Genomic DNA, 56,649 nt, shown 5'->3' with positions numbered 1-56,649 from the left:
CCACGACGCCCGAATTGAAAGCAGCGATCATGAGGCGGGCGGTAAGGCTTGGCCACGGAAACAACCTGATTTCCGTTCGGATCGCTGGAAGTGTGGAAGTAATGTCGGACCCAGAACGTCTGGCCCAAACGCTCCTGGCTTCCTGCCATGAAGCTGTATCGGAGGAGGGGGCTGAGGCGATCCTGATCGGCGGCGGCCCGCTCGCGGATGCCGCGCGCACCATCGCCCCGATGGTGCCGGTGCCTGTCATCGAACCTGTCGCCGCCGGTGCACGTCTGGCCTGCGCCCGCGCTGGCGTCGTAGTCGGTTCGAAGGTTTGAGGCTGCTGGTCTTGCGGTAGGATCCGCTCGGGGATGACGCAAAGAAAAAGCCAACGCGGTGGTGTTCGCGTTGGCTTGCTATTGGGACGTATTACCGTCGGGCTCGTTGTTACACATGCCGAGCAATTAGTAGCGGCCCATCTTGCTGAACTGCATCGGATCGATGCCGAGCGTGGTCAGATCGCTTGCACGAGGTGCGCGGTGTTCGCGAACTGCGACGGAAACAGCGATCGCGCTTGCTACGGTGTCCAGGAAACTTCCAAAGGTTGATTGCCTACGCATTATCTTCACTCCTCTTTGTTTTGCTGCATTGCACAATAGGAATGTAGGCACGTTCCGCGGAACATGCGAGCGACGTTTTTGCATCGGCTCTATGCAATTGTGCATTGCACAAAAAGTGTCCCTTTCTGCCCTGATTTCGGGCAACCGAAAGGCAATGCATGGCCACCGGTTCCAGCGCGAGTGCACGTCGCGACCGTCCGGTATGACTGCGGGGTAAGAACCGCATGCATCCGTGCGATAGGGCATCGGCCCTATCGAAGGGGAGGGGTGCTCACGAGTTGGGCAGAGAGGCTGCCCACACGTGCCAGAAATCACGATTGCGATCTGTTGACAGTTTACTCCTATGCGGGCAGGATGCCCCTGGAGTTGGGAGAGAGTGCACTATGGCGTTGGTTACGCACAAGGACCGAGAGTACGGGGCAGTCGCCACAATCGGGCTGACAGTTCCTCAGGCAAACCCCATTGTAGAGCCGGAATTTCATGCGCTGATGCCGGATGGTGTCAACATCATCACGTCGCGTCTGAAGGGAAGCCGTACCGATTCCAAGGACCGGCTCGTTGGTTATCTGGAACATCTTGATGAAACACTGGATGCTTACGATACAGCAGAAGTAGATTGTGGTGCTTATGCTTGTACCGGCTCATCCTATATTGTTGGCCGCGAACGTGATGCTGAGGTCATGGCCGCGATGCAGGATCGTTTCGGCTACCCGGTGATTTCGGCAGCTGCGGCAATTGAAGCTGCGCTCAGGCACCTCGGGGCCGAACGGATCGTAGTCTTCGCGCCCTACCCGGATTGGTTGGCCGAACTCAGTATCGGTTACTGGCGCAAGGCCGGGTTTGACGTTGTAGATCACGCCTATGCGCCGCTTGATCCTTCCGACACGCGCAGCGTCTACAAGATCCGCTCTGACTCGGTACTGGAGAACGTATCGCGTCTGAAGCTCGACAGCGCCGATGTACTGATCCTGACCGGCACCGGCATGCCGACGATCAAGGCTATACCTGACGTCTCAACAAAGATTGGCAAACCTGTGCTATCCTCGAACTTGTGTCTGGCATGGGCGGTCATGCAGGCAACAGGTGTAGCATTGCCAGAGCCCACCCCAACCGAGCCGTTGTTTGGCGGTTGGCGCAATCGTCTTCGAGCCTAGAAAAAATCCTGCGGCACAAACGGTGCCAATACAAAGGAGGGGAACAATGAAATACAAGCTAACGAAAAGAGCGTTCATTGGAGCTGCTATCGCAGCTACAGCAATGAGCTTCACCTTGCCGGCAATGGCGCAAGACTATCCGTCTCGCCCGGTTACACTTATTGTCCCGTTCGCGCCTGGCGGAAATACAGATCTCACGGCGCGCATCTTTGCTGACGCGCTGTCAAAGCAGCTCAATCAGCCAGTTGTTGTCGACAATCGCCCCGGTGCGGGCGGCACGACCGGTGGCGGCATGGTGGCTTCTGCCGCCGCTGACGGCTACACCCTGCTTTGGAGCGGTTCGAGTCTTCTCTCGATCGCGCCTCTGCTCTACCCGGATCTGTCCTATGACATTTCCAAGGCTTACCAGCCGATCAGCCGCATCATGACCCATTCCATAGTGCTGGCAGTCAACAAGGATATACCTGCAAATACAATTGAAGAATTTGTAGCGTATGCGAAAGAAAATCCGGACGGCATCAACTATGGTTCTCCCGGCGTTGGCACCATTCACCATCTCACGATGGAACTCTTCAAGAGTGAAGCCGGCTTCGAGGCAGAGCATATCCCTTACCAGGGCAACGGCCCGGCATCGACGGACCTGATTGCCGGTACGATCGACGCGATGTTCATGGGTGTGCCCCTGGCTCTGCCCTACAAGGGCGGTGAAGAGCTGAAGTTCCTGGGCGTGACCACGGCGGCGGCGGACCCGAACATGCCCGAAGTTCCAACATTTACCGCCGCCGGCTTCCCGCAGCTTGAAGTATCGCAGAGCTGGTACGGCGTTCTCGGACCCGCAGGCCTGCCTGAAGATGTGCTTGCAAAGCTGTCCGAAGCTTCAAAGGCGGCTGCAAAAACCGATGACGTTGTTCGCGTTGCCGGCGAGCAGGGCATGGAAACGGTGGTCGAGAACCCCGAAGATTTCCACGAGGCCATCACCAGCACGGCCGAGACCTGGAAGCGGGTTTCCGAAGAAAACAACATCTCGTTCAAGTAACATCTTTGGGGGCGCTGGTGGGCGCCCCCGCTTTGCCTGTTATGGAGTTGGTATGACTCAGGAAATCACCACCCCGGTTCTCATCGTTGGAGCGGGACCGGTAGGACTCACCATGGCAATCGATCTGGCCTATAACGGGATCGACTGCATGTTGATTGAAAAGACGGATGGCCATATCGATCACCCCAAGATCGGTACGATTGTCACCCGCACCATGGAATTTTTCCGCCGCTGGGGCTTCGTTGAGCAGGTTCGCACGTCGGGTTTTCCTGACGACTACAAGCTCTCCATCGTCTTCTGCACGGCACTGACCGGCCATCAGCTTGAGCGTGATGACTATCCTTCGACGGCGGAGTCGCCGATCCCCGAAGGTACGCCGCACAAACGCCAGCGTTGTCCGCAGATGTGGCTCGATCCGATCCTGCAGCGTTTCGCGGGCGAGCAGCCGGCGATCGATCTGCGCTTCCAGCATACGCTGGAGAGTTTCACCGATACGGACGGGGGGGTCAGCGCGACAGTCCGGGATGAAAAGACCGGCGAAGTGGTGACCGTCAAGGCGAAGTACATGATCGGCTGCGACGGCGCCCTGAGCATGGTGCGTACCGATCTCGGTATCCCGATGATAGGCAAGACGAAGATCAATTACTCGATCGGTATTCTGTTCCGCTGTCCCGATCTGCTTGAGATGACCCAGATCGGCGATATCGAACGCTGTATCCTGGTTGGTCCTGAAGGCACCTGGGGCAACCTGACCGTCATCGATGGCAGCAAGCTCTGGCGCCTGACGGTTTTCGGCAGCGAGGAGCGGTTCGACATCCAGAATTTTGACTCGGAAGGCTGGATCAAGCGCGCACTCGGCCGCGACGACATTCCGTTCGAAGTCATCACCATCGTGCCATGGCGTCGTACCGAGTTGGTTGCCGAGAACTACAAGAAAGGCCATGTCCTGATCGCCGGCGATGCCGCCCATACGATGTCGCCAACGGGTGGCATGGGCGTCAACACCGGCTTTGGCGACGTTGTCGATCTTGGATGGAAGATGGCTGGCACGCTCAAGGGCTGGGGTGGTGACCACCTGCTTGAAAGCTATGAAGCGGAACGCCGGCCGATCGCTGTACGCAATGCAGCCTTTTCGACGCACAACTTCAAGACCTGGAATGTGCCCGTCGATACGTCAGGCATCAACACCCCGGGCGAGGAAGGCGATCGCCTGCGCAAGGAAATCGGCCACGCGCTTAAGGAAAACACCCGTTCCGACTGGCAGTCGTGGGGCATTCAGCTCGGCTACCGGTACGAAAACTCCCCGATCTGTGTTCCGGATGGAACGCCAGCTACGCCTGACGAATACACCACCTACATCCCCACCGCACGTCCGGGGCACCGGGCACCGCACGCATGGCTCAGTGACGGCCGCACGATACTCGATCTCTATGGCCGGGACTTTGTTCTGCTTGATTTCGGCGCGCAAGCAGATGCCGCGTCAGCATTCGTTGCGGCTGCAGACAAGGCGGGCGTTCCGCTGCGCGTGGAAGCGATCGCAGATGCGGAGATCGCCAAGCTCTACGAGCAGCCTCTGGTGCTGGTGAGGCCGGATGGTCACGTCGCCTGGCGCGGCAAGGATGCGTCCGATGCTGCGTGGGTTATCGACGTTGCGCGTGGTGCTGCGATGCTCGAACAAGCTCTTACGGCGTGAGGCGGTGATGGATCGGTATAATTTCAGCCCTATCGTTGATCGTCCGGTCTATGACTGGCCGGAGGGGAAGCGACTTGCGGTTTATATCGCGCTCAACATCGAGGCGTTCGAGTTCGGCCGCAATCCTGGCAATGACTTCACCTCGCAGCCGAGCGCGCCGTTCCACCGCGGTTATGCCTACCGCGACTACGGCAATCGCGTCGGTGTCTGGCGTATTCTGAGGCTTTGCGAAGACTTCCAGATGCCGTTGGCGATCCTCGCAAATGGCATGGTCTACAAGCAAGCGCCGCAGGTGCTGGAACCGTTCCGCAAGCGCGGCGATGAGTTCGTCGGCCATGGCCGCACGAATTCCGAGCGTCAGATCGAAATGACGCCGGAATATGAGATGGCCATGCTTGAGGAAGTTCGCGACACCATGCTCAAGCATGAGGGCGTGGCACCGCGAGGTTGGCTGGGACCTTTCATTTCTCAAAGCGCGCAGACGCCGGAGCTGCTCAAGAAGACGGGCTTCGAGTACATGCTCGACTGGTGGTTTGACGATCAGCCCCAGTGGTTCCGGACCGATGAAGGTCCGATCCTGGCCGTTCCGTATCCGTCGATGGAGCTCAATGATCTCCCGGCCTATGTCAATCGTGGGGCGTCTGACACAGACTTCACCAAAATGGCGATCGATGCCTTTGATGAGCAGCTGGAAGAGAGTGCGCTGTATCCGCAGGTCTACTGCCTGTCGTTGCACACATTCCTGACCGGCCAGCCCCACCGCATCCGCCAGCTGCGCAAGATCTTCGAGCACATCGCCGCCCATCGCGATCGCATCTGGCTGACGACGCCGGGGGCGATTGCCAGCCATGTCATGTCGCTTCCAGCAGGAACGGTGAAGATGCCATGAGCAAGGAAGCTATCCAAACAGCCGGCTTTGTCGGTAAGGATAATCTTGTCCAGCGGCTTTTCCTCACCTCCGACAGTGTTGGAGGTTGGATCTCCGTTGCCATAGGCTGCGTATCCCTTGCACAGGGCCTGGCCCTGGGGCTGGGTACATTGAGGCGGCTGGGATCCGGAGGGTTTCCTTTTGGCATTGGCGTTCTGCTCATCGGGCTTGGAGCGTTGTTGATCGTCGGATCTCTACGAAGAGGCGGAGCGACCGCGAGTATCCCGATAAAGGTGTCTTCTGTCCTGATCCTGGCGGCGCTCGCTTCCTTCGCTGTGTTGCTTCCGCTATTCGGCATGATCCCTGCAGCAATTGTTCTGATGCTGTTAGTCAGTGTCGCTGTGACGGGACGTCTGGGTTTGGGCGACATCATCTTTTCATTGGCATCGAGTGTTGCGGCAGTCTTGATATTCATCAACGGCTTGGGCCTGGCACTTCCTGCTATCCGCTGGCCTCTCTGACACCAGAGGGAGGAGGAGGCAAATTTGGAAGCGTTCTTTAGTTTATTGAACGGCATGGCCCTGGCGCTGGCCTGGCCCTCGGTTCTCTATAGCATCGGCGGCGTTACACTGGGCATGATGGTTGGCGTTCTGCCGGGCGTGGGCCCGATGGCCGCCATCGCACTTATCCTGCCGGTCACATTTCACATAGCTCCCACCGATGCTTTGATCATGCTGGCCGGTGTCTACTACGGCGCACAGTACGGAGGATCGATTACATCCATCCTGCTGAACCTGCCCGGTACGGCATCCTCGGCTGTGGTCTGCCTTGATGGTCACCCGATGGCGCAGCGTGGCCGCGCGGGCGCCGCGCTGTTCATCACCACGTTCGGCTCCTTCATCGGGAGCAATCTTGCGATCGTGCTACTGGTGATCTTTGCCGAGCCTCTGGCGCGCGTGGCACTTCAATTCCAGCCGGCAGACTACTTCTCGATGATGCTCATGGGCCTCATTGCGGCGGCTACCCTGTCGGAAGGCTCCGTCGCAAAGGGCATTATCATGGTCCTGTTCGGCCTGATCCTTGGCATGGTTGGTGCTGACGTAAACACCGGGGCCCAGCGCTTTACCTTCGGATTTACCGACCTCTGGAATGGTATCAGCATTGTCGCGGTGGCCATGGGCTTCTTCGGTGTCACCGAAGTCATCCGCAACCTGGTTACGGGTGGTGAACGGGATGCCAGTGTTTACAGTGTGACCTGGCGCACCCTGCTGCCGACAAAGCAGGAAATGCGCGATTCAACGATGCCCATCGCGCGAGGGTCGCTCATTGGCATGGCCTTTGGTCTCCTCCCGGGCACCGGCACATCGATCTCCTCCTTCGTCGCCTATCTCGCGGAAAAGAAGATCAGTCGCCACCCCGAAAAGTTTGGCCATGGCACCGTAGAGGGGATGGCAAGCTCGGAAGCGGCCAACAATGCAACAGCACAGAGCGCGTTCATTCCCACGTTGTCGCTGGGCATTCCTGCTGATGGTGTGATGGCACTGCTACTAGCGGCCATGATGATCCATGGTATTCAGCCCGGGCCACGCTTCCTGACGGAAAACCCGGATGTATTCTGGGGGCTGATCGGTAGTTTTGTGATCGGAAACCTGTTCCTGGTGATCCTCAACCTGCCGTTGATCGGCATCTGGGTGAAGTTCCTCTCGGTACCATACCGGTTCCTGGCGCCCGTCGTAATCTTGCTTATTGCTATCGGCGTCTACAGCATTCAGAGCAGCACAAGCGATATCTTCTTCGTTATCGGCTTTGGTATCGCGGGTTATGTCTTAAGCAGACTTGGCTTCCAGGCCGCTCCATTGCTCCTTGGCCTGGTGCTTGGACCCATGGTGGAAGAAAACCTGAGGCGAGCGCTGCTGATCACGCGTGGAGACTACATGGTGTTCCTGGAGCGTCCGATCAGCCTGTCTTTCCTCATACTGACTGCACTCCTGATCCTCTCGTCCGTCTGGACACCGTGGAAGCGGTTCAAGAAGAAAGCCGAGGCATAGGCGCCTGAAATAAGAACGGTGGGCTCGGATCAAAGCCCACCGTTTTACGGAACTAGAGCTTGCGGAACTGATACTCGCCGTGTCCGGCGCTGTCCGAGACAATCGCGCGGTCTTTCCATACGAAGCGGCCGCGGACCATCGTATGATCGATGGTGCCCTTCAGGTCATAGCCTTCGTAGATGGAGTAGCCGCAATCGCTCTGGATGCTTTCCTTGCCGATCGTCTCGGTTGCCTGAAGGTTCACAAAAGCCAGATCAGCATCCATGCCCTTGGCGATCCGGCCCTTCCTGGCCAGGCCCATCAGCTTTGCAGGCTTTTCCGCGGTGAGTTCCGCGATCCTTTGCAAGGGGATGCCACGCTTGTGGTGCCCCTCGGACAATGGGACCTGCAGGAATGTATCCAGTCCGGGGCAACCGGGTGAAGCGGTCCAGATGTCTCCGGCCTTCGATTCAATGCTCCTGTGGATGTGATCGCTGGCCAGCGTATCGATCTCGCCATTCGCCAGGGCCGCCCAGAGCGCTTCCCTGTCGGCGGCTTTTCGCAAGGGAGGATTGATCTTGCCGACAACCCCGATCGGAGCCTCGACGTCATGGGTGAGATAGTGGTTGCATGTCTCGATATGGATGTTGATCCCTTCGTCCCGGGCCTTGAGGGCCTGTTCGAGGGCCGGTTGCGAGGATGTGTGGACGCAGTACACGGGAGCACCGGCTACCTGCGCGAGATAGGCGATCCGGCGAATTGCCTCCGCTTCGATGAAGCCCGGTCGAGCGTCGTTCCATGCCGAAAGATCGGCTCGGCCACTGGACTTGATGCGATCCGCGAGGAGCCAGGCGATTTCCATATTCTCCGGGTGTGGGCAGAGCATGCCGCCATGGGCCGCCAACTGCTCAAGCAGGGCAAAGGTAAACCCGTCATCGATCGGCGGCAGACCCAGGCGGTCCCCCTCGGATCCGCGGATGTTCATGAACAGTTTGGCGGTGGGGACGCCGAACTCGTTTATGTAGCGAGGCACGGCCTGCAGTTGCGCCTTGGTCGCGATAACGAAATGAAAACCAAAATCGGTGCGGGCGCCCGCCTTGGTCACCGACAGGATGTCCTTGAAGTCGTCTTCATGGGGTTTGGAACTCATGACGTAGGAGATCACGGTGGTAACGCCGCCACGCGCTGCCGCCGCCGTCTCGGTTTCAGCGTCCGAGGGCTCACGCGGTCGTGCTATGTCTTTCGCGTGTCCAAGGTGTATATGTGCGTCAATGGCCCCAGGCAGAATTGTGAGGCCCGAAGCATCAAAGCGTTCGATATCCGCGGTTACAGAGTTGGGGGGGACAAGGTCGGCTATGCTGCCATCTTCGATGACAATGTCGAGCACTTCGACGCCAGTCGGACGGACGACCTGTCCTCCCGAAATTATCAGTTTCTTGGATGCCATTGCTTGTAACCCTCCATTATCTTTTGCTGTCAGCTGTGAAGCTTCAAACGCAAGGTGTCAATTGTTGACAGATTACTCGTGGCAGATTACCTACACAACAGGAGGTATTCATGGACGTCGTAGCGCTTGAGAAAAGTCCCTCGTTGAGCGATCAGGCCCTCGAAAGGCTGACCGAGCTCATTATCCGTGGGGACATCAAGCCCGGAGCACGAATCCAGGAAGCCGTCCTCGCCCGTCAACTCGGTATCAGCCGCGGTCCGCTGCGCGAAGCCATACGCCGCCTTGAGGGGCGGGGTCTTCTCGTGCGCATCCCGCACGTGGGTGTTCGTGTTGCGAGCCCCACGGTGGAAGAGATCATCGATCTCTACATGATCCGGGAGGTGCTTGAAGGTCTTGCCTGCCGTCTGGCAGCAGAGCGTCTGACGGATGAAGAACTCAAGCGTCTCCGTGATGTCCTCTTCGACCACTCTGCACACGAAGACGTCAAATCCGGTACCGGCTACTATCAATCCCCCGGCGACCAGGATTTCCATTTCCAGATCATCGAAGGCAGCCGGCAGGTTCGGTTGATCGAGACGCTTCTGGGAGATCTCTATCAGGTACTACGGTTCTTTCGCTACCGGTCGAGCATCAATCCGGGCCGGGCGAAGGCCGCATTCGACGAACATGTCAGCATTTTGGAGGCGCTGGAACGGCGCGACGGTGAGGCTGCGGAACGCCTGATGCGCGAGCATCTGCAGCATGCCCGGATGTCCATCCAGGAGACGGTAGACGTTGGCGCAGCTCCTCCAGATGCTTAATTGCAAAAGGAAACCATAGTGACCCAGACCCCAGGCTCCAGACTGAGGACCGCGCTGAATGAGAAGCGTGCGCTTCTCGTACCCGGTGTGATGAATGCCCTCTCGGCTCGCATCGCGGATGACGAGGGCTTCGAAGCACTCTATCTCACCGGTGCCGGCATCACCAATGCAAGCCTGGGCAAGCCCGACGTAGGCATAATCGACCTGACGCAGCTCTGCCTGCACCTGGCCGCAATCCGCGAAGTGACGGAGCTTCCGCTCATCGTGGATGCCGATACCGGCTTTGGCAATGCGGTGAATGTCTACCACACGATCCGCATGCTAGAGCGTACCGGCGCCAATGCTGTCCAGCTCGAAGATCAGTCGATGCCCAAGCGCTGCGGCCATTTCGACGGAAAGAGCGTCGTCAGCACGTCCGAAATGGTGCAGAAGATCAAGGCGGCCACCGACGCCCGCCGGTCCGATGACTTCCTGATCATTGCCCGCACCGATGTCTACGCGGAGCAGGGCCTTGAAGCCGCCATCGAAAGAGCAGAGCGCTTCATCGAAGCCGGCGCCGACGTGACCTTTGTCGAAGCACCGAGCCGGCCCGACGATTTCGCGGAAATTTGCCGGCGTCTGCCAGTGCCGCAGATGGCGAACATCGTGATTGGCGGAAAGACGCCGCCGATGAGCCACGAACAGCTCAAGGCGGCTGGTGTGGGTCTGGTGCTCTATGCCAATGCCGCGCTCCAGGGCGCGATGCTCGGTATGCAAAATGCGCTGCGTCATCTGAAATCGGCTGGGCAACTCGAGGAGTCGAGCGGTCTCGTGGTGACCTTCCAGGAGCGCCAGCGTCTCGTTGCCAAGCCGGAGATTGACGCGCTCGAGAAGCGCTATGCTTTCGACTGATCGTTAACATACGCCCCCGGTCATCAGGCTGAAGACAGCAGGGCCAGGAGGAAATGGAGGAGTAGCATGAAGCCTTGGGACAACATCATCCCCGAGTCTGATCTCGAACGTTATGCTCTGGCCGGATTCGGGGGCTCTGCCCCCCTCGGCAAGAAGCCCGTACTGTTGATCATCGACGTGCAGTATCGCACGACCGGCACGCACCCCATGCCGTTTGAAGAGGCGGTAAAGGAGTTCCAGACCAGTTGCGGCGACACCGCCTGGAAGGCAATTCCAAATATTGCCAAGCTGCTTGGCTATTTCCGTGAGAACAAGTTGCCGGTCATCTATCCTTACGTCGCGCCGAAGATTGCGCATGACTATGGGCGGCTCGCCGAAAAGTCTCCGGGCATCATGGGTATACCGGCGAAGGGCTATGATTTCGTCGAGGAAGTTGCACCGCAGCCCGAGGACCTGCTGCTTCCGAAGCGTCATCCGAGCGCGTTCTTCGGAACCCCGCTCGTCAGCTATCTGGTCGACCTCGGCGTCGACACGCTGATCGTCACCGGCTGCAGCACGAGCGGTTGCGTGCGCGGGACCGTCGTCGACGGCTTCTCCTACAATTTCCGCGTGGGCGTTGCCAGCGACGGTGTGTACGACCGTTCGGAAGTATCACACGCGGTAAACCTGTTCGATCTGGCCTCCAAATACGCTGAGGTAGCGCCGGCTGACGAGCTTATTGCCAAGCTCGCCGCATCGTAGTCATAGCCAAGGGGGAGAGAGCGAAGTGCTGGTTTATGAAGCAATGGCGGACGCCTTCTTTGCGGAAGGTGCCGATGTAAGTTTCACCCTGATGGGTGATGGCAATATGCACTTCGCCACTCATCTTTCCGAAAAGCCGGATGCGCGCACCTATCTGGTGCGCCATGAACATGCCGCCGTGGCCATGGCCAGCGCCTATGCAATGGCGACCGGCAAACCCGGTGTTGCATCGGTCACCTGTGGGCCGGGCGTCACCCAGCTTTCAACGGCTTTGACAACGGCAATCTACGCAAAGATCCCGGTCGTGGTTTTCGCAGGCGAAAGCCCGATCGACAAATCCTGGTACGGTCAGCGCATCGAGCAAGCGCCGATCGTGACTGCCACCGGCGCGCACTACATTCATGCGCACAGTATGGTGCGCATGCAGGAGTACGTCAGGGAAGCGTTCTACATCGCTCGCACCGAGCGGCGTCCGGTTGTCATCGGCGTGCCCTATGACATTCAGCTGCATGAGTTTCCCGGGAAGGAAGCCTATCGTCCTTCGACCGACTTCATCCCGGATTTGCCTCCGCTCGCACCGCACCCCGACCAGATCGCGGAGCTGCTCGGGCTGATTTCATCGGCGCGAAAGCCGATTATCATTGGCGGGCGCGGAGCCTCGAACGACCGCTGTGCCACGCTTGCGCGCCGCCTTGCCGATGCTATCGACGGACTGCTCGCCACCACGCTCCCCGCCCGTGGCCTGTTCGATGATGATCCGTTCAGCCTTGGCATCGCGGGAGGCTATTCGACCGCGCTTGGGCGTGAGCAGTTCAAGGACTGCGACCTGGTCATTGCTCTGGGTGCGAGCCTCAACTACCACACCCAGGATGGCGGCAAGCTGTTCCCGAACGCGAAGGTTGCCGTCATCGATGTGGCGCCCGAAGGCATCAGGGACACGCTCAAGACAGGGGATCTGCTGATCCGAGGCGATGCGGTCCTGGCGCTTGAGGCGCTCGTGAGCGGGATCGAGGAACCCCGTCGCGAGAAGCTCAACCGCACCGAGCAACTGGCTGCCCGCATTGCAAGCGAACCGGCTGATCCCTATCCGTTCGACAGCAACGAATTCATGGACCCTCGCGACGCCATTGCAGCGCTCGACCGGGTGCTTCCGAAGCAGTGGATGATGGTCAACGGCACCGGTCATAGTGCGGCTTTCTCGGCCCACATGCGCGGCCGTAGCCCCGCGTCGTTCCTCACGATCCGCGAGTTTGGCGCGATCGGCAATGGCCTCTGCTATGCCGCGGGCGCCGCAGCCGCCCGGCCCAACGATACGATCGTGGTCATCGACGGCGACGGCAGCTTCCTCATGCATGTTCAGGAACTGGAGACGATCCGGCGTCACAACCTTCGGATCCTCGTCTGTGTCCTGAACGACGGCGCCTACGGGCCGGAGATCCACAAATTGCGCAAGGACGGCATCAGCGATGCAGGTTCGGTCTTCGGACGCGGTGATCTCGGCGCGGTAGCCAGGGGATTTGGCCTTCAGGGCCGGGTTATCACGAGCCTTTCGCAGTTCGAGGAAGCAGTCGAAGCCTTCCAGTCGCATGACAGTGCGGAAGTCTGGGACATTCACATTTCTGATCAGGTGGTCTCGCCAATGATGCGCCGCGCAGTTGCCAGCCGGAAGGTGCTTAAGCCTCAGTAGTCTTCAGCTCGAGCTGCGACCCATCCGGGCGCCAGCAAGCGAGAGGACGCCGATAATCACCACACCTTGCAGGATGTCCTGCGTGCCAGGCGGGAGGCCGGCAATCTGCATGGTGGTGACGATCATCACGAGCAGCATGGCTCCGAGAAGCGTGCCGAATGCGGTCGCGCTCCCGCCCGCGATTAGCGTACCTCCGAGCACCACTGCGCCGACGGACTGCAGGAGATATGGCGTTCCCATTTCAAGGAATGCGCCGCCCGCATAGCCCGACAGCAGCAGACCGGTCACGGAAGAGAGCAGGGCGCTGCAGACGAAGGTCGAGGCAATGATGCGCTTCACCCTGACGCCCGCCAGTCGCGCTGCCTCCTGGCTCTGGCCCACCGCGAAAAGCTGCCGCCCGTAGGCGCTTCGTGAAAGCAGGAAGCCGGCAGCGATGGCGACCAACACCGCAATGATGAGCATCACGGGGAGACTTCCAACCCTTCCCGTGGAAAGCCAGCCATGTAGCGGCGCGCGGCTGAACATGCCGATCCGCGCATTCACGATCATCACGCCGGTTGCAAGAATGTAGCCGCTCGCCAGCGTTGCGATCATCGCGGGGATGCGAACCACCAGAACCAGGAAGGCGTTGAAAATGCCAACGCCCAGACCAATCGCCAGCACGGCGGCGAGGGTGAGCGCAAAGCCTGCATTCGTGCCGTCCGACGTCATGACGCTGACGTAGGCTGCAAGTGTTACGGTGCTTGGGATGGAGAGGTCGATGTTGCCGCGTCCCGTAGTGATCACCAGCATCTGCCCGAAGGCCGGGAGCAGCAGGAAGGACGATGAAATGGCGATGCCGCTCAGCGAATAGAGGCTGAAGCGCGACGTGAGCACGGTCAGCGCGGCCCAGAGGATCAGGATGCCGATGAGGGGCCAGACCCAGCGGTGGCGGCGCAGGAAAGCAAGACTTTCAGCCATTTTTGCGCCTCCTCAGAGCAAGTGCCTGCAAGGCCAGGATCGCGATCAGCAGGCTACCCTGAACCGCAGCGTTATAGTCCGTGTTGACGCCGAGCGAGGCGAGCAGCGCACCGATCAGCGCCAGCGTCACCGCGCCTGCAACCACGCCCAGTGGCGCGATGAAACCGCCCAGAAGCTGGCAGCCGCCGATGACCACCGCAGCGATCGAGAGCAGCGTGAAGGAAGCGCCTGCGTTGATGTCGCTCGCATGGTTCGTGGCGGTGACGTAGAGGCCGGCAACCATGGCGAAGGCTGCGGCGATGACATAGCGCAGCATGGCATAGCGGATCGGTGACCAGCCGGCGCGTTCAAGCGCCCGGGTGCCTGAGCCGAAGGCGCGCAGGATCGTACCGGTTGGCGACCGGTCGAGGCAAACGGCGACCATTCCAGCAAGCGCGATCAGGATGAGCGGGGTCGGCAGGCCCCAAAGTGACCAGTTGAACAACGGCGCCAGCCACGATGGTGCTGAACCTCCCGGCGAGGACTGAATGGTTTGCCCCATGCCCATCCAGATGAAGGATGCGCCGAGCGTTACAACAATCGCGGGAATGGCGCGCGCCTGAATGATGAAGCCGATCAGAGCATAGCCGAGCAGGCCGGCGACTAGCGCGCCTATCCCGAGAAGCGGCGAGGCGACGAGAATGGTTGCACTCACGACGTTGATGAACCCGGTGAAGCCTCCCACGCCAAGGTCGATTTCGCTGCCGCCCACGACAAACATCTGTGCCAGCGCGATGAGCACCAGCGTCACGGCTGGCGCTAGCAGAAGTTCGAGCCCGAAGGTGGAAGCAACCAGCGGATTGATGGACGTCATGATGGCAAAGACGGCGAGCAGGCTCACGAACGGAATGGCGCGCAGCGCCGTGGCGATCACCCTGGTGCGTCCCTCGGAGGGTGCCTCCGGTGGTTTCTTGGGTTGCAGGAAGGAGGCTGCAACAATGGCTTCCTCCGAAATGTCGCTGCCCGTCAGCTCCGCGACAATTTCGCCGCCAGCGAAGACCAGTACGCGGTCGCATTGAAGGAATTCGAGATCCTCGGTGGAATGCCAGATCACCAGCTTGCCCGCGTTGGCGATCTCGCGCACCAGCCGGTAAAAATCTCCCTTGGCGGCGATGTCGACGCCGCGCGTCGGATCATCAAGGAGGATGATGTCGGCGTCCTCATCGAGCGCACGCGCCACCAGCGCCTTCTGCTGGTTGCCGCCGGAGAGGTCGAGAATATTGGAATCGAGTCGCTGTTCATCCAGGGCCAGACGGCGGGCGCGTTCACGCGCCACAGGCCGCTCCTGCCCATCGCGTACGAGCGAAAGTGGCGACCGTCTCGCAATGCGGCCGATGGAGATGTTGTCCAGTACACTCCAGAGCGGAAAAACGCCTTCGTAGCCGCGATCGCCCGAGACATAGCGGGTCCGACCGTTCCTCATGATGTCGGCCGGAGGCTTGCGCGAGAAAAGTGCAGCCAGCAGATCCCGCTGACCGCTGCCTTCCAGCCCGGCAATGCCGATGATTTCTCCCGATTTCAGCTCAATGGGTTCCGGACCGAAGCGATCGCCCGAAAGCCTCACGCGCACCTCTCCGTCACTGACGTGCTCCCGCGCGAGCCGCTCCTGGGCCGCACCAGCGCCGCCCATGGCGTCGACGAGATCGGCGATGCTTGTTCCTTCCGCTTGCCGGACCCAGACGACCTGACCGTTGCGCATGGCGACCACCCGGTCGGAGATGTCGATCACCTCGGACAGCTTGTGGCTGATGAAGATGACGCCGATGCCGCGCGCGGTGAGATTGCGGACGAAGCTGCGCAACTGCCTGCTGCGTTCCGCCCCAAGCGAAGAGGTGGGCTCGTCGAGGATCAAAAGCTTCAGCTGTGGGTCGCTCGCCGCGCGCGCGATTTCCACCATCTGCCGTTCGGCAATGGAGAGTTCTCCGACCAGCTGGCTCGTGGGCACCCGGGCGCCCGGAAAGATCCGCTCGAGTGCTTCTTTGGCAAGGCGATGATAGTCCCTCAGCCACAGCGGATTGAGCCGAGCAAATTGCGGTTGTTCGACGTAGAAATTCTCAGCGACGCTGAGATTTGGCGACAGCGACAGCTCCTGCCAGGCGATGCGGATTCCGCGCCTGCGTGCTTCAGCCGGCGAGAAGGCCGCAAGGTCCAGAGGCTCGCCCGCAAGTCTCATCGTGCCGTCACTCGGCATCGTAACGCCGCACAGAATGCGCATCAGTGTCGACTTGCCCGCACCATTCGCTCCGACGAGGCCAAGCACTTCGCCCGCATGGATTTCAAGATTGATGTCGTGGTTGGCGCGTGTGCTGCCGTAGCTCTTGCCGATCGATTGAAGCCTCAGGAGGGCTTCCCGGTTTGCGTCGAGCGGAACAGCGGTCGGCGCGGGCTCGAGCATCGCGTCTAGCATCGGCTGTAGTGTCCCTGGCCAAATGGGTGGCCGCCAGCCATTAAGCCAGCGGCCGCTCCAAGCTTCCTGATTAGTGCGATTTGTTGATCAGGTTCTCCTGCACCCACGCCTCGTCGAAACTCGGGCTGATGATCATGCCAGGCTTCAGGTCCTTGGCCATGTCGGCGAGGTTGGTCTCATCCACAGTGGCGACCGGCATGGTCATTTCCTTCGGCGGATTGGCGCCCTTGACGATCTCGTAGGCGAGCCAGAAGGCAGCGCCACCGATGCCGGGCGTGGTGTTCATGGAGGTTGTCTTGTAGCCCTTCTCGGCCTGCTTGTTCCACCAGATCACGAAGTCCGAAGAGCCGCCGCCTTCAATGATCGGCAGCTTTTCCGCGTAGGGGCCGCCAGCCTGTTCGAAAGCCTGGGCAATGCCGAAGTCATCGCTGCCGCCCTGTGCGAGCACCGCGTCGACGGGCGGCAGGCTTGGCAGCACGTTGGCAATCGCCGATTGCGCCACAGAGGCGGTTGCCTGCCCGTAGACTTCGGCCACGATCTTCACGTCAGGGTTCTCGTCAAGCACCGCCTTTTGGGCGGAATACATCAGGTTGTCGGGGCCGGAGCCCTTCACGCCGCGCACAACGATGACGTTGCCCTTGTTGCCAATCAGCTCCAGGGTCTTCTTTGCCTGCTCAGTCTTGTAACCGGTGAAATCGAAGGAAAGCTTCCAGGCGCAGTCCGCCGTTAGCAGGCTGTCGAAGGCGATGATCTTGATCCCGGCCGCACAGGCCTTTTCAGCAAGGCCGTTCAACGCGGTTTCAGACGCCGCATTGATCGCGATGGCATCGACGCCGCGCAGGATGAGTTCAGCCATCTGGCTGTTCTGCTGGGCAACCGAGCCATCGCCGTTCAGGACGACGAAGTTGGCAATCTTGCCTTCAGCCTTGGCCGTCTCGGCCTCGGCGGTGAAGGCATCCACCATCTGACGGCGCCAGGTATTACCGTAGAAGGAGTTGGAAAGCGCAATCACCGGCTTTTCCGGGTCGAGCGCAAGGGCGGATCCTGCCGATCCGGCGAATGCAGCAACAAGTACGGTGGAACACAAGAACAGTCTACGAAGCATCTTTGACCTCCCAATCAATGACGCCGGCTTGAAGCCGACGGCTCCTCCTGAAATGCTGTGGCATACTCATTATACCAATACCCCATGGTGCTCAAGCAACCATCGCCACTAGATGTCGCGCACCAGTACAAAGTAATCATCCTGCCCGACCTGACCGCCCTTGAAGGCGATTTCCAGATTGCCGGACCCGGCCGCACGATGCGCAAGGCATAGCGGCGAACCAGGTGAATTCGGCAAAGGCATAAGGCATTCCAGCGCATAGATGCCGAGTTCGGCGATCGCATGGCTGGAAGTGTCACCACCGGCGACGACGGCACGGTGAAGCCCATGCCGCGCGACAAGTTGCGCAAGCGCCTGACCGAGCGAGCGTCCTATGCGGTGACCCTGACCGGCTGTGTCGATCTGGGCGGTTTCCCCGCCCATGGCGGTAAACAGGATTGGGCTTTTGCCCTCAATCAGCGCTGCGCTGGCCTCCTCGACTGCGCGCGCAATTTCCGCAGACGAGGCCGGGCTGATCAACTGGGTGGCGGAAACCGAGATGGGCGCAAACCCCCGGTCGGCGGAAAAGCGGATCTGGCGCTCTGTGGTCGGCGACATGGACCCGGAAACAACCGCAATCGGCCCTCGCGAGCCAGGCTCATGGAACAGGCGATTGCGGCCTGCCAGCGGTGTGCCTGAGCCGGAGGCGGTGAGGGCATATTCGATGCCGGACGAGCCGACCACGAAGGGTGACTGGGCGCGGCGACGCCACAGATGTCGTCCAACAATGCGCTGGGTCTCGTCGTCCAGCACATCCAGCAGGACCACCGGCGCCGTGAAGAAAGCGTCCAGTTCCTCCTCAGACGGATCTCGCTTCAGGGTGACGAGATCGATCAGGTCGATGGGCTTTTCCGTCTGGCGGGAGAGATGCAGGCGCAGGTCGGCTTCGTCCATCGGCGTGACGGGATGACGGCTCATGACGGGGTGCCGATCGATCCGGTAATTTGACTCACGAAAGCCGGCAAAAAGGTTGCCGAAGGCCGTATAACGGCGCAGCTGCGGCGCGCCAACGACAACGGGTGTGGTTGCCTGATTGAAGACACGCGCTCCGATATCGAGAGCCCGCCCAATTGATCCCACATGCGGCGCGGAATCAAAGGTGGAGCAGATTTTGTAGTGGCAGAGTTCTGCGCCTGTGTCGCGCAGCGCCTCAAAGATCGCTGGAAGGTTAGCGTCCATCCATTGGGGCGTCTCGCTGCGGCTTGTGCCGGCGATCCCGATGGCTTCCCGCCCGGCGAACTGCGCACGCTGTCCGGTATCGGGTATGTCCGTGAACAGTACTGCTGAAATGCCGCGCAGTTCCAGCGCTTCCATCACGTCGGTTGACCCTGTCAGGTCATCGCCATACCAGGAAAGCAGCGGCGTCATGCATCACCTGGAAGCTGGCAAATGGCTATGCCATAAGCACCAAGCCGGAGCCGTTTGCCCGGGCAGTCTCGTGAGGGAAGCTGGTCGGCGTGGCGAGCCGTAGCTGCCGTTTTCTGATCCAGAACCTCTACGCGGCTGACTTGGGGCAGGGACAGTAAAACGGCTTCGTTCGTCGTGTTGGCCACAACAAGCGCCGATCCGGTGGAAAGTCCGAGGACAGCGCCGGAATTTGACGAATGAACACGGCGCAAGGGCTGCCCGGAAAGCTGTGCCAGTGCACGTGCGGCATGGAAGGCGGGTCGCCGCTTATCGTCCTCCACCACGCCAAAGGGACCCGCCAGGGCGCCGAGCGTCAGCGCTTCAAGCCCTGCGTCCGCCGTTGCAGCGGCATAGCCGATCATCCAGGCCGCCGCGAACAGCCCGCGCTGGCGTGGATCTTCCGTGACCATCGTCCGCCGGGTGCGTCCGTCGCTAGCTGCCAGCCCCGCGCCATAGGGGTTGTGGCGCATCCCGATGGTGGAGGGGCCGATGCGATAAGGTTTGTCGCCATAGATCTCGCGGACGGATGCGGTGATGAAGGGCAGGGCTTCCAGCGTCTCCATGACGCTCAGGTCGTCTGCAGCATGGACGATCGGGCTCGTCGTATGGGTCACAAAGTCGAGATGGTCGGCGGGAACGCGCTTGCGGTTCAGCTCGGTGAAATAGCTGAGCATCCCGCCGCCCAGCCGCAGGTTCGGAAATCGATCACGCGCGGCCTGGTAGATCTCGTCAAGCGGCGGACAATCCGGCCAGACGCTACCCGGCGGGGTCGATTTCAGATCAGGTGCCGGAACCACGACCAAAGCATCCAGGTCAAGGCCGCTCCGGGCAATCTCGCGGGCCAGCACATCAAGTTCCGCCGCTGGATCGGATCTGCAGGGAAGGGTGAATTCCAGCGTTACGGGGACGGGAAAACTCTGCTGCAGTCTACGGAAATTCTGGAGGGCGTCTTCACCATGACCCTGCAACGGATCATAGGAAAAGATGAGGTGGCGCGGCGCGATCGCCTGCAGATGGCTCAGCGTAGAAAGTGTCGCGGAAATTTCTTCCGGCGTGATGTTCAATCCGAAAGCGGGGGCGGCTTTCTCCGTTGGGGCCCCGACCTCGATACCAATCACGTCGGAGGCAGCCGCTGCCACTTTCCGTGCAGGTTCACCGGCGAACGTCACCGTGATGGTCTGCACCATCGTCTCACCGGCAGCCAGCACGTAAGGCCAGGGCAGGGCGAGCGGGCGAACATAGGTCTTGAACGAGGCATCGGACCAGTTGCGCTGATCTTCCATCTCGAACGTGTCGCCTTCCATGCGCACGGTCGCCCGCACCCCCGGCATCACTTCGTGGGAAATCGCCCGCATGGCAAGGAAGGGTTGCGCCGGATCGATTACCAGCGGAAAGCTGGATTGCTCGACCGTCCCGTCGACGTGTTCGACGATCGCCGGTGCGCCGGCAACACCAACGATCGGGTGAAGGATGTTGAAGCCGGTCCGGTTCGTGGAAAAATCCCGGTCGGAAACGGCGCTGACCTCGAAAACGAGCTCGCCCTCGGCCTTTCCTTCAATCCGCGCATCGAACCGCAGGGAGGCTCCACTGCCGCTCGTGCAGGTGCCGGAATATCGGACCGAAAAGCCGTCGGGGCCTTCCTCGATCTTGGCGGCGCTCAGATCTGCAGCGTAGGTGCCCCAGTTCTCGTCCCGCACGAGATAGCTGATCGCACGCACGGCTTCCACGCCGTGCCAGCGGATCGCTCGCAGGTTTCCGCCTTCAAGCGAGACTGAAAGAGCGCCAGCCCTCAACGTGCGTCGTTCCGGCTGTGGCTCGTCGGTGCCCGTCAGAAGAATGGCAAGGTCGCGGTTCATGTCAGGTCCCAAACGACAGGGATGGCGGATGCGCAAAGCGACGGTTCAGGTAATCCTGCGGATCGACGCTTCGAGTTCCTCGGGATCGAAGATGCGCTTCCAGTCGTCGCGCATCAGCATCGGCTTGCCGAACTCGATCGCCTTGTTGCACGCGTCGGAGAAGACGCCGGGCGTTTCCTCGAAGATCACTGCGGCGAGAACGTTCATGTGGCCGAGCAGGAAATCGCGGGCGGCCTCACGCGGCACACCGCGAGCGGTTACCTCGTCGAGCGCCTCACGCATGACATCGAGAAGGCTCGCGCAAAGGGTTTCGGAGAGGCCCGGTTCCAGCATTGCAAGCTGCTCGACCGATATGCGATGGGAGCGCATGACGGGAGCCCAGATGATCTTGGCGATCTCCTCACCCAGGGCATAATCCTCCTCCGGCCCCTGCATCAGGGCGGAAACGATATGCTGCTTGGCAGCTACGCCACCGAAGAAATCACGCTTCGCCTCCATCTCGGTTTCATCGTTGAAGATCGGCGGATGGCAGGGATGGGTCACGAAATACGTGAGGTCGGTGCGCGCGGGCAGGTGCCCGGCAAACGGAGCAGCAGCATCGAGGATCACCAGCATCGTGCCGGGCTTCAGATCCTTTTCTATGGAAGCAGACACCTTTCCGATGGCTGTGTCTGGCACGGCAAGGATGACCACTTCGGCGCCACTGATCGCGTTGGTCGTGTCCATGGCCTCCAGTCCGAGGCCGTTCTTCAGGCGCTCGCGTCCGGCAACGCTCACCTCCGCGCATCGCAGCGAAAAGCGGCTGTCCTTCAGCTTGCCCGCGAGCCGGTAGCCCATCTTTCCGCCGGCGCCAATCAGGGCGATCGTGGTCATGTTTCCTCCTCCTTACCGATGCGACATGGGCAACTGATCTCAAGCGCATCGTTCAGGTCCCGCCTTCAACTAGCGTTGTAAACGGTCAAGCGAATGCAGGTTCAGTCCACACCAAGGTTGCCATCACGCTAGGTCGTCACATAAGTAATGTCAATTGGTGTGATCTTGAGGCCTCGCTATGTTGTGCGTTTCGGTGAGCCCGAGTAGAAGGAATCGTCAGCTAGGAGCGTGCAATGGAACCAGTGCATAAGCGCAAGCTTTACCAGGAGGTCCTCGACCGGCTTATTGCCGCCATCTCAACATCGGAATTTCCTCCGGGTTCTCAGCTTCCGAGCGAGCGCGAGTTGATGAACATGATCGGCGTGGGGCGACCGTCCATCCGTGAGGCGATGCTGACGCTGCAGCAGATGGGCCTCATCAAGATCAGCCACGGCGAGCGCGCGCGTGTGATCAACCCGACGCCTGAGGTGATCATCAACCAGATCTCCGCAGCCATGATCATGCTTCTGGCGACGAGTTCCCGAGGGCTGGACGAACTCAAGGAAGCGCGGCTTTGGCTGGAGACGTCTCTGGCCAGCATGGCAACCCGCAACGCCACCGCCAAGGATCTGGAGGCGCTGGCGGCCTCGGTTCGCGAGCTGCAGGAGGCGCGCGGAGACCAGGCCCGGTTCGTTGCCGCAGACATGGGATTCCACGGCATCATTGCGGATATGAGCGGCAACTCCATGGTCGCTGCGGTCACCAAGGGCATGCTGGAGTGGCTCTCAAGGTTCAAGCGCGAGCTCGTTTCCGTCCGTGGGAAGGAACGGCTCACGATCGAGGAGCATGAGAAGATCTACAAGGCCATCGCCGCCGGCGATGCGGAAGCGGCGAGCCAGGCGATGCGGGACCACATCACCCGGAGCAACAAGCTTTACTGGCAGAACAATGAAGTGGCGCGTGTCGACAGTGTCTGAACTGGCATGATGACATAACATCGATTTGATGATAGTGAGCTCCTTCGACATCTGGAGGAGCTTATGTCCGATCGCATCGTCGCATCCTATCTCATCGAGACGTGTTACCCCCTCGAACAGGCCGCTGCAGCCATGGCTGGCGAGCAGTCGAGCGGCACCTTCCGTACGATGCCGGGTGAGACGCCGGAACTGATGGCGCGTTACGGCGCCCGCGTTGATGCGATCGAGCCGCTTGGTGAGGTGGAGCAGCCGTCTCTGCCTTATGCAAGGGGCCCCAAGCAGGGTGGATCGCCCCGCCCGCAGCAGGCGCGGGTGACGATCTCCTGGAGCTTCGAGAACACGGGTGCAAGTCTCGCTACCCTGTGGTCGACAACGCTTGGCAACCTGTTCGAGCTTCACCACTTCTCCGGCCTGAAGCTCTTGTCGCTGCAGCTCCCCGATGCCTTTGCCGCGGCCTATCCGGGCCCGCAATTCGCTGTCGAGGGAACGCGGCAGGTGACCGGCGTTCATGGCCGTCCGCTCGTTGGCACGATCATCAAGCCCAGTGTGGGGCTGACGCCGGACGCGACAGCAGAGCTCGTTGACCGCATGGTCGGGGCCGGGCTCGACTTCATCAAGGACGATGAACTGATGGGCGATCCGCCTCACTCGCCCTTCGCTGAGCGCTTCGAAAAGGTGATGACGGTGATCGACCGTCATGCGGATCGCACGGGCCGCAAGGCTATGTATGCGGCCAATATATCCGGCGATCTCGATGCCATGCGCCGTCAGCTTGATATGATGGAACGCCGCGGCGGGACATGCGCGATGCTGGTGCTGAACTCGGTCGGCCTTTCCGGTGTCATCGAAATCCGCAAGCACTCGCGCGTGGTGCTGCATGGCCACCGTGCCGGATGGGGCGTCTACGACCGATCGCCAATTCTGGGCATGAGCTATCTCGCCTATCAAAAATTCTGGCGGCTGGCGGGTGTCGACCACCTTCACGTCAACGGGCTCCAGAACAAGTTCTGCGAACCCGATGAAAGCGTGCTGGCATCGGCCCGAGAGTGCCTGACACCCATGTTCGCCGAAAAGCCCTGCACGGTGATGCCGGTATTTTCTTCGGCGCAATCGGCAGTGCAGGCGGGCGATACCTTCCGCCAGCTGGGGTCTGATGATCTCATCTTTTGTGCGGGTGGCGGCATCATCGGGCATCCGGATGGTGCCGAAGCCGGTGTCCGTTCCATTCACGAAGCTTTCGATGCCGCCAGGCAAGGCATTCCCGCGGAGGTCTATGCCGAGGATCACCCGGCGCTCAAGGCAGCCCTCGCTTCGTTCGGGTGATCAGCTGACAAAGCTGCCGTCCTGCTCTACATGCGCGACGGCAGCCAGGTGGCGATACCAGGCACCAGGACAATGAGGATGGTCAACGCCGTCAGCGCCACCACGTAGGGCAGCACAGCCTTCGAGCCCTGCATCAGGTTCACCTTGGCGATGCCGCAGGTCACGAACAGACTTGCGCCCACGGGCGGGGTGATCAGCCCGATGGCGAGCCCCATGACCGTAACGATACCAAAGTGGATCGGGTCGATGCCCACCTGCTTGGTGAGTGGATAGAGCACCGGCACAAGGATGATGATCGCAGCGCCGAGATCGAGGACAGTGCCAGCGCACAGGTAGACTGCAAGGATCAGGACGAGGATCAGACCGGGATCCGTCGTGACCTCCATGATCATCTGGGCTGCAGCCTGCGGGATCTGCTCGCGCGTGATGATCAGGCCGTAGAGCGTGGCGCCCGCGATCAGCAGCATCACGACGCCCGTCGTGCTCGCAGCGTCAAGGATGATGCGCGGCAGGTCGCGCAGCGTGATCGTGCGGTAGACGACCATCCCCACGAAGGCCGCATAGGCAACCGCGATGACGGAGGCCTCCGTGGGCGTTGCGATGCCGAAGCGGATCGAGCCAATTATCACGACCGGCATGACCAGCCCCCACACGCTGGCCCGCAACGCTTCCCAGAAGGAACGAGGGGTGGGGAAGGGGCCTTTGGGATAATTGGCGCGAACTGATATCAGCCAGGCAGTGGTGATCAGCGTGGTCGCGATCAGCAGTCCGGGCAGAATGCCTGCTATAAAAAGCCGGCTCACGGAAGTGCCTGTCACTACCCCGAAAATGATCAGCGGCACGGACGGCGGTATCAGAACCGAAATCAGCGAGCCTGATGCGATGGTTGCCGCAGCAAAGGAACGGTCGAAGCCAGCACGCGCCATTTCCGGGATCATTGCTCCGCCGATCGACGAAGCCTCTGCCACGGCGGAGCCAGTCATGCCGCCCATGATGGTACCGCCGCCGATCGATGCATGGGCGAGCCCGCCTCTCATCCAGCCGAGCACGGCGTTGGCCAGATTCATGATGTCGCGGGCGATGCCGCTTTTCGACATCAGGTGGCCGGCCAGCAGAAAGAACGGCACGGCGAGCAATATGAAGCTGTCGATTGCAGCCGTCATGCGCTGTCCCACCAGCATTGGGGGGATGCCGCCGTAGGTGATTGCCGCGAGGGACGCCAGGATCAGCGCAAATGAAACCGGGACGTTGATGAGAAGCAGGCCGATGAAGCCGAGCCCTAGGATTAGCACCATGGTTCAAATCTCATCAGGTGTGTTTTGGGTAGGTCGGCGGCCGGTGAACCACGTCACCAGGATATCGCCGATGATCAATGCGGCCATGGCGTTGTACCCCGCGTAGACGTACCCCATGGGGATGCTCAGCACGGGTGAAGGCTGGTTGGCGGCAAGCTGAACCAGACTCCAGTTCGTCCAGAATGTGTAAGCAAAGAGCGCCAGCAGAAGTGCCTCGACCGTTATGCTGGAGATACGGATGAGTGTCGCATTTCCTGTATAGTGCACGGCATCCACTGCGATGTGGGCCCGGTACTTCCAAGCCAGCCATGCAGCCAGGTAGCTTACCCAGACGAACACAAAGCGCGCCAGCTCCTCTGTCCAGTTGAGCGGATTGTTCAGAACGTAGCGGGAAATCACCTGCGCCAGGGCGGCAGCCGTCATGATCAGAATTCCGAAAATGAGGGCTGCCTGAGCCAGACGCTCAATCCAAGTCCAAGCCTGACGAATGATCGCCTCCCTTATCGTGGATCGAGCAAGCCGAAGGTGACGCTGCGAAGGTTACTCCGCAGCTGCATTGATGCGCTCAAGCATTTCTGGCTTGATGTTCTGCTGGCTGGCCGCGAGATCGCGCAGCGCATCGCGGAACGGCGTGGTGTCGACTTCCACCACTGTCATGCCGTTTTCCTTGAGCTTTGCCAGATAGTCCGCCTCCAGCTCCGCAGACTTTTCGCGCTGGAAGGTTGTGGCTTCCTTTGCAGCCTCGGAAATGATCGATTGCTGTTCCGGCGTCAGGCTGTCCCACTTCATCTTGCTGAAGAGGGCGACATGCGGGCCGTAGACGTGCCCGGTCAGCATGAGGTGACTCTGCACCTCCCAAAGTGCGTTCACGTAGATGACCGTGATCGGGTTCTCCTGCGCGTCGATGACGCCCTGGCCCAGGCTGGTGAAGACTTCACCCCACACCATGGGAACCGCAGATGCTCCCAGCTTTTCGAAGGCAGCCATGTGAACCGGGTTCTGCATCGTGCGCAGCTTCAATCCGGAGAGATCTTCCGGTTTCGATATGTCCTTCTTGGCGGTCAGGTGACGCCAGCCGTTCTCCCACCAGGCAAGGCCGTGGATTCCGCGACTGTCGAAGGTCTGCAGCAGTTCGCTGCCTACGTCGCCATCCAGAACGCGATAGACGTGGTCGGAATCCTTGAACAGGAAGGGCAGGTCAACCACAGCAAGGTCGGGCGAAAATGCCAGCAGCGGACCTGTGGAAACGACCGCCATGTCGACCGAGCCGAACTGCAGTCCTTCCACCATTTCCCGTTCCTCGCCTAGCTGACGGTCGGGATAGACTTCGATCTTGATATCGCCGTTAGAACGCTCCCCAACCAGCTTTGCAAAATGCTCAAGCGCAAAGTGTGTGGGATGTCCGGTGGTCGTTCCGTGACCGGCTTTGATCACTGTTTCCGCAATCGCGGGCTGTGCCAGCGCAGTCGCCAAGAAGGCGGCGCAGATTAGACGTCGCAACATTGATGATTCCTCCCTCGTCTTCGACGCTCTTTCCGGGGTGATGCCCCAAGATCCCTCCAAAGTCCGCAAAACCTATCAGCTCATCATACCATTGTCCACATGGATACGGGGGCACAAGAGCTGCCTGTGGAGAGAAGCTCCATGCCTCTCTTGTGAAATACCTCATCTGGGCCTATAGCTACTCATATGATGACCTTACATGTGGAGGAGAGGCCGTGGCCACGTCAATTGCTATCCTAGGTTCCGGCGGGAAGATGGGTTTCCGCATCACGAAGAAGCTTGTCGACGCCGGATATGATGTCCGCGCCGTAGAGATCAGCGACGCTGGCCGTTCACGGCTGGCGGAAGCCGGCATCACCGCCACGGATGCGGAAACGGGTGTCAGAGGCGCAAAGGTTGTGGTTCTTGCCCTGCCGGATAACATCATCGGCAGGGTAGCGGCCGATCTGTCCCCGCAGCTGGAAAGCGGCACGATGCTGCTCATCCTCGACGCTGCCGCCCCCTATGCCGGGGACCTGCCGGATCGGCCGGATCTCACCTATTTCGTCGGCCATCCTTGCCATCCCCCGCTGTTCAATGACGAGACGGAATGGGATGCGCGGCGCGACTACCATGGCGGCATTGCCAAACAGTCGATTGTCTGCGCCCTGATGCAGGGACCCGAGGAACACTATGCCCTCGGCGAAGAAATCTGCCGGGCAATGTGGTCGCCGATCATCAACGCCTACCGGGTGACCACCGAGCAGCTCGCGATACTGGAGCCCGGGCTTTCCGAAATGGTGGCCATGCCCTTCGTCGACACGATGGTGGAGGCGGTGGAGGAATGCGAAAAGAAATACGGAATTCCGCGCGAAGCGGCGATGGACTTCTTGATCGGCCACCTCAATGTCGAGATCGCCATGTGGTTTGGCTTCTCGCCTAAGGTGCCCTCGGATGCAGCCCTTCGCCTGATGCGTTTTGCCAAGGGCGTGGTGGTGCGCGACGAATGGCGTGACGCGCTGTCCCCCGCCAAGGTGAAGGAAGCTGCCGAGTTGATCGTCTATGGCAAAGGCGCCTGACACGCGGCCGGTCGCCGTCTCCACGGCCTTGTTCGACGGATATGCAATGGACGTGGCGATCGATGAGATCGCCGCTTCCGGCGCATCCCATGTGGAGCCGGCCTATATCCGTGGATATGTGGAATTCGACGAATCCGCATTCAGCGGCTCCGCAGCATCCGCGATGGCGCGGCTGCTCGGCGAGGCAGGGTTGAGCAGCATCGCGGTCTCTGCGCATCTCGACATGGCCTTGCCGGAAGCAGCGGACATGCTGCGCCGGCGGCTGGCCTTCGCACGCCATATCGGCGCCCGCTACGTCATCACCAACACGGGATCGAGGAGCGGGGCAGACACGATCTGTCGAACGCTTGAAGCAGTGCTCCCGTTCTGCGAGCAGGCTGGCGTCGGACTGGCTTTGGAAAATCCTGGCCACGGAGAAGGCGACCTGATCGGCAATGGCGCTGAGGGTCTGGTGCTCGTGGCGAAGTTCGGTTCCCCATACCTGCGCCTCAATTACGATGCGGGCAACATCTACACATATAGTCGTGAGGCGCTGCTCCCCGAGAATGATATTGCCGACGCCCTGCCTGCGATCGCGCATCTGCATCTGAAGGATGTGGCAAGTGACGAAAGTGGCTGGCGATTTACGCCACTCGGAGAGGGCAGCATCAACTATTCCGCGCTCTGGGGGCAAATCCCTGCTGACCTTCCCATCGGCATCGAACTGCCGCTCAGGCTGGAACGGCCGGGCAGAAGTGATCCGGTTCGCCGAGCGGAACCGCTTCCGCTTCCGCAGCTGCGAGCAGCGCTGCAGCGCTCGCTGGCATTCGTCGGCAAGCTATCCGGTTAGTAACATAATCAACGGCTAGAGTGCAGCGTCACTTGGAGCGAATCCGATACGTCGGTAATTTGCCCGGGACGAGAGAAGATGCGCAGCCATGGCGGCCTTGGCCCAGTCAGCGTCGCGCTCCTTGATCGCATCCAGTATCTCGCCGTGCTGTCGATTGCTTCGAACCAGCTGGTCAGGACTCCAGTCATTGAACGTTGGGCTTACGACAGGCTTTCGGGCGACCATGTTGACCAGATCGGCAAAGACCTGTTTGCCTCCCTGCGCCCAGATCACGCGGTGGAACCGCGCATTGAGATCACGATAGCGGCGCCTGTCAGGATCGGCTGCCTCCAGCACTTCATCCATTTCCTGATGCAGCTTGGATAGTTCATCCACAAAGGCCCTATCTGACTTATCGATCGCCATGCCGACTGCAACGGGCTCGAGAACCGAGCGGGCCGTGAAGATATGGATCACCTCTTCCGGATCAAGTTCGGCAACCACGGCCCGGCGATAGGCTTCACGGCGGATGACGCCTTCTGCCTGCAGACGGCGCATCGCTTCGCGGATCGGTGTACGGCTGACGCCGATTCGGGTGGCAAGCTCGCTTTCGGGTATGACATCTCCCCCGAGGTAAACCCCCTCAGCGATCAGACTCCGTATCTTGAGGTAGATGTCATCCGCGATATTCTTCATGCGCCACCCTGAATCAGTCCAGGCCCCGAGCCTTGATCCACTCTGAAACTGTAGTTGTTGCCAACGCAAGCTCATTGGGCTGGTTGACGAAATAGTGGTTTGCGGCTTCGATCAGTCGGAACTCGCGGTCCTCAGACTTAACGGCATCGAAGATTTGGCGGGTGTGGGGCTGCGGCACCGCATCGTCTGCTCCGCATTCAAGCGCGAGGAAGGGGACCGTAACCTCACGCGCCGTCACCAGGCTGTTGGCTCTGGTGTGCTCCAGCGACCATTGCGAGAGCCAGCTGCGCAGGGTTGCAATTCGTCCGAGCCCCACTGGTCCAGAGTTTACCGTTTCTGGCTCGCCAAGATACGACCATCCCGGTTTACGATTGTTGGGGTCAATCGTCGGGTCGAGAAAACGGGGATCCGCCATCGTTCTGTGCGTGACGAACACACGTTCTACCTCACGGCCGCCGCGACGGCGTAACATGTCCAGCGTTTCGAGCGCTCTCGTCGTGATCCGCCCCATCCGTTCCTGCTGCGCTTGGCGGTAGCGGCTGACGAACTCCTCTGAGTAGGGCGGTTTGACGTTGCCGCAATAAAGATCGAGCTCAGGGTCGCGTGCGTCGGGGTTGTTCTCATCCAGAACCGAGGCATCCAGCCATTCGGTAAGAAGCAGGGCGCGCGAGGAATGCGCGGCCAGGTTCATCACCGCATCCGCAGGGATGAGGCTAGCACCCTTAACATCCACGGGGTCGCCTGCAGGCGTTTCGGTTAAGGTGGGGTTCTCGGCCTGTGACTGGTAGAGCATGGTCAGCGACCCGCCACCACTCCAGCCGCAAAGCAGCACCTTGTCATAACCCCAATCCTCCCTGGCCGCCCTTATCCATGCGCCAAGGTCGATGACCACGTTCTCCATGATGAGGGCGGTGTCATTCCGCTGATAGCGGCTTCCTGCACAAAGTACGTGGAAGCCTGCAGCAGCCATGGAACGCGGAAAGGGAAGGAGCTGCAAGGTCGAAGCCGGATGCATGAAGACCAGCAGGGTCTTTGAAGAGGGGTGGCTTTTCGGCCGCAGCAGTACTCCCTCCAGATTGGTCACGCCCTGCGAGCCATTGAAACCATAGGTTTCCGTAAAGCCGCGCGAAGCCGCAAAGGCGATGTGTTTCCAGTCGAAAACCAAATCGTGCATCTGTTCTCCTCGGCCGCTCAAGTGAGCGTGCCCGCGTCAGCCGCCTGTGTGATCTGCCCGAGCTGCGGTCGTGGCAGTCCGGAATCCTCAGAACCGTAGATGTGACAGCGAACGCCCTGACCGCTCTGGCCCGCGATCAGCTCAGGCTCGATTCTATGACAAAGCTCTGTTGCATAGGGACAACGCGGAGCAAAGCGACAGCCGGGAGGAACGTTCATTGGCGATGGCACATCCCCTGAGAGCTCAGGCAGCTCCGTCTTCTTGTCGTCACTCACACGCGGAATGGCGGCCATCAGATGCCGGGTATAGGGGTGCAGAGGCGAGGTGAGAACGTCGTCTGCCGCGCCTTCCTCGACGATGCGCCCCAGATACATCACGGCAACGTGGTCGCAGATGTAGCCCACAGTTGCGATGTCGTGGGAAATGTAGAGGACCGCCAGTCCAAGTTTCTGGGATAGTTCATCCAAAAGTTCCAGTACGGAAGCCTGGATCGACACGTCCAGCATCGACACCGGCTCGTCGGCGACGATGAACTTCGGCTCGAGTACAAGCGCCCGGGCGATTGCAACGCGCTGCCGCTGGCCGCCGGAAAGATCTGACGGGAAACGGTCAATATTGTCGGCTGGGGGAATGCGCACGAGATCAAGCGCCCTCGCGACCTTCTGGCGACGCTCGGCTGCATTGCCGATACCGTGAATGAGGAGCGGCTCCTCCACGATCTGGCCAATGGTCAGGCGCGGATTGAGCGAGGAATAGGGGTCCTGGAAGATGATCTGGGCTTCGCGCCGATAATCTTTCAGCCGCTTGCCCTCGATCTGCGTGATGTCCTCGCCACGATAGAGAAGCTGGCCGCTCGTCGGTTGATGCATCCGCACCAGCGACATGCCGAGCGTGGACTTACCGCAACCGGATTCGCCCACGAGGCCGACGATCCTGCGTTCCTTGATGCAAAGGTCCACGCCATCAAGAGCCCGGGCGACGGGCGGCTTGGCGCCAAGGAGGGCACTGACGATACCCGAGCGACCCTGGAAGTGGGTCTTCAGGTCCCGCGCCTCAATGACTGTTGCGGCCTCGGCATCGATGTTCTTGAGGATGGTTGCTTCAGCCGTCATGCCGCAGATCCCATTCTGCGCCACGTTTCAGGCCGTGACGCTGCCTCGCGGAATTCAGAGGCGCGGTCGATATAATGGCAGGCTGCGGCCTGCATCCCCTCCGATACGAGAGCCGGCGGGTCGTTGTGGCACCTTTCGGTGGCAAACGGGCAGCGTCCTGCAAAGCGACAGCCCTTCGGCGGGTGGAAAAGGTTTGGCACAACCCCTGGTATCGAGATCAGGGGCTGGCGTGGTTCACCTCTCACGGGCAGGCGCGGGAACGCGTTCTTCAGGCCCATCGTGTAGGGATGCAGCGGCCGTTCGAGCACGTCTTCGGTCGGTCCCTTTTCGGCAACCTTTCCTGCATACATGACGACGGTATTCTCGCAGGTTTCGGCAACGACCGCGATGTCGTGGGTGACCAGGATCATCGACCGGCGCATGTGCTCATGGATCCCACGGATGCGCTGCATGATCTGTGACTGCATGATGGGGTCGAGTGCGGTCGTCGGCTCGTCCGCGAGCAGCATTCCTGCATTCAGCGCGAGCGCCATCGCGATCACGGCCCGCTGGCGCATCCCGCCGGAGAACTGATGCGGGAACTCGTACAAGCGCGCTGCCGGCATTCCCACGAGGGCGAACAATTCCTCCGCGCGTGCCCATGCGGTCGCGTTCGAAACGTTCTCATGAGAGCGGATTGCTTCGACGATCTGGTCGCCGATGCTGTAGACCGGATCAAGCGAGTTCATTGCACTCTGGGTGATGAGTGCAACCTTTACCCAGCGAATGGCCTGAAGCTCGCGATCCGAAAGGCCGAGGATATTTTCGCCATTCAGAAGCGCTAGGCCGGAAATCCGTGTGCCATCCGGCTGCAAGCCCATGATAGCCTTTATGACCGTGCTCTTGCCGCAACCGGACTCCCCCACGAGCCCGAGGTTGGTGCCAGGCTTCACCTCGAAGCTTACGTCGTCCACGGCCTGGAAGATCCCCCGTGCAATCGAGTAGCCGACCGAAAGGTTTTGCACCTGAAGGTGGGCTGCTGGTTTCGCTGCCAACCGATCGTTCAGCTTGGCGAGTTCAGTGGACTTCCGGCCCGGTTTTTCAAAGGTCGTAAAATTCATTTTCGCACCCGTAGACGGGGATTGGTCTGTTCTTCATAGGCGCGGCCAATGAGATAAAGAGACGATACCAGCATCACCAGCGCCACCGAGGGCGGAATGACCCACCACCAAGCCGTGCGTAAGTTTCCCGAGGAAAAGGCCGTGTTGAGCATTTGGCCCCAGCTCACAACCGTCGGATCGCCCAGGCCAAGGAACGACAGGCTCGCTTCAGTCAGCACCGCGAAGGCCACCGACATGGTCACCCAGAGGAAGATCACTCGGACGATGTTGGGCAGGATGTGGCGCATGATGATCTGGAAGTGCGAAGCACCCGCGGCACGCGCCCACTTGACGTAGACACGCTCACGCTCAGTCAGCACCGCTGATCGAATGATACGTGCGCCGTTGCGCCAGAACAGGATTGTGATGACAAGAATGATGTTCTCGACGCTGGGTCCAAGCAATGCAACGGCGACGATTGCGAAGGGCAGGGTGGGAATGGATAGGGCAATGTCCGTGATGCGCATCAGGATATCGTCCACATATCCTCCGAAATAGCCGGAGATGACGCCCACCACGGTTGAAATGAACCCGACAGCGACGGCCGCCACCAAGCCCACCAGAAGGGCGATACGGAAGCCGTGTAGGAACTGGCTCAAGACGTCGTTGCCGAAGGACGTGGTTCCCAGCAGATGTGCCGAAGTGGGTGGCGAAAGCCGATTGAGCCGTCCGGTCTCTGTCATCATGGCCTTGAAGGGTTCGTAGGGCGAGATGTACGGAGCCAGGATTGCGATGACGATAAACGCAAACAGAATGGTGAGGCCGGCAAGCGCGAAACTGTCACCGGCTACCAGCCGCAACGACTGCCCAACTGCACTGAGCCAGCTGCGGCCTTTGATCGCCACGGGTTCGTTGGTTGAGTTAGCCTGTGTCATTTGTAGACCACGCGAGGATCGAGTTTTCCGTAGACAAGGTCGGCCGCAAGGTTGGCGAGCACGATCATGACCGCCAGAAGGAAGAAGGCGGCCTGAGCAAGCGGATAGTCCTGGCGGGAGACGGCGAACACCAGTTCCCGTCCTACACCCGGCCATGAGAAGACGATCTCGATAACCACGATGCCGGCGATGGTTTCGGCGAGTGCCGGGAAGAGCCAAGTAATGAGCGGCAGCATCGAATTGCGGGCCGCATGCCAGGCAACGCGGCTCTGCGGCACGCCCTTGGCGCGCACCAGCTCGATGTAGTCTTCCGTCCGGTTTTCAACCACGCCGGAGCGCATCAGGAGCAGGTTTTCGGGCATGAAGTAGATGATGACAGCGATCAGGGGCAGCGCCAGATGATGCAGGAACTCGAGCGTGAAGTAGCGGGCGAACCCTGTTCTGTCGCCGGGGTCACCCATGCCGAATTCGGGAAACCAGCCAAGTGTGCTGGAAAAGATCGTGAGTAGCGCGATGCCGATGACGAAGTTGGGTACACCGCGAATGACGGTGGCAAGGAAAATACCCATTCGCTCCAGTTTGCCGCCACGCCTTGCCCAACCGACGGCTGTACCGAGCACGGCACCCAGTGCTGCACCCAGCAGCAATCCCGGAACGGCGATCCAGAGCGTGTTGATGATGAGCGGCGTCAGTACATCCCAGACAGGCTTGCGGTAAAGGAAGGAATTGCCAAAATCGCCCTGAAGAATATTGGCCAGATAGGCAATGTATTGATCCCATAGAGTTCCGGTCAGGCCCCATTCCTGGAGCAGTTTTTCACGTGCCTGCTCGGACAGGCCGCGTTCCAGAAGCATCGCGGTCGGGTCAGCAGGCATCACGCGAAACATGAAGAACATGATCGTGGTGACTGCCCAGACAACCAGGACACTTTGGGCAAGCCGACGCAGTATGTAAGCGCGCATGGCTGACACTTACTCCGTTCAACTGGAAGAATGGCAGCGAGATTGATGGCCCCTGCGGGGGCATCCTGTCTGGCTGGAGAGTGTTGGGTGCCGGCTGACCAGCACCCAACCTAAGTGTGGTTACTTCTTCGGGTAGTGCAGGCGACCGTCGGAATCCCAGCCGTAGCCGGCTTCCTCCAGCACCTTGCGGGCGCCGTCGATGTCGAAGGCTATTTCGGGAAGGTCGGAGTTATACCACATGCCGAGCATGCGCGGTACCGGACCTTCGGCCGCCGGTATCGCAAACCCGAGCCAACCCTCAACGGCTGCGCGTTCCTTGGATGTGGCCATGCGCATTGCCTTGCGGAAGGCAGGATCGGTGAACGGAGCCTTCGAGTTGTTGAGCCAGACCAGCATCGAGCCGTGAGACGGGATCTCCTTGAACTCAAGCTGGTTGTACTGGTTGGCAAGATCGCTCATGGCCGCAACAGGCAGAACCATCGTCGCAATATCGCCCGTGCCCGAGATCATGGCCGACCGGATTGCATCCGCCTGTCCAAGCGCCAATCGACGAACGCCATCGTATTCAGGTGCGTGGAAATGGTCCTTGAAGGTTTCCAGTTCATGGACTTCGTTGACGCGCCAGGTCTTGAATTTGAACGGCCCGCTGCCGACTACCACACCATCGGCAACGACGTCGCGCGCGACCATGTCGCCTTCATAGTTTGCCCAGTGGTGTTCCGGCAGAATGAAAGCGTAGGGCAGCACCGTAGTGATGAAGCTAGCGTCCGGTGTCTTCAGCTTGATGTTGAAGGTGAGATCATCGACCTTTTCCGCGCCAGCGAGGTTTGAAATGCGCGATGACATTGCCGGCGGCTGCAGTTCGACCACCTTGTTGATGGTGAAGACCGCATCATCCGCCGTGACTGCCTCGCCGTCATGGAACTTCATGTTTTCGCGAAGCGTGATCTTCACCGTCGTCGGTTCGACAAACTCCCACGACGTAGCAGCCCACGGAATGGTCTCGCCCTTGGAGTTGTTCTTGGCGAACGTGTCGTAGACGAAACGGATCCAGCCGACTGCACCCTCTTCTGCCATTGGGTTATAGGTCGTCACATCCTCATAGTGTGCCCAGTCGAACCAGCGATCATCGGTCTTGGGCTTTGCCGAAAGCCATGGGTCAATGAGTCCCTCATGAGCCGCGACGGGTTCGGGAGAGGTTACATTCTCCCACTTGTCGCTGTTCCAGACCATGCCATAGACAGTGTTCGTGGCTGGCCACCAGGGCATCACATCGTAGAAGTGCTGTTGCGCCTGTTTGGCGAGAGCAACACGCTCTTCCGTATTCACCAGTTCGCGCTGCTTGCGGACCATTTCGGTGTAGGGCTCATCGCACCATTTCGCGCCGTTGCGTCGTGCACCGCAGGCGCCAAGGTCGTGAAGCCAGTAGGTGGGGTCAACACGGTCCGGATCAGCGCCCACCGTAAATACGGCCATGTCTTCCAGGCCGCCACCCACCATGATGTTCGAGATGAAGGTGCTGAACTGCACCGGCTGCATCTTGAACGAAAGACCGAGCTTGCTCCACTCCTCGCTGAGGACGCGAGCCGACTGCTCGTACATGGGTCCCATGTCAGCCGCGTAATACGCGATCTGAATGTCCGGCACCCGTTCTCCCAGGTCCTGCGCGAACGCAAAACCGCTTAGTGACATTGCAATAGGTAGCGCCAATGGCGCGACAAGCTTCCGCGTCGACAGTTTCATCGATAGCTCCTCCTCCCATTTCTGGCCTGACCGGAACCTCGTGCGTCCTCCCGAACAAGAATTCCGGCATCCTGGCAAAAAATGTGTGCCTGTCAAAACTGTATACCTTTCTGCCCAATGTCAACAACGATCGGCTTGATTTTTCTTGGCAACGTGCAAAAGTGAATGCAGTTATCGGGGCGTTGAGGCTGCCCCTGCGCGAAACACTTGTTTCGGGAGGAGGAAAATTGAGAACATCATGGGTTCCGGGCTCTGAAGATCCCGAAAGTGACTTTCCGCTTGGCAATCTGCCCTACGGGGTTTTCAGCGAAGCTGGCGGCGCACCTCGCTGCGGCGTGGCCATCGGCTCGATGGTACTGGATCTGGCTGGTGTCGAGGAAGCTGGTCTTTTTGGGGACAGCACGCCGCTCGGCTTCTCCGAAGGCGCACTAAACCGCTTCATGGAGACAGGCCCGCAGAGCTGGGCAAGGGTGAGAGATCGGCTCAAGGAGCTCCTTGCAGCGGACGGCTCGCCCGATCTTCGCGACAACAGCGCCCTGCGTGACCGCCTGCTTTTTCCGCTGGATCAGGTGCAGATGTATCTGCCGATCGTGGTTCGAGGGTACACGGACTTCTATGCCGGCAGGCAGCATGCCTTTAATTCTGGATCGATCTTGCGCGGCCCGAAAAATGCGCTGACGCCGAACTGGCCGCATATGCCGATCGCCTACAACGGCCGTACGTCCACCGTGGTTGTTTCGGGTACACCGGTGCGCAGGCCGCTCGGGCAGACAAAACCTGCGGGTAGTGAAATGCCGCTCTTCGGACCGTCCAAGCGACTGGATATCGAAGTTGAGTTTGGTGCCGTTGTCGGCTTGGGCACCGAACTCGGCCAGACCCTGACGGTCGAGGAAGCCTGGGAGCGCATATTTGGATTTGTGCTGCTGAACGACTGGTCGGCGCGCGATATTCAGCGCTGGGAGGGCCAACCCCTTGGACCGTTCCAGGCAAAAGCCTTCGCGACTTCCATCAGTCCGTGGGTCGTCACCCGCGCTGCCCTTGAACCGTTACGCTGTGCCGGCCCCGAGCGTGATCAGCCTCTGCTTCCCTACCTGCAAGAACCAGCCAACTATTTCTTCGATGTCACGATCGACGCGCATCTGACGCCTTCCGGCGGCAAGGCCAGCCGGATCGTCCGCACCAACACGCGCCATCTCTACTATTCTGCACCACAGTTGCTGACGCATCACGCCATCGGCGGCTGCAGGATGCAGTCAGGTGACCTGCTTGGCTCCGGCACCATTTCCGGTCCCGACAAAGGCAGCTTCGGCTGCCTGATGGAGCAGACCTGGGGCGGCCGCGACGAGGTAACCCTGGAAAATGGTGGAACGCGGAACTTCCTGGAAGACGGAGACACGGTGACTTTCTCCGGCTGGGGTGAGGTCGATGGACGGAGGATCGGATTTGGAACCTGCGAAGGGAAGATCCTGCCTGCGCTCGAACGAATTGGATTGGGACACTGATGCGTATATGCCGCTTCAACGATAATCGACTAGGCGTAGTCCTAGGTAAGCATGTCCATGATGTTTCCGCGGTACTGGAGCGTCTTCCGACCTTCCGCTACCCCTTGCCGGAGCACGATCCGCTGATGGCAGCGCTTCCTGAGCTTCGTACGGCAATGGAGGAACTCGCCGACCGGGCAGAGCCGCTGCCGCTGAACAGCGTCAACCTGCTCTCACCAGTTGCGTCGCCGCGAAAGATCGTCGCCGCACCGGTGAATTACCGGCTCCACCATGAGGAAGCGCTTGCCGACGAGAACATCCATCACGGCACCAACATCCTGCCGATCGACAAGGCTGGGCTGTTCCTCAAGGCAACGAGTGCGCTGGTAGGCCCCTCGGCGGGGGTTGAGATCCGTTTTCCAGGCGAGCGCAACGACCACGAGATCGAGCTTGTCGCGGTTATCGGACGACGCGCCGACCGCGTGTCCCGCGATGAAGCGCTTTCCTACATCGCTGGCTACGCCATCGGTCTCGACATGACCGTTCGCGGTACGCAGGAGCGCAGCATGCGGAAGTCCTGCAACAGCTATGCAGTGCTCGGACCTTGGATGGTCACCGCCGACGAGATCCCCGATCCATCGAACCTGGAGATGGAGCTCACCGTCAACGGTGAGACCCGTCAGAAAGCTTCAACCTCTTATCTGTTGCGGGACGTGGCGACCCTCATCGAAAGGGCGTCGTCCTTCTACACGCTGATGCCGGGCGACCTGCTTTACACCGGTACGCCTGAAGGTGTGGCGCCGGTTGAGGCGGGCGACAGGATCCATGCTCGCATCTCCGGCATCGGCGACATGGATGTTCTGGTCCGGTGACAAATCTAGTATCTCCAGGGGCACCACGACAATGAAAATCCGGCTTTACAACTATTTCCGGTCTTCAACGTCGATCAGGGTGAGGGTGGCGCTGGCGCTCAAGGGGCTGGAGTACGAATACATCGCTTTGAACCTGCGCAAGGATGAGCAGAGGGCCAGTCATTTCCTGGCCATCAATCCGCAGGGGTTGGTGCCGGCACTCGAGATCGACGGCACCATCCTCACGCAGTCGCTTCCCATCATGGAATATCTGGAGGAGCGATTTCCTGACCGGCCTCTGCTGCCCAAAGACACCAGCGGGCGTGCGCGCGTGCGCGCCCTGGCATCGATGATCGCCTGCGAAATCCACCCGCTGAACAATCTCCGTGTCTTGCGCCATATAGAAGATGTCTTTGGTGCAGATGCGGAGGCGCAGAAGGCGTGGTTCACACATTGGGCCGTCTCAACGCTGACCCCGATGGAGCAGATGCTTGCTGCAGACAAGCGTACGGGCCGCTTCTGCCATGGCGACGAGCCGGGGCTAGCCGACATCTGCCTCTTTGCGCAGCTGATCAACAATCGCCGCTTCGGCGTCGACGCGGAGCAATGGCCGACGCTGTTGCGGATTGGAGCGGCCTGCGCGGAGCTACCGGAGTTCGCTGCTGGCGTTCCCGACGCGCAGCCAGACGCTCTATGATCCGCTCTTGTACTTGTTATAGACCAGTTCCGCGCCGGCGAGGTCTTCGCGGGCGTTGCCGACAGCCTTGAACAGGGTGATCTCTGCGCCGTCCCGTCGACCGGAATGCTTACCGCTCGCAAGATCGGTCAGGGTGGCGGCGATCCGGTCAAGGCTGAAATGGCTCTCGTCAACGGCTGACAGGATATCTCCGGACTTGGCCGGCGCTTCCTCGGTGTCGACAAAGACGGTTGCGCGGGCGAGGCAGGCGCCGTCCGCCTCCCGCATGTCGGGCTTGAAGCTGCCGATCAGATCGAGGTGCGTTCCAGGCCGCAACTTCGCACCTTCGATCAAAGCTTCAGAGGAAAGCGTCGCGCACGAGATGATGTCCGCATCATAGCCGTCCTCGATCGACATGATGGCACTGGCATCGAAACCCTGCGCCTGCAACGTGCTGGCGAGATCGACCGCATTGTCGTGCGTGCGGCTCCAGACGCGGATGCGCTTGATGTCGCGCACGGCCGACATCGCCGGGGCAATGAGACTTGCAATCCGTCCCGAACCCACGATCAGGAGGTCACTCGCGTCCTCTCTGGCGAGATAGGAGGCGCCAAGCGCTGCTGCGGCGGCCGTCCGATAGGCAGTCAGAACATCGCCGTCGATGTTCAGGAGCGGCACGCCCGTTCTTGCATCGAACAGCACGTAGGTGCCGTGAAGGCCGGGCAGACCTTTAGCCGAATTCTCCGGAAAGACATTGATGATCTTGACGCCGTAGAAGTGCTCGTCCCACGCTGGCATGATCAGCGATGTGCCGCCGCCGATCGGATGCGTATGGCGCAGGGGGACATCGACGTTTCCGCGGAATGCGTCGCGAAGAGCTTCGATTAATTGAGGGAAGTCGAGGCTTTGCTCCGTTGCCTGTGCGTCGAGCGTCTTCATTCTGCACCCTCAAGTTTCCGGTGAACCCATAGTAGATCGATGCTCACCTTGCGCAAGTCGGTTCAACTGCACGCCGTGGCAATGAAGACGCCGGCGAAGGTGAAAAGCGTCGCGGGCACGGCTAGTAGCGCCGCGCCAGCCGCGACGGAAAGCATGAAGTGGCTTGCCTCGCGTTCCTTGCCCGGAATTGCGCCGGAGAGTGCTCGCGCGACAACGTAGATGATGGCTGCTGTTGCTACGGTGAGCAGGATCAGCACCAGCCGCAGGAGCGAGACAGGGCCAAGGGCGATAAGATCCCATCCATATGCGCAACCAACCCCCTGAACCGCGTAGATGACGGCAAAGCCACTCGCCCAAATGGTAAATCCGGCGGCAAGTGTCAGAAGCGGGCTCGATCGGGTCATCGCAACCTCGCGCTGCTGAGATCGAACTGGAGCACCAGCGCCGCGACAACACAGGCCAATACCACCAGCGCGCTCGCGTCATGCCAGAGCTTGCCGATGCGAAGGTCCATGCTGCGAAGTGCGGAGAGCTTGCCGCTGAAATGGCGCAGGAAGCCATAGGCAATCAGCAGGAGCCCAATTGCGGCATGGAGTGCCGCCATCGCGAGTAACGCAAAGAGCATAGCCGCCTGCGCATGGGCTGTGAGCGTACCCATGTTCAAGATGGCGATGGTTGCAGCCGTAAGCGCCACGAGATAGCCCACGCCTGCTACCGAAAGTCCCGCCAGTGGCGGGGTGCCCGACAGGAGTTGCTTAACCGCGAAACGTCCTGAAAGTGCAGCGATGATCGCGCCTGCGACCATCGCCGAGAGCAGCAACGGGGAGACCGTTACGTAGGTTTGAGGCGGCCACTGCGGTGCGACCACAATGAGAAAGAGCGAGCCGAAGATGAGTGAGGTCACCATCACGGCATCGCCGCCAATGGCGAAGAGCATCGCCCACCAGGACGGCGGCCGCTCAACCTGCCAATGGGGCGGGGCGCTCTGGCGGTGGCCGATATCGAGCGGTGCACTATCCGTGCGGCTTCCGGTCGTCAGCGTCCAGACGAACCAGAGGCCAATGGTGATGGCAAATGGCACGAGCGAGAGCCAGTAAAGCTTGAACAGGAGACAGAGCACGAAGGCGCCTGTCGCAAGTCCGGTCCAGAACGGCAGGAAGGTTGGGCGGGGTAGCACGATCACTTCAGTCGGCCGCGCGGTCATCATGTCGACGCCCAGCGTCTCCATCCAGTTGTTGCGCGTGAAGCCGAGATAACCTTCACCGCCCGCGAGCTTTGGCCCAAGTGCAGCCGGTTCGAGCCTGTCTGCGCGATCGGATATCTCCGGCAGCGAGGCGAAGGCGTAGGATGTCGCTGGCGTGGGCGTCGCCCATTCCAGTGTTTTCGCGGACCATGGATCGCGGCGGAAGCGTGTGCCGAACCTCACCTGCAGGAAAACGTCGATAACGAAGAGGGCAAAGCCGATCGTCATGATGAAGCTGCCGAAGGAGGAGAGCAGGTTCAGCCAGTCCCATTTCGCTTCGAGCGGATAGGTGGAGACCCGTCGCGGCATGCCCAGAAGCCCGGTCAGATGCATCAGGAAGAACGTCAGGTTGAAGCCGACGAAGATCAGCCAGAATGCGGGGCGGGAGAGGACATGATCGGACCGTTTGCCCGTGAAGTGTGGCAGCCAGTAATAGGCGGCTGCGAGCATCGGAAACACGAAGCCGCCCACCAGCACGTAGTGCAGATGGGCCACGACGAAATGCGTGTCGTGGGCCTGCAGGTTGAACGGTACCATCGCCACCATCACGCCGGTCAGTCCGCCGATGATGAAGATCACGAAGAAGCCGAAGAGATAAAGCATCGGCACGTCGAGCTTCGGCCTGCCGTTGGCGATGGTGGCGATCCAGGCGAAGATCTGCACTGCGGTGGGAATGGCGACCAGCCCACTGGCCGCCGAGAAGAAGGTGAGTGCCAGATGCGGTATGCCGACCGTGAACATGTGGTGGACCCAGAGGCCGAAGGATAGGAAGGCGACGGCGATAATGGCGAGGACGACCGTCCGGTATCCGATCAGTTCATGCCGCGCGAAGGTCGGCACCATCATGGAGATCGCGCCGGCGGCGGGCAGGAAGATGATGTAGACCTCCGGGTGGCCGAACAGCCAGAACAGGTGCTGCCAAAGGAGCGAGTCGCCGCCGCGCGTCGGGTCGAAGAAGGGCAGGCCGAAGGCGCGTTCCAGCTCCAGAAGGGCCGAAGCCAGGATGAGCGGCGGGAAGCCGAAGAGCATCATGAAGGCCGTGATCAGCAGATACCATGCCATGATCGGCATGTGGTTCAGCGTCATGCCCGGTGCGCGTAGCTTCAGGATGCTGACGATGATCTCGATTGCCGCCGAGAGTGCCGAGATCTCCACGAAGGTGATGCCGAGCAGCCAGATGTCAGCATTGATGCCCGGCGAATAGGGTTTCGAGTTGAGCGGCGTGTACATGAACCAGCCGCCATCGGGCGCGACGCCCAGAATGAGCGCTGCGATCAGGATCGAGCCGCCGAAGAGATAACACCAATAGCCGTAGGCGGCCATGCGCGGGAAAGCCATGTCGCGTGCGCCGAGCATCTTCGGCAGCAGATAGATCGCAAACCCCTCGAACATGGGGATCGCGAACAGGAACATCATGATCGTCCCGTGCATCGTGAAGATCTGGTTGTAGATGTCCGGGCCGACGAAGGCGTTCTTCGACGTCGCAAGCTGCGCGCGGATCAGCATGGCGAGCAGCCCGCCAATCGTGAAGAAGACGAAAGCGGTGATGATGAACCGTTTTCCCAGAACCGTGTGATTGACGGCTGACAACCTTCCAAGACCCGGGGCCGTATCCCAGATGCGGCTGAGTTCTTTATGCAGGCGGATCGGGGAAGGCGTGCTCATGGTGCCTCTCCCGCAGCCAGCCGATCAAGCACGGCCTCATACTCTTGCAAAGGGTGAGCCACGACCTCGAAGCGCATGATTTCGTGACCTTCTCCGCAGAACTCAGCGCAGACGCCCCCGTAACGGCCGGGGCGGTCGGCCTGGAGACGGATCATGTTGGTGTGACCCGGCACCGCGTCGATCTTCCCGCCAAGCCGCGGAATCCAGAAACCATGGATTACGTCCTCACTGGTCACCGCAAACTCCACAGGCTCGCCGGCCGGAATATGCAACACCTGTTCGCTCACCGCGCCGTTGATCAGATAACGGAAGCTCCACATCCATCGCTCGGCAACTGCCTCGATCCGCAAGGGTGCGGGGGAACCCGATGCACCGATCAGCCGTTCGCCCAGCGCAAAGGCCGAGAAAACGAGTGCCGCAAGGATGATGGAAGGCAGAACCAGCCCTCCCCAGAGGATGAGCAACCGCTGCGGGTTTGCACCCAGGAGGCGAGGTTTTGCCCACGCTACTGCGAGGACTACAGAGGTTGCCGCGAAGATGAGCGTGCCGCCCGTGAACATGATCCACCAGAGCGTTGCGACGGAAGCGGCCGATGGGCCTGCCGGGTCCAAGGTGGAAAGATCGCCTGAGCAGCCGGCCAGGGTCGCAAAGACAATCAAAAGGGAGCAGCGGAAATGAGTGAAACGGGTGACAGCAGCAGTCCTGTCCTTCAAAAGATTGCGGAACAGGATGTCACGTCCACCGTGGCCGTGGCGGGTCATCCGCTCCACGCAATGACGGTCCATTTTCCCATAGCCTTTGTCATCGCGACGCTCGGAAGCGACGTCTTCTTCTGGTGGAGCGCCGACCCGTTTTGGGTGCGAACGGGCATCTGGGCATCGGGTGCAGCCTTCATCGGCGGCGTGGCGGCAGGGCTGATCGGCACCGCCGAGCTTCTGTTGGTCCCCGGCATCCGCGCGCGGGTCGCAAGCTGGACCCATGCCGTCGCCGCGATGATGCTGATCGCGCTCTGCGGCCTCAACTGGGGCGTCCGGCTGGCGGACGAAAACCTGATCCTGCCCAACGGCCTGCTGATTTCCATGCTGGCGGCGGTGTTCACCGGATTTGCTGGCTGGCACGGTGGAAAACTCGTTTTTGATCATGGTGTTGGTCTCATGATCTCAGAAAAGGAATGAGGTCGGAGAGCCAGCGACGCAATCCGCCGGGTTCTGCCAGGAAGGCCGGCAGCAGGAACGGAATGTCAGGCCGGGCGAGCACGAGGAACAGCACCGCTGCAACGACCGCCAGCGTTACAATTGTCACCGCTACGAAGCGCCACACCGGATAGACTTCGCCCTCATCGAAGAGGCGCAGCACCACGAGCCCGGTCAGCGTATGCAGGACCGCCATCAGGCCAACGAAGAGCAGTTTCATGCCGAACCACGGTTCGAAGGTCTGGCGCATGAAGATGAGCGCCGTCCCTGATCCGATGGCAATGAAGGCTGCCGGCGACATGAGCTTCACATAGAGAAACCGCACCAGTTCATGCAGGCGGTTCAGGGCTGCTTCCCCCGACACATGCGCGCGCTGCACATAGAGGCCGGGCAGACAGATGAGCCCGGCGCTCCAGAGCGCGATGGCAGTGATGTGGATCGCCTTCAGCCAGATCACGAGGCACCTCGGACGGTGTCGGCGAGAAGCGGCCAGGCCCGCCACAACGCAGCCGCAAGATAGGGGAGTGCTGCCGGCACCCACATGATGAGCCCGGCAAGTTGCTGGTCCTGCAGCGGCGTGAGACCAAAGGGCAATGTTGTCAGGAAATGGATGTCGTAGAGGGCGTTAGGCGCGAAGGTGAGCAGGGCACCGAGCAGCCCCATCTGGATCGTCGTTCCCAGCAGCGCCATCAGCACCGAACCAGCCTTCTCGGCCGGGTCAAACACCCGCTGCCAAAGCCAGACGGCACTTCCGAGCAGCGTCAGCTGCATAGTCCAGTAGGCCCACGGATTGCTAACCGCTACGTCATAAATGGGCGGCGCATGCCAGAACCAGAAGATTACCGCGTGAATGCCCGCAATCGTGCCGGTGCTGACAAGGCGGGATCGGCTCGGAAAGGCCAGCGCCAGAAGCGGCGCAACGGCTGCAACCAGCAGCACGTGGTGAACAGCACGCGCTGAAAACAGCGCTGCCGTCAACGCGCAAAGAGGAGACATGAACAGCAGGAGAAGCAGCATAATTCCGCCACCGAAAGCAGTGCGGTTGCTGCTTGGCCGCAGAACGAAAAAGGCCACTGCCAGCCCCGCTGCGAGCACTAGCGCGGGAAGGTCAAGGTTCCACGACTGAAACAGGTTTCCAGGCTCTGGCGCGGGGCCGCAGTAGACGTCGTTCATGTCCCCTCAATGCCTATTCGATAACGCCGCAGGCAAGCCTGTCGCCCGCATCGCCCGATGGCTGGCTCTTGTAGTCGTCCGGTCCGGCATGGATCATCAAGGCGCGGCCGAGAATGCCGTTTTCCTCTTCGCTCAGCGAAACCATCGGGTTGAAGACCTCGGCACGCAGGGTGCCATCCTCGCCCACATATTGGTTCGGCATGTCGCCTGCATGCGGGCCTTCTTCGACAAGGAAGCCGTGCTCGTGGGAGCTCGGGTTGAAGTGCCCGCCTGCGGACTCATGGCCGCTTTCGTGATCGCATTCGCCGTTTTCATGAACGTGGAACGCCACCCATTGCCCCGCAGGCAAGCCAGTCACCTCGAGCTTGATCAGCACGCCGCCGGCAGCAACCTCGCTCAGCTCGGCATTGCCGTTGGACTTGCCTTCAGCATCGACAAAGCTCGCCTTGTGCGTGACCGGGTCACCTGCCGCAGCTTGTTCCTGCTGCTGAGCCTGGTCCTGGGCATAAGCGCTGCTCGCCATCAAGGCTGCCGCGAGTACCGTAAGGCTTCGTTTCATCATATGGCTTCTCCCTTGAGTTTGTGTCTCATTCCTTCAGGGCTTCGCGGAGTTCGCCGACCTCGTCAGCCGTGACCGGAGAACCCCGGTTGCCCCAGCTCGCACGGACATAAGTCGCCACTGCCGCGATTTGTTCATCGGTAAGCTTCCAATCGTAAGCCGGCATCGAGAGCGGGGAGGGGTGCACCTTGGTCGGAACGGAGCGCGCACCCTGGAGGATGACGCGGACGACAGTCGTTGGATCCGGGTCGTTCACCTTGCCGGATCCGGCCAGCGGCGCGAAGAAACGCGGAACGCCGGAGCCGTCCGAGACATGGCAGGCATTGCAATTGTCGAGATAGATCGCCTCGCCTGCTGCAAGCACACTCGCGTCGGCCTCCTCGGGCTCTTCGCGCTCGTCGCTCTCCAGATCCTTGAGATAGACCGCGATGGCCTTCAGGTCGGCCTCGGTGAAATGCTGGGTGGAGAGCTCGATCACCTCTGCCATGGTCGAGAAGGCGGCGGTGTGGGCGTTGCGGCCGCCGCGCAGGTATTCGACGATTTCATCCTCGCTCCACTTTTCGAGACCCCCATGAGTGCCGCCGCGGATACTGGGTGCGGCCCAGTTCTCAAGGTTGCCGCCCTTCAGATGTTGTGCTTCCTTGTCCGCGCCCGCGAGGTTCTTTTCGGTGTGGCAGCCGGCGCAATGGGCGGGCCCTTCCACCAGATATGCGCCACGGTTCCATTCCGCAGATCTGGTGGGGTCGGGCTGGAACTCGCCCGGTTCGAAGAACATCCAGTTCCAGAACCTCAGCGCAAAGCGCCAGTTGAGCGGGACGGGCAGATCGTTCTCCGGCTTTTCCTTCCGCACACGAGGGAGGCTCGCCAGATAATCATAGACGGCATCGACCTCGTCACGCGGCATCTTGGTGAAGTGCGGATAGGGAAAGGCTGGATAGAGCCGGGAGCCATCGCGCGCGATGCCTTCGTGCATGGCCCGATAGAACTCGTCCTTGGACCAGAGGCCGAGACCGGTATCTTCGTCGAAGGTGATGTTGGGCGCGTAGATCGTGCCGAAGGGCGTTTCAAGCCCGCGCCCGCCCGAGAACGGGACTTCGCCCGGAATGGTGTGGCACCCTTGGCAATTGCCCGTGGCCACTGCATAGCGCCCGCGTTCGACCTGTGAGAAGGAGCTCTCCTGTGCGGCAAGCGGCGCTGGCGCTGATCCGAGGAGTAGCATCGCAAATGCTGTCACTGTCCTCCTCATGCCTGCACCAACGGTCCGGGACTGCGGAGATACTGGCTGCGGATTGCTGCCGCTGCCCAGTAGGTGAGAGCGGCGACGGTACCCGTCGGGTTGTAGCCGGCGTTCTGCGGAAACACGCCCGCGCCCATCACGAAGAGGTTCGGCACATCCCAGCTCTGAAGGTAGCGGTTGACCACGCTGTTGGACGGATTGGTGCCCATGATGGTGCCGCCTGTATTGTGGGTCGTCTGGTAAGGCATCGAGTCATAGGGTCCGTCGCGCAGGTTGAGCTTGATCTCGCGGCCACCCATGCGCTCGGCGATTTCCTTCATCCGTTCCGTCAGGAAGGCGCTCATCGCTACGTCATTGGGCGTGAAGTCATAGGTCATCCGCATCAGCGGCCGCCCGTAGGCATCCTTGTAGGTGGGATCGAGATCCAGATAATTGTTGGCATAGGCCATGGAGGCGCCATGCGCGCCGACGCTGGTAGCCTTCAGGAAGTTCTCTGCCATCGCCTTCTTCCAGGCGGAGCCCCAGCTGGGTGTGCCCTCCGGCACCGGTTGGGACTCGATCGGGCGGGCATTGGTCGTCCAGTTGGCGATATAGCCGCCGCCGATGAAACCAAGGCCTGAGTGGTCGAAGTTGTCGCCGTTATATTCGTCCACCACCATGCCGAGCGCACCGGCTCCGGCAAACTCATTGGTGTACTTGTCCTCGAAGAACACGTCCGCTGACGACATGATCTGGTAGCAGTAGTTCTTGCCGACCAGCCCCTGGCCGGTCGCCGGATTGTAGATCTCGCCGATCCCCGACAGCATCATCAGCCGGGTGTTGTTCGTCTGGTAGGCGCAGAGGATCACGAGGTCGGCAGGCTGATCGTATTCGTTGCCTTGTACGTCGACATGGCGCACCCCCGTCGCGCGCGTCCGCGACTTGTCGAGGTTCACGTGCAGCACCTCGTTGTGCGTCTTCAGCGTAAAGTTGGGCTTCTGTATCAGGACCGGCAGGATGGTGGTCTGTACGGAAGCCTTGGAGTAGTTGCCGCAGCCGTATTTTTCGCAGAAGCCGCAATAAGAGCAGGGGCCGAGCTGGCAGCCAAGCGGATTGGTGTAGGGCCGGGACATGTTGGCCGAAGGGCCGGGGAACGGCTTCAGGCCCAGTTCTGCCGTCGCCTTGGCAAACTGGTGCTGGGCAAACGTCATGTGCATCGGCGGATTGGGATATTCGGAACTTCGCGGTCCTTCGAAGGGATTGCCGCCGTCTTGGATCTGGCCGTTCAGGTTGCCGGCCTTGCCGCCGATACCGCAAAGCTTTTCGAACCGGTCGAAATGAGGTTCCAGTTCGGCATAGGTCACGCCGAAATCCTGAACCGTCATGCCTTCCGGCAACTCGCCATACCGCTCGCGATTGTGGCTCGCGGCGATGAAGTCGCTTGGCAGAAAGCGCCAGGTCTGGCCGTTCCAGTGGACGCTCGCGCCGCCCACGCCTTCGCCCGGCAGGAACGAGCCCCAGCGGCGCATCGGCAACGCGGTCTGGCTGCGGTTGTTGCGGAAGGTGATGGTGTCCCGCGCGTTGTTCTGGAACATTTCCTTGCGCCAGTACCAGCGCAACTCGTCGGGTGCGACCGTTGGCGGGAAGTCCGTCGGCGTGTCGCGCCACGCACCACGCTCGATGGCAAGGACCGTCAGCCCCTCGTCGGTGAGTTCCTGTGCCAGGATGGCGGCGGTCCAGCCGAAGCCGACCAGAACCACATCCACGTGGGGCAGTTTTCGCGCCATTGTTTTCCTCCGTCTTGCCTGCTGAATTGGGTCAGGCGGGGGTCCAAGCGGGACGTCCCTTCAGTCCCACGGGTTCAAGGATGACCGGTTCTCCGTTGTGATCGAGATAGTCGCGATAGTCGTAGCGGGCGCCCGGAAAGCCGACGAGCTTCCAGCCGACCATGTCGCGGTTGCCGCCATAGATCGGATCGCTGAAGAAACCTTCGATGGTATTTTCCAGAACGAGGTCGAAGAAGGCCTTGGCTGACACGCCGTCGAGCTCGAGATCGCCTTCCTCAAGTCTCTTCAGGATTTCGTCCTGCTGGTTTTCTTCCAGTCTGGCGAAGACGGAGCCAAGCGTCTGTTCGCAATGGGCGTCGAGCGCCTCGATGGCATCGCGGTAGAGCTGCGCTGGCGGCTGCTCCGACTGATAACCCTGCGTGTCGAGCTTCTCGTCCGCAAAGGGCCCCTGCATGTACCAGCGCTCGCCCTTGCCGTAGAAGCCGGCAAGCTGGCTGTCGATGAAATCGGTGACTCCTGCCTCGCGTGCGCCCGCTCCCGTTTCGTCGGTGGGGATTAGCCGTGCGATGATGGCGTCGATGCAGCTGCGTTCCGCAGTCGTGAAGAAGCGCAGGTCCGGATAGGCAGGTGGAAGATTGGCGCGGCCGGGAAGCCATGGCACTTCGCCTGAGATCGTTCGCGCGAACGCCCCCGGCACCAGGAGGGCTGTGGTGGTGATCAGGGTCGAGGTGAGAAATCCCCTCCGGGACAATTTCCATCCGGCCATGCGCTACTCCGTGTCAGGAGCGGCAATGGCCGTGACGGAACATAGTTCCGCCGGATCACAATTTGTTTATCCGGCGAAAGGAATGAGCCTTGCGAAATCGCGCATATCCGCGCCGCTCGGTTCCTGAAACACCCTGAGGCCGAACTCCGGCAGGATTGCAAGCAGGTGGTCGAAGATGTCTGCCTGTATGGCCTCGAACTCGACCCAGACGACGGTATTCGCGAAACAGTAGATCTCCAGCGGGAGGCCTTGCGGTTCAGGCTCGAGCTGGCGGACCATGACGGTCATGCCTTGATGCACGTTCGGATGCGCGCGCAGATATGACTGCACATACATTCGGAACGTTCCGATGTTGGTGGCGCGTCGCGTATTCGCCGGCACCGAGGCCGCTTCGCCAAGTGCAGCGTTCCATTCGGCTATCTCCTGCGCCTTCCTGCCGAGATAGTCCTTCAGCAGGACGAAGGAGGAGAGACGCGTAAGCTCGTCAGGGGTGAGGAAACGGATGCTCGACTGGTCGATGAGCAGGCTGCGCTTGATGCGTCGTCCGCCGGATTCCTGCATCGCGCGCCAGTTCCGGAACGGATCGGTGACCAGCTTGCGGATCGGCACCGTGGTGACCGTCTTGTCGAAATTCTGAACCTTAACGGTATGCAGCGCGATCTCGATGACATCGCCATCGGCATCCTGGCCGGGAACGGTGATCCAGTCGCCCACCCGCACCATGTCGGTCGACGAGATCTGGATGCCGGCGACCAGCGACAGCAGCGTGTCCTGGAAAACCAGGATGAGGACCGCGGTTATCGCACCCAAACCAGAGAGCAGGATGATGGGCGAGCGGTCGATCAGCGTCGCGATCACCAGTATGGCCGCGATCGTGTAGATGACAATCTTCGCCACCTGCAGATAGCCCTTGATGGGCTTCAGGCGGGCCTCGGGTCGACGCCGGTAGAGTGCATCAAGGACGTTCAGCGCGCCGCCCATTGCCAAGGCGACCGTGATGATGGTGAAGGCGTTGGCCACATTACGGATAACGATCACCGCCGCTGCCGGTAATCCTGGTACGAGCAGGATCCCGGCTGAGATCACGATCGCCGGCGTCGCGTTGGCCAGCCGCTCGATCACCCGATGCCGGCTGACTTCAGGGTCCCGGCCGAAGCTTGTCAATGATAGGAGCCTGTTCAGGCCACGCAGCAGCAGCGCCTTCACGATGAAGTTGGCGATCAGGGCCGTAAGTGCCAGCGCTATGAGGGCAAGCCCCGTCTGGACTGCGGGATACTGTTCGACAAGGTCTTGGATGTCGGTCATGTCCTGTACGATTTAGAGCTGGCGTTTGACGGTGGGTGTCTACCCGGCGAGGCGGTCGGAATGGTGTCCCCGATCCATGAGATCGGCAATTTCTGAGAGGCTGGCAAGCAGTTCTTGCCGCCGTTTCTCAGGCAGGGCCGTAAAGCGGGCTGAGAACTCGGGCCCGAGGATGCTGGGCGAGTGGGCGACCACGTCTTGTCCGCTGTGCGTCAGGCGTGTGTAGACGATCCGCCGGTCAGTTCCCGCCCGGTAGCGTTCGATGAAGTGGCGGTGTTCCAGCTTGTCGAGGATGGTGACGACGGTCGGTGCGCTCAGATCCACATGATCGGCGAGCGCGCGCGTCGTGACCTCGCCAAGCTCGGCCACCGCCATCAGCACGATGAGCTGAGGTCCAGTCAGTCCGGTCAAGCGGGCAAGCGCCCGCGACTGAAGATCGTTCGCGCGTACAATTCTACGGATCGATTTCAGCAGGTTGCGCGTTTGGGCCGGAGTGAGCGCCTGAACCGGTATCGGATCTTTTTGGGTCATTTGTTTGATTTCTAATGATTAGAACCCTAACTAGGTAGCCTCATGCAACGAGTCAATATGCGAAGATGGAGGTGAGAACCGCTCATGTGCGGTATTTGTGGTGAAGTACGTTTCGATGGCGGGGAGCCTTCCCTGTCGGCAGTTTCGATGATGATGGACGCGCTTGCGCCCCGGGGTCCTGATGGAGCCGGCATCGTCTCTCACGGCAGCGCGGCCTTCGGGCATAGGCGGCTGCGCATCATTGACCTTTCCGAAAAGGCCCAGCAGCCGATGGTGGACGCCGCGCTGGGGCTCACGATCGCCTTCAACGGCTGCATCTACAACTATCCGGAATTGCGCAGCGAGCTTGAGGCAAAGGGCTACAGCTTCTTTTCCCATGGTGACACCGAGGTCATCCTCAAGGCTTGGCACGCCTGGGGCGAAGAGAGTGTGAACCGCCTGCACGGCATGTTCGCCTTCGTGATCCAGGAGCGCGACACCGGCCGGATCGTGATGGTCCGCGACCGCTTCGGCATCAAGCCGCTCTATATCGCTGAAACACCCGGAACGCTTCGCTTCGCCTCCTCGCTGCCCGCCCTGGTGAAGAGCGGCAACGTCGACACCTCCATCGATCCGGTGGCGCTGCATCACTACATGAGTTTCCACGCGGTTGTTCCGCCGCCTCGCACGATCATCAACGGTGTGAAGAAACTGCCGCCCGCCACGATCCGCGTGATCGAACCCGATGGCCGTCAGCGTGATACGGTCTTCTGGAACCCGCGCTACGAGCGGAATGCTGATCTGGCGAACCTTTCCTCCGACGAATGGCGCGACCGGGTGCTGGAGCAGCTGCGCATTGCCGTGCGCCGTCGCATGGTCGCCGATGTTCCGGTCGGTGTGCTGCTTTCCGGTGGTGTCGACTCGTCGCTCATCGTGGGCTTGCTTGCCGAGGAAGGGCAGCACGGGCTGATGACCTTCTCTGTCGGCTTCGAGGAAGCCAATGGCGAAAAGGGCGACGAGTTCGTCTATTCGGATCTCATCGCAGAACGCTACGGCACGGATCACCACAAGATCTTCGTGCCGTCCGATCGCCTGATGGACGCATTGCCGGGAACTTTTGCGGCGATGTCGGAGCCGATGGTCTCCTACGACAATGTCGGTTTCTACCTGCTTTCGCAGGAGGTCTCAAAACACATCAAGGTGGTGCAGTCAGGGCAGGGGGCTGACGAGGTGTTCGGCGGCTATCACTGGTATCCACCGCTGGCGCAGTCCGAGGACGTCGTGGACGATTACGCCCGCGTATTCTTTGATCGCTCCCATGCCCGCATGAAAGAGCACATCAATCCGCAATGGCTGCCTGACCACGATGTCAGCCGCGCCTTCGTTGTCGAGCGCCTGCTGGCCCCCGGTGCCGCATCGCCTGTCGATGCAGCGCTACGTCTCGACAGCCACGTGATGCTGGTGGACGATCCGGTGAAGCGCGTTGACAACATGACCATGGCCTGGGGCCTTGAGGCGCGTGTGCCGTTCCTGGACCACGAGTTGGTCGAGCTCGCGGCGCAGATCCCTCCCGAGGAAAAGCTGAAGGACGGCGGCAAGGGCGTGCTCAAGGCAGCCGCGAGGCTGGTCGTGCCGAGCGAGGTGATCGACCGCAAGAAGGGCTATTTCCCCGTTCCACAGCTCAAATATGTCGATGGACCGTACCTGGACATGATCCGTGACGCGCTTACATCGCAGGCGGCCAGAGATCGCGGCATCTTCCAGGAGAGCTATCTGAACGAGCTCTTCGCCAACCCCACCGAACACATCACGCCACTGCGCGGTTCCGAGCTGTGGCAGGTCGGCCTGCTCGAACTTTGGCTGCAGACACATGGGATTTAGACCGATGTCCAAGACTATCTCAGCAAGCGAACGCCATATGAGGAGCCGGTCGGACAGGTCCCTTGCGCAAAGACTGCGGCGGCTGCGCACAGAAACATCCGTGGCCGTCAACAGTGACTCCCTGCCGGGGGCATCCCAGGGTGAACCAAATTCCTACGTCGATTGCGGATGGGGCAGGCTTCTGTTCGCCCATACCTACGAGTCTCCCACCGCGCTTGTGGATGCCATCCGACGCGAAGGGCCGGAGCGGCGCGACATTGCCTTCTATGTGCCTGACCCGCATGTGCTGCTGGCAAAGGCGCCTCAGGAAATCTTCCTCGATCCGTCGCATACCTATCGGCTGGATCTCGCAACCTATCGTCCGGGCCGCCGCAAGACGCGCGGCTATTTCATCCGCCGGCTATCGTCGGAGGCCGATGCGCGCGGCGTCAACCGCATCTATTCGTCCCGAGGCATGGTGCCCGTGTCGCCGGAGTTCTTCTGGTCGAACAGGGATAATCGCGCGCTCACCTATCTGGTGGCTGAGGACGAAGAGAGCGGCGAGATTGTTGGCACGGTGACAGGCGTCGATCACCGCCGCGCCTTCAACGATCCCGAGGCGGGATCGTCGCTCTGGTGCCTCGCGGTCGATCCGCAGGCGCGCCATCCCGGCATCGGCGAAATGCTCGTTCGCCAGCTGGCGGAGCATTACAAGGCGCGTGGCGCCGCGAGCATGGACCTCTCGGTCATGCACGACAACGCGCAGGCAATCGCGCTCTATGAGAAGCTTGGGTTCCGTCGCGTGCCGGTGTTCACGGTCAAGCGGAAGAACACGATAAACGAGCGCCTTTATGCCAGCCCGCTCGCTGAATACGATGCGCTCAACCCCTATGCGCGGCTGATCGTCGAGGAAGCGCGCCGTCGCGGCATTCAGGTTGAAATTCTGGATGCGGAGGGTGGCTTCTTCCGTCTCGCCCATGGCGGCCGATCGGTGCGCTGCCGCGAAAGCCTTTCGGAATTGACGTCCGCCGTCGCCATGTCGATCTGCGATGACAAGGCCGCAACGCGTCGGGTGGTCGAGGCTGCTGGGCTGAAGGTGCCGGAACAGATCCGCGGTGAGGTTGACGAGGCCGAGCTTTCCGCCTTTTTGGAAAAGCACGGAAAGCTGGTGGTGAAACCGGCGCGTGGCGAACAGGGCTCTGGCGTGGCCGTCGGCCTAACAACTATGGAAGAAGTCCGCGCGGCGATAGACCATGCGCATACGATCTGTGATCGGGTGCTGGTGGAATCCTGCTTCGATGGCGAGGATCTGCGGCTTGTGGTGATCGACTTTAAGCTGGTAGCCGCGGCTGTCCGCCGACCGCCCTACATCGTTGGCGATGGCCATTCTACCGTGCGTGATCTGATCAATGCTGTATCACGCCGGCGTGCTGCCGCGACGGGTGGTGAGAGCCGCATTCCTCTCGATGGGGAAACCGAGCGCTGCCTTGCTGCCCTTGACCTTACCTACGATTCCGTCCTGAAACAGGGCGAAACGGCGGTGGTGCGCAAGGCTGCAAACCTCCACACGGGCGGCTCGATCCACGACGTCACCGGCGTCGTGCATCATCGTCTGGTGGAAGCCGCGATCAAGGCGGCGCGGGCAATCGATATCCCCGTCGTCGGCATCGATTTCATGGTGCGTTCGCCGAGCGAGCCGGACTATGTTTTCATCGAAGCCAATGAGCGTCCTGGGCTTGCAAACCATGAGCCGCAGCCGACCGCAGAGCGCTTCATCGACCTGCTCTTCCCGCTGACGGGACCGAGCACGGCTGCGCAAGCGCTGGGACGGATTTGAACGGGAGAGACCATTGCAGATCGACGATGGGTACCTCGTTGCCCAGCTAGAGGCGCTGCTCGCCATCGACAGTCCCACTGGCTACACAGACGAGGTCGTTCGCCATTGTACGCTGGAACTGAGGCGGCTCGGCCTTGAGCCCGAGCTCACTCGTCGTGGCGCCATTCGGGCGATCCGTCGGGGTGGGCGGCGCAAGGCAGCGCGGGCCATCGTGGCGCATCTCGACACACTTGGCGCGCAGGTGAAGCTCGTAAAGGAAAATGGCCGGCTGGAGCTTGTTCCGATCGGCCATTGGTCCGCCCGCTTCGCGGAAGGCGCGCGGGTGACGATCTATTCCGAGCAAGGTACCTTCCGCGGCTCCATCTTGCCGCTCAAGGCTTCCGGCCATACGTTCAATGAGGAGGTCGACACCCAGCCGACAGGCTGGCCCTATGTCGAGCTTCGCATCGATGCTGTAACGCGTTCTCGCGAGGAAACGCTGGCGCTGGGCATCGATGTGGGCGACATCGTCGCTATCGATACGCAGGCGGAGTTTCTGGAAAACGGTTTTGTGATCTCCAGGCATCTGGACGACAAGGCGGGGGTGGCGATCCTGCTCGCAGCGCTGGAGGCGATCCAGCGAAACGAAATCGCGACACCGGTGGATACCCATTGGCTGTTCACGATTGCCGAGGAGATAGGCGTCGGCGCATCTTCCGTGGTGCTGCCGGAGGTTGCCTCCATGGTGACGGTGGACAATGGTACGTCCGCACCCGGCCAGAACTCCTCGGAGTTTGGCGTGACCATCGCGATGGCCGACCAGTCCGGACCATTCGACTGGCATCTGACCCGCAAGCTGATCGAGGTCTGCCGGGAAAAACAGATACCGTTCCAGCGCGATGTTTTCCGCTACTATCGGTCCGATTCCGCCTCGGCCATCGAAGCGGGCCATGACGTCCGCACTGCTCTCGTGACCTTTGGCATCGATGCGTCACACGGCTATGAGCGCATCCATCGCCACGCGCTTACCTCCTGCGCCCAGCTGATCGCATCCTATGTGGCGAGCCCAATTGAAATTCCGCGCGACGCGCAGGAGATCTCAGGCCTCAAGGGCTTCACCACGCAGCCCACGGAGGAAGCCGAACAGCCGCCGTTCGACCCCGATAATGAAGGTTGACCCTTGTGAAAACGGCGGCATCTCTGCCGCCGTTCAGACCGCTGACAAACCCGCCGATTTTTTTGGCGGGTTTTTCGTTGGAGCGGGAAGGCGTCGCTGCGGGCGTTGACGCAGAGAAGATGAAGAAGGAGCCCGCGGGCTCACGCCCCGGCCATGTGT

At 60.7% G+C, this 56,649-nt stretch carries 52 protein-coding genes (1 of these 52 only partly in view); 22 read left to right on the top strand and 30 right to left on the bottom strand.

What is annotated here, in order from left to right:
• Positions 1-320, top strand: the 3' portion of a protein-coding gene (locus IEX27_RS17995) for an aspartate/glutamate racemase family protein (protein ID WP_188722477.1). It extends 346 nt beyond the left edge of the window; the window shows 320 of its 666 coding nt (coding positions 347-666); the start codon falls outside the window, past its left edge; it ends in the stop codon at positions 318-320.
• 126 nt (positions 321-446) lie between these two features.
• On the opposite strand, the gene IEX27_RS17990 is transcribed toward IEX27_RS17995, so the two are convergent.
• Positions 447-602 (bottom strand): hypothetical protein, encoded by a 156-nt coding sequence (locus tag IEX27_RS17990; RefSeq protein ID WP_188722476.1) that lies wholly within the window; start codon positions 600-602, stop codon positions 447-449.
• Between the two features lie 383 nt (positions 603-985).
• Here IEX27_RS17990 and IEX27_RS17985 point away from each other — a divergent pair, with 383 nt between their 5' ends.
• The 6 genes from IEX27_RS17985 to IEX27_RS17960 are packed head-to-tail and all read left to right on the top strand — an operon-like array spanning position 986 to position 7,401.
• Entirely contained in the window at positions 986-1,756 is a 771-nt protein-coding gene (locus IEX27_RS17985; RefSeq protein ID WP_188722475.1) for a maleate cis-trans isomerase family protein, read from the top strand.
• A 46-nt stretch (positions 1,757-1,802) separates the two neighbouring features.
• Positions 1,803-2,792, top strand: coding sequence for a Bug family tripartite tricarboxylate transporter substrate binding protein (locus tag IEX27_RS17980; RefSeq protein ID WP_188722474.1), 990 nt, complete (start codon positions 1,803-1,805; stop codon positions 2,790-2,792).
• Positions 2,793-2,844: 52 nt separating this feature from the next.
• Positions 2,845-4,485, top strand: a complete 1,641-nt coding sequence (locus tag IEX27_RS17975; RefSeq protein ID WP_188722473.1) for an FAD-dependent monooxygenase — start codon at positions 2,845-2,847, stop codon at positions 4,483-4,485.
• Positions 4,486-4,492: 7 nt separating this feature from the next.
• Positions 4,493-5,374 (top strand): polysaccharide deacetylase family protein, encoded by an 882-nt coding sequence (locus IEX27_RS17970; RefSeq protein WP_188722472.1) that lies wholly within the window; start codon positions 4,493-4,495, stop codon positions 5,372-5,374.
• Complete coding sequence (locus tag IEX27_RS17965) at positions 5,371-5,874, top strand: tripartite tricarboxylate transporter TctB family protein (RefSeq protein ID WP_188722471.1); 504 nt, start codon at positions 5,371-5,373, stop codon at positions 5,872-5,874. Before IEX27_RS17970 ends, IEX27_RS17965 begins: the two co-directional genes overlap by 4 nt.
• Positions 5,875-5,898: 24 nt before the next feature.
• The gene (locus IEX27_RS17960) at positions 5,899-7,401 is read left to right on the top strand and encodes a tripartite tricarboxylate transporter permease (RefSeq protein ID WP_244630443.1); all 1,503 of its coding nucleotides are present in this window, start codon (positions 5,899-5,901) and stop codon (positions 7,399-7,401) included.
• A gap of 52 nt (positions 7,402-7,453) precedes the next feature.
• Here the strand turns inward: IEX27_RS17960 and IEX27_RS17955 are convergent, their stop codons facing one another.
• The gene (locus IEX27_RS17955) at positions 7,454-8,827 is read right to left on the bottom strand and encodes a dihydroorotase (protein WP_188722470.1); all 1,374 of its coding nucleotides are present in this window, start codon (positions 8,825-8,827) and stop codon (positions 7,454-7,456) included.
• A 110-nt stretch (positions 8,828-8,937) separates the two neighbouring features.
• On the opposite strand from IEX27_RS17955, the gene IEX27_RS17950 reads away from it, so the two are divergent.
• The 4 genes from IEX27_RS17950 to IEX27_RS17935 all read left to right on the top strand — a co-directional run bounded on the left by IEX27_RS17950 (position 8,938) and on the right by IEX27_RS17935 (position 12,946).
• Positions 8,938-9,627 carry a GntR family transcriptional regulator gene (locus IEX27_RS17950; RefSeq protein ID WP_188722469.1) on the top strand — a complete coding sequence of 230 codons (690 nt, stop codon included), beginning with the start codon at positions 8,938-8,940 and terminating at the stop codon, positions 9,625-9,627.
• Positions 9,628-9,645: 18 nt separating this feature from the next.
• On the top strand, positions 9,646-10,518 hold the full coding sequence (locus IEX27_RS17945) for an isocitrate lyase/PEP mutase family protein (protein ID WP_244630442.1): 873 nt from the start codon (positions 9,646-9,648) through the stop codon (positions 10,516-10,518).
• Between the two features lie 66 nt (positions 10,519-10,584).
• Positions 10,585-11,259, top strand: a complete 675-nt coding sequence (locus tag IEX27_RS17940; RefSeq protein WP_188722468.1) for an isochorismatase family protein — start codon at positions 10,585-10,587, stop codon at positions 11,257-11,259.
• Between the two features lie 25 nt (positions 11,260-11,284).
• Positions 11,285-12,946 carry a thiamine pyrophosphate-binding protein gene (locus IEX27_RS17935; RefSeq protein ID WP_244630441.1) on the top strand — a complete coding sequence of 554 codons (1,662 nt, stop codon included), beginning with the start codon at positions 11,285-11,287 and terminating at the stop codon, positions 12,944-12,946.
• A 3-nt stretch (positions 12,947-12,949) separates the two neighbouring features.
• Here IEX27_RS17935 and IEX27_RS17930 read toward each other — a convergent pair whose 3' ends face one another.
• From IEX27_RS17930 to IEX27_RS17905, 6 genes are all read right to left on the bottom strand, one after another.
• Positions 12,950-13,906 (bottom strand): ABC transporter permease, encoded by a 957-nt coding sequence (locus IEX27_RS17930; protein WP_188722467.1) that lies wholly within the window; start codon positions 13,904-13,906, stop codon positions 12,950-12,952.
• Positions 13,899-16,352, bottom strand: coding sequence for an ATP-binding cassette domain-containing protein (locus tag IEX27_RS17925; RefSeq protein ID WP_188722466.1), 2,454 nt, complete (start codon positions 16,350-16,352; stop codon positions 13,899-13,901). The genes IEX27_RS17930 and IEX27_RS17925 overlap by 8 nt, the downstream gene beginning before the upstream one ends.
• A 70-nt stretch (positions 16,353-16,422) precedes the next feature.
• The gene (locus IEX27_RS17920) at positions 16,423-17,457 is read right to left on the bottom strand and encodes an ABC transporter substrate-binding protein (RefSeq protein ID WP_188722465.1); all 1,035 of its coding nucleotides are present in this window, start codon (positions 17,455-17,457) and stop codon (positions 16,423-16,425) included.
• Positions 17,458-17,565: 108 nt separating this feature from the next.
• Positions 17,566-18,864, bottom strand: a complete 1,299-nt coding sequence (locus IEX27_RS17915; RefSeq protein ID WP_188722464.1) for a four-carbon acid sugar kinase family protein — start codon at positions 18,862-18,864, stop codon at positions 17,566-17,568.
• Complete coding sequence (apnL, locus tag IEX27_RS17910) at positions 18,861-20,759, bottom strand: D-apionate lactonase (RefSeq protein ID WP_188722463.1); 1,899 nt, start codon at positions 20,757-20,759, stop codon at positions 18,861-18,863. Before apnL ends, IEX27_RS17915 begins: the two co-directional genes overlap by 4 nt.
• A gap of 45 nt (positions 20,760-20,804) precedes the next feature.
• The gene (locus IEX27_RS17905; protein ID WP_188722462.1) at positions 20,805-21,632 is read right to left on the bottom strand and encodes a phosphogluconate dehydrogenase C-terminal domain-containing protein; all 828 of its coding nucleotides are present in this window, start codon (positions 21,630-21,632) and stop codon (positions 20,805-20,807) included.
• A gap of 233 nt (positions 21,633-21,865) precedes the next feature.
• On the opposite strand from IEX27_RS17905, the gene nanR reads away from it, so the two are divergent.
• Positions 21,866-22,588: a transcriptional regulator NanR gene (gene nanR, locus IEX27_RS17900; RefSeq protein ID WP_188722461.1), complete on the top strand. Its 723-nt coding sequence runs from the start codon at positions 21,866-21,868 to the stop codon at positions 22,586-22,588.
• A 63-nt stretch (positions 22,589-22,651) separates the two neighbouring features.
• Positions 22,652-23,911 (top strand): ribulose-bisphosphate carboxylase large subunit family protein, encoded by a 1,260-nt coding sequence (locus IEX27_RS17895; protein ID WP_188722460.1) that lies wholly within the window; start codon positions 22,652-22,654, stop codon positions 23,909-23,911.
• A gap of 26 nt (positions 23,912-23,937) precedes the next feature.
• Here the strand turns inward: IEX27_RS17895 and IEX27_RS17890 are convergent, their stop codons facing one another.
• The 3 genes from IEX27_RS17890 to IEX27_RS17880 form a co-directional block, all read right to left on the bottom strand.
• On the bottom strand, positions 23,938-25,206 hold the full coding sequence (locus IEX27_RS17890; protein WP_188722459.1) for a TRAP transporter large permease: 1,269 nt from the start codon (positions 25,204-25,206) through the stop codon (positions 23,938-23,940).
• A gap of 3 nt (positions 25,207-25,209) precedes the next feature.
• Positions 25,210-25,629, bottom strand: coding sequence for a TRAP transporter small permease (locus IEX27_RS17885; RefSeq protein ID WP_244630440.1), 420 nt, complete (start codon positions 25,627-25,629; stop codon positions 25,210-25,212).
• Positions 25,630-25,746: 117 nt separating this feature from the next.
• Positions 25,747-26,709, bottom strand: a complete 963-nt coding sequence (locus tag IEX27_RS17880; protein WP_188722458.1) for a TRAP transporter substrate-binding protein — start codon at positions 26,707-26,709, stop codon at positions 25,747-25,749.
• A 215-nt stretch (positions 26,710-26,924) separates the two neighbouring features.
• On the opposite strand from IEX27_RS17880, the gene IEX27_RS17875 reads away from it, so the two are divergent.
• Together IEX27_RS17875 and IEX27_RS17870 are read left to right on the top strand one after the other, a co-directional pair.
• Complete coding sequence (locus tag IEX27_RS17875; protein ID WP_188722457.1) at positions 26,925-27,767, top strand: phosphogluconate dehydrogenase C-terminal domain-containing protein; 843 nt, start codon at positions 26,925-26,927, stop codon at positions 27,765-27,767.
• Positions 27,751-28,596 carry a sugar phosphate isomerase/epimerase family protein gene (locus tag IEX27_RS17870; RefSeq protein WP_244630439.1) on the top strand — a complete coding sequence of 282 codons (846 nt, stop codon included), beginning with the start codon at positions 27,751-27,753 and terminating at the stop codon, positions 28,594-28,596. The genes IEX27_RS17875 and IEX27_RS17870 overlap by 17 nt, the downstream gene beginning before the upstream one ends.
• A 15-nt stretch (positions 28,597-28,611) precedes the next feature.
• Here IEX27_RS17870 and IEX27_RS17865 read toward each other — a convergent pair whose 3' ends face one another.
• The 7 genes from IEX27_RS17865 to IEX27_RS17835 form a co-directional block, all read right to left on the bottom strand.
• Positions 28,612-29,271, bottom strand: coding sequence for a GntR family transcriptional regulator (locus tag IEX27_RS17865; RefSeq protein WP_188722456.1), 660 nt, complete (start codon positions 29,269-29,271; stop codon positions 28,612-28,614).
• A gap of 13 nt (positions 29,272-29,284) precedes the next feature.
• Positions 29,285-30,445, bottom strand: coding sequence for an alpha/beta hydrolase family protein (locus IEX27_RS17860; RefSeq protein ID WP_188722455.1), 1,161 nt, complete (start codon positions 30,443-30,445; stop codon positions 29,285-29,287).
• Positions 30,446-30,462: 17 nt separating this feature from the next.
• Complete coding sequence (locus IEX27_RS17855) at positions 30,463-31,557, bottom strand: ABC transporter ATP-binding protein (RefSeq protein ID WP_188722454.1); 1,095 nt, start codon at positions 31,555-31,557, stop codon at positions 30,463-30,465.
• Positions 31,554-32,657: an ABC transporter ATP-binding protein gene (locus IEX27_RS17850; RefSeq protein ID WP_188722453.1), complete on the bottom strand. Its 1,104-nt coding sequence runs from the start codon at positions 32,655-32,657 to the stop codon at positions 31,554-31,556. Before IEX27_RS17850 ends, IEX27_RS17855 begins: the two co-directional genes overlap by 4 nt.
• Positions 32,654-33,571, bottom strand: coding sequence for an ABC transporter permease (locus tag IEX27_RS17845; protein WP_188722452.1), 918 nt, complete (start codon positions 33,569-33,571; stop codon positions 32,654-32,656). Before IEX27_RS17845 ends, IEX27_RS17850 begins: the two co-directional genes overlap by 4 nt.
• Positions 33,568-34,533, bottom strand: a complete 966-nt coding sequence (locus tag IEX27_RS17840; protein ID WP_188722451.1) for an ABC transporter permease — start codon at positions 34,531-34,533, stop codon at positions 33,568-33,570. The genes IEX27_RS17845 and IEX27_RS17840 overlap by 4 nt, the downstream gene beginning before the upstream one ends.
• A 120-nt stretch (positions 34,534-34,653) precedes the next feature.
• Entirely contained in the window at positions 34,654-36,276 is a 1,623-nt protein-coding gene (locus IEX27_RS17835; RefSeq protein WP_188722450.1) for an ABC transporter substrate-binding protein, read from the bottom strand.
• A gap of 227 nt (positions 36,277-36,503) precedes the next feature.
• Here IEX27_RS17835 and fahA point away from each other — a divergent pair, with 227 nt between their 5' ends.
• Genes fahA through maiA form a run of 3 tightly spaced genes read left to right on the top strand, consistent with a single transcriptional unit; the run spans position 36,504 to position 39,305 of the window.
• Positions 36,504-37,778, top strand: coding sequence for a fumarylacetoacetase (gene fahA, locus IEX27_RS17830; RefSeq protein WP_244630438.1), 1,275 nt, complete (start codon positions 36,504-36,506; stop codon positions 37,776-37,778).
• Positions 37,778-38,629, top strand: a complete 852-nt coding sequence (locus tag IEX27_RS17825) for a fumarylacetoacetate hydrolase family protein (RefSeq protein WP_188722448.1) — start codon at positions 37,778-37,780, stop codon at positions 38,627-38,629. Before fahA ends, IEX27_RS17825 begins: the two co-directional genes overlap by 1 nt.
• Positions 38,630-38,660: 31 nt before the next feature.
• Complete coding sequence (maiA, locus tag IEX27_RS17820; RefSeq protein ID WP_188722447.1) at positions 38,661-39,305, top strand: maleylacetoacetate isomerase; 645 nt, start codon at positions 38,661-38,663, stop codon at positions 39,303-39,305.
• Here the strand turns inward: maiA and lhpI are convergent.
• From lhpI to coxB, 4 genes are all read right to left on the bottom strand, one after another.
• Positions 39,300-40,223 (bottom strand): bifunctional Delta(1)-pyrroline-2-carboxylate/Delta(1)-piperideine-2-carboxylate reductase, encoded by a 924-nt coding sequence (gene lhpI / locus IEX27_RS17815; protein ID WP_188722446.1) that lies wholly within the window; start codon positions 40,221-40,223, stop codon positions 39,300-39,302. The two genes, maiA and lhpI, sit on opposite strands and share 6 nt — an antisense overlap.
• A 62-nt stretch (positions 40,224-40,285) precedes the next feature.
• On the bottom strand, positions 40,286-40,627 hold the full coding sequence (locus IEX27_RS17810; RefSeq protein ID WP_188722445.1) for a hypothetical protein: 342 nt from the start codon (positions 40,625-40,627) through the stop codon (positions 40,286-40,288).
• Positions 40,624-43,131, bottom strand: a complete 2,508-nt coding sequence (gene ctaD, locus IEX27_RS17805; RefSeq protein ID WP_188722444.1) for a cytochrome c oxidase subunit I — start codon at positions 43,129-43,131, stop codon at positions 40,624-40,626. Before ctaD ends, IEX27_RS17810 begins: the two co-directional genes overlap by 4 nt.
• Positions 43,128-43,742 carry a cytochrome c oxidase subunit II gene (gene coxB / locus IEX27_RS17800; RefSeq protein WP_244630437.1) on the bottom strand — a complete coding sequence of 205 codons (615 nt, stop codon included), beginning with the start codon at positions 43,740-43,742 and terminating at the stop codon, positions 43,128-43,130. Before coxB ends, ctaD begins: the two co-directional genes overlap by 4 nt.
• A gap of 63 nt (positions 43,743-43,805) precedes the next feature.
• On the opposite strand from coxB, the gene IEX27_RS17795 reads away from it, so the two are divergent.
• Entirely contained in the window at positions 43,806-44,306 is a 501-nt protein-coding gene (locus IEX27_RS17795; RefSeq protein ID WP_188722442.1) for a DUF2231 domain-containing protein, read from the top strand.
• Here the strand turns inward: IEX27_RS17795 and IEX27_RS17790 are convergent.
• From IEX27_RS17790 to IEX27_RS17755, 8 genes are all read right to left on the bottom strand, one after another.
• Positions 44,284-44,781, bottom strand: a complete 498-nt coding sequence (locus IEX27_RS17790) for a CopD family protein (RefSeq protein WP_244630436.1) — start codon at positions 44,779-44,781, stop codon at positions 44,284-44,286. The two genes, IEX27_RS17795 and IEX27_RS17790, sit on opposite strands and share 23 nt — an antisense overlap.
• Entirely contained in the window at positions 44,778-45,497 is a 720-nt protein-coding gene (locus tag IEX27_RS17785; protein ID WP_188722441.1) for a cytochrome c oxidase assembly protein, read from the bottom strand. The genes IEX27_RS17790 and IEX27_RS17785 overlap by 4 nt, the downstream gene beginning before the upstream one ends.
• A 13-nt stretch (positions 45,498-45,510) precedes the next feature.
• Positions 45,511-46,020: a superoxide dismutase family protein gene (locus IEX27_RS17780; protein WP_373869897.1), complete on the bottom strand. Its 510-nt coding sequence runs from the start codon at positions 46,018-46,020 to the stop codon at positions 45,511-45,513.
• Between the two features lie 64 nt (positions 46,021-46,084).
• Positions 46,085-47,290: a c-type cytochrome gene (locus tag IEX27_RS17775; RefSeq protein WP_188722440.1), complete on the bottom strand. Its 1,206-nt coding sequence runs from the start codon at positions 47,288-47,290 to the stop codon at positions 46,085-46,087.
• Positions 47,291-47,298: 8 nt separating this feature from the next.
• Positions 47,299-49,059, bottom strand: coding sequence for a GMC family oxidoreductase (locus IEX27_RS17770; protein ID WP_188722439.1), 1,761 nt, complete (start codon positions 49,057-49,059; stop codon positions 47,299-47,301).
• A gap of 31 nt (positions 49,060-49,090) precedes the next feature.
• Complete coding sequence (locus tag IEX27_RS17765; protein ID WP_188722438.1) at positions 49,091-49,825, bottom strand: gluconate 2-dehydrogenase subunit 3 family protein; 735 nt, start codon at positions 49,823-49,825, stop codon at positions 49,091-49,093.
• A gap of 66 nt (positions 49,826-49,891) precedes the next feature.
• Positions 49,892-51,121 carry a mechanosensitive ion channel family protein gene (locus IEX27_RS17760; protein ID WP_210315560.1) on the bottom strand — a complete coding sequence of 410 codons (1,230 nt, stop codon included), beginning with the start codon at positions 51,119-51,121 and terminating at the stop codon, positions 49,892-49,894.
• Between the two features lie 48 nt (positions 51,122-51,169).
• Positions 51,170-51,658, bottom strand: a complete 489-nt coding sequence (locus tag IEX27_RS17755; RefSeq protein ID WP_188722436.1) for a MarR family winged helix-turn-helix transcriptional regulator — start codon at positions 51,656-51,658, stop codon at positions 51,170-51,172.
• A gap of 84 nt (positions 51,659-51,742) precedes the next feature.
• Here IEX27_RS17755 and IEX27_RS17750 point away from each other — a divergent pair, with 84 nt between their 5' ends.
• Genes IEX27_RS17750 through IEX27_RS17740 form a run of 3 tightly spaced genes read left to right on the top strand, consistent with a single transcriptional unit; the run spans position 51,743 to position 56,490 of the window.
• On the top strand, positions 51,743-53,518 hold the full coding sequence (locus tag IEX27_RS17750; RefSeq protein ID WP_188722435.1) for an N-acetylglutaminylglutamine amidotransferase: 1,776 nt from the start codon (positions 51,743-51,745) through the stop codon (positions 53,516-53,518).
• 4 nt (positions 53,519-53,522) lie between these two features.
• Positions 53,523-55,334 (top strand): N-acetylglutaminylglutamine synthetase, encoded by a 1,812-nt coding sequence (gene ngg, locus IEX27_RS17745; protein WP_188722434.1) that lies wholly within the window; start codon positions 53,523-53,525, stop codon positions 55,332-55,334.
• Between the two features lie 13 nt (positions 55,335-55,347).
• Positions 55,348-56,490 (top strand): osmoprotectant NAGGN system M42 family peptidase, encoded by a 1,143-nt coding sequence (locus IEX27_RS17740; RefSeq protein WP_308642629.1) that lies wholly within the window; start codon positions 55,348-55,350, stop codon positions 56,488-56,490.
• Positions 56,491-56,649 lie beyond the last annotated feature (159 nt).

This window comes from Nitratireductor aestuarii (assembly GCF_014641695.1).
Lineage (GTDB): Bacteria > Pseudomonadota > Alphaproteobacteria > Rhizobiales > Rhizobiaceae > Chelativorans > Chelativorans aestuarii.
Note: the sequence above shows the minus strand (reverse complement) of the source record. Positions and strands in the feature narration are given on the sequence as shown.

What these genes read in the sequence shown, in the direction of transcription:
- ngg (WP_188722434.1), top strand. Translation starts at nt 53,523, where the DNA reads ATGTCCAAGACTATCTCAGCAAGCGAACGCCATATGAGGAGCCGGTCG.
- IEX27_RS17990 (WP_188722476.1), bottom strand. Translation starts at nt 602, where the DNA reads ATGCGTAGGCAATCAACCTTTGGAAGTTTCCTGGACACCGTAGCAAGC.
- IEX27_RS17845 (WP_188722452.1), bottom strand. Translation starts at nt 33,571, where the DNA reads ATGACACAGGCTAACTCAACCAACGAACCCGTGGCGATCAAAGGCCGC.
- IEX27_RS17930 (WP_188722467.1), bottom strand. Translation starts at nt 13,906, where the DNA reads ATGGCTGAAAGTCTTGCTTTCCTGCGCCGCCACCGCTGGGTCTGGCCC.
- ctaD (WP_188722444.1), bottom strand. Translation starts at nt 43,131, where the DNA reads ATGAGCACGCCTTCCCCGATCCGCCTGCATAAAGAACTCAGCCGCATC.
- IEX27_RS17965 (WP_188722471.1), top strand. Translation starts at nt 5,371, where the DNA reads ATGAGCAAGGAAGCTATCCAAACAGCCGGCTTTGTCGGTAAGGATAAT.
- IEX27_RS17955 (WP_188722470.1), bottom strand. Translation starts at nt 8,827, where the DNA reads ATGGCATCCAAGAAACTGATAATTTCGGGAGGACAGGTCGTCCGTCCG.
- IEX27_RS17950 (WP_188722469.1), top strand. Translation starts at nt 8,938, where the DNA reads ATGGACGTCGTAGCGCTTGAGAAAAGTCCCTCGTTGAGCGATCAGGCC.
- IEX27_RS17985 (WP_188722475.1), top strand. Translation starts at nt 986, where the DNA reads ATGGCGTTGGTTACGCACAAGGACCGAGAGTACGGGGCAGTCGCCACA.
- IEX27_RS17825 (WP_188722448.1), top strand. Translation starts at nt 37,778, where the DNA reads ATGCGTATATGCCGCTTCAACGATAATCGACTAGGCGTAGTCCTAGGT.
- IEX27_RS17770 (WP_188722439.1), bottom strand. Translation starts at nt 49,059, where the DNA reads ATGGCGCGAAAACTGCCCCACGTGGATGTGGTTCTGGTCGGCTTCGGC.
- IEX27_RS17780 (WP_373869897.1), bottom strand. Translation starts at nt 46,020, where the DNA reads ATGGCGAGCAGCGCTTATGCCCAGGACCAGGCTCAGCAGCAGGAACAA.
- IEX27_RS17810 (WP_188722445.1), bottom strand. Translation starts at nt 40,627, where the DNA reads ATGACCCGATCGAGCCCGCTTCTGACACTTGCCGCCGGATTTACCATT.
- IEX27_RS17840 (WP_188722451.1), bottom strand. Translation starts at nt 34,533, where the DNA reads ATGCGCGCTTACATACTGCGTCGGCTTGCCCAAAGTGTCCTGGTTGTC.
- IEX27_RS17970 (WP_188722472.1), top strand. Translation starts at nt 4,493, where the DNA reads ATGGATCGGTATAATTTCAGCCCTATCGTTGATCGTCCGGTCTATGAC.
- IEX27_RS17880 (WP_188722458.1), bottom strand. Translation starts at nt 26,709, where the DNA reads ATGTTGCGACGTCTAATCTGCGCCGCCTTCTTGGCGACTGCGCTGGCA.
- IEX27_RS17885 (WP_244630440.1), bottom strand. Translation starts at nt 25,629, where the DNA reads ATGACGGCTGCCGCCCTGGCGCAGGTGATTTCCCGCTACGTTCTGAAC.
- IEX27_RS17905 (WP_188722462.1), bottom strand. Translation starts at nt 21,632, where the DNA reads ATGACCACGATCGCCCTGATTGGCGCCGGCGGAAAGATGGGCTACCGG.
- IEX27_RS17765 (WP_188722438.1), bottom strand. Translation starts at nt 49,825, where the DNA reads ATGGCCGGATGGAAATTGTCCCGGAGGGGATTTCTCACCTCGACCCTG.
- IEX27_RS17890 (WP_188722459.1), bottom strand. Translation starts at nt 25,206, where the DNA reads ATGGTGCTAATCCTAGGGCTCGGCTTCATCGGCCTGCTTCTCATCAAC.
- IEX27_RS17855 (WP_188722454.1), bottom strand. Translation starts at nt 31,557, where the DNA reads ATGACGGCTGAAGCAACCATCCTCAAGAACATCGATGCCGAGGCCGCA.
- maiA (WP_188722447.1), top strand. Translation starts at nt 38,661, where the DNA reads ATGAAAATCCGGCTTTACAACTATTTCCGGTCTTCAACGTCGATCAGG.
- IEX27_RS17940 (WP_188722468.1), top strand. Translation starts at nt 10,585, where the DNA reads ATGAAGCCTTGGGACAACATCATCCCCGAGTCTGATCTCGAACGTTAT.
- IEX27_RS17795 (WP_188722442.1), top strand. Translation starts at nt 43,806, where the DNA reads ATGAGTGAAACGGGTGACAGCAGCAGTCCTGTCCTTCAAAAGATTGCG.
- IEX27_RS17835 (WP_188722450.1), bottom strand. Translation starts at nt 36,276, where the DNA reads ATGAAACTGTCGACGCGGAAGCTTGTCGCGCCATTGGCGCTACCTATT.
- IEX27_RS17975 (WP_188722473.1), top strand. Translation starts at nt 2,845, where the DNA reads ATGACTCAGGAAATCACCACCCCGGTTCTCATCGTTGGAGCGGGACCG.
- IEX27_RS17925 (WP_188722466.1), bottom strand. Translation starts at nt 16,352, where the DNA reads ATGCTAGACGCGATGCTCGAGCCCGCGCCGACCGCTGTTCCGCTCGAC.
- IEX27_RS17980 (WP_188722474.1), top strand. Translation starts at nt 1,803, where the DNA reads ATGAAATACAAGCTAACGAAAAGAGCGTTCATTGGAGCTGCTATCGCA.
- IEX27_RS17785 (WP_188722441.1), bottom strand. Translation starts at nt 45,497, where the DNA reads ATGAACGACGTCTACTGCGGCCCCGCGCCAGAGCCTGGAAACCTGTTT.
- IEX27_RS17915 (WP_188722464.1), bottom strand. Translation starts at nt 18,864, where the DNA reads ATGACGCCGCTGCTTTCCTGGTATGGCGATGACCTGACAGGGTCAACC.
- IEX27_RS17865 (WP_188722456.1), bottom strand. Translation starts at nt 29,271, where the DNA reads ATGAAGAATATCGCGGATGACATCTACCTCAAGATACGGAGTCTGATC.
- IEX27_RS17850 (WP_188722453.1), bottom strand. Translation starts at nt 32,657, where the DNA reads ATGAATTTTACGACCTTTGAAAAACCGGGCCGGAAGTCCACTGAACTC.
- IEX27_RS17870 (WP_244630439.1), top strand. Translation starts at nt 27,751, where the DNA reads ATGGCAAAGGCGCCTGACACGCGGCCGGTCGCCGTCTCCACGGCCTTG.
- IEX27_RS17755 (WP_188722436.1), bottom strand. Translation starts at nt 51,658, where the DNA reads ATGACCCAAAAAGATCCGATACCGGTTCAGGCGCTCACTCCGGCCCAA.
- IEX27_RS17860 (WP_188722455.1), bottom strand. Translation starts at nt 30,445, where the DNA reads ATGCACGATTTGGTTTTCGACTGGAAACACATCGCCTTTGCGGCTTCG.
- lhpI (WP_188722446.1), bottom strand. Translation starts at nt 40,223, where the DNA reads ATGAAGACGCTCGACGCACAGGCAACGGAGCAAAGCCTCGACTTCCCT.
- IEX27_RS17750 (WP_188722435.1), top strand. Translation starts at nt 51,743, where the DNA reads ATGTGCGGTATTTGTGGTGAAGTACGTTTCGATGGCGGGGAGCCTTCC.
- apnL (WP_188722463.1), bottom strand. Translation starts at nt 20,759, where the DNA reads ATGAACCGCGACCTTGCCATTCTTCTGACGGGCACCGACGAGCCACAG.
- IEX27_RS17920 (WP_188722465.1), bottom strand. Translation starts at nt 17,457, where the DNA reads ATGCTTCGTAGACTGTTCTTGTGTTCCACCGTACTTGTTGCTGCATTC.
- IEX27_RS17895 (WP_188722460.1), top strand. Translation starts at nt 22,652, where the DNA reads ATGTCCGATCGCATCGTCGCATCCTATCTCATCGAGACGTGTTACCCC.
- nanR (WP_188722461.1), top strand. Translation starts at nt 21,866, where the DNA reads ATGGAACCAGTGCATAAGCGCAAGCTTTACCAGGAGGTCCTCGACCGG.